Genomic DNA, 54,103 nt, shown 5'->3' on the forward strand with positions numbered 1-54,103 from the left:
TCGCGTCGGGCGAGTACCTCGTGCTGGTGGAGGAAGACTGGCACGGCAAGGCGCTGATGTATCGCTTTACGCCGCAGATTTCCGAATCCGCGTCACAGCAGACCGCGCAGCAAAGCGGCACACATTCCACTCACCTCGACTGAGGTCGCAGCGACACTATGAAAATCATTCACCTCGCCAACCACGCGCAGACCATCGGCAACGGCATCGTCAACGTCATGGTCGATCTTGCGTGCATGCAGGCGCGCGCCGGTCATGACGTCACCGTGGCCTCGGGCGGCGGCGGCTTCGAAGCGTTGCTCGCGCGTCATGGTGTGCGTCATGTGCTGCTGCCGCAAGCGCCGCGGCCGTCGCGTCTGCCGACAATGGTGGCCGGCTTCAACCGGCTCGTCGCGCAGATCGATCCCGACGTCGTGCACGCGCACATGATGACCGGCGCGCTCATCGCGCGGTTTGGCGTGTTGCGCAGGCGCTTCGTCCTCGTGACGACGGTGCATAACGAATTCCAGAAAAGCGCTTCGCTGATGCGTGTGGGCGATCGCGTGGTGGCCGTGAGCGAGGCCGTGGCGGTTGCGATGGAGCGGCGCGGCGTGTCGCGCGCGCGGCTTGCGGTCGTGCGTAATGGCACGATCGGCACACCGCGTCTCGCCGATCAGGCCGTGCCCGATACGCCGCGACTCGCGCATCCGTCTATCGTCACCGTGGCAGGCATGTATGAACGCAAAGGCATCCGCGACCTGTTGCACGCGTTCGCGCAATTGCGCGAACGTGTGCCGGCGGCGGTGCTTTATCTGGTAGGCGAAGGTCCCGATCGCGCGGCAATGGAAGCGCTCGCCGCGGAACTCGGGGTGACGCAGCAGGTGCGTTTCGAGGGCTTCGTGGCCGATCCGCGCGCGTATCTCGCGCAGGCCGATGTGTTCGTGCTGGCCTCGCACAACGAGCCCGCGGGACTCGTGCTGTGCGAAGCGCGGGAGACGGGTCGGGCGATTGTCGCGACGCGCGTGGGCGGCATTCCCGAGATGCTCGACGGCGGCGCGGCCGGCGTGCTCGTGCCGCCGCACGACCCGGCCGCGTTGGCCGAGGCGTTCGGCATGCTGCTGAACGACGCGGCTTCGCATGCGGCGCTTTCCGCGCGCGCGCGACAGAACCTGGATGCGTTCAGCGTGCAGCAGGTCAGCGATGGTTATCTCGCCGTTTATGAACGCACGCTGGCGAGTTGCCGGCCGCGGCGGTTCGCCAGCATGGCGAATGGGAGGATGCCGGCGCCTTCGATTGCAGTGGGGGAGAACGTGACGCGGTCGACTTCGGTGTGAAGTGACGCGGTGGTGCGGGGAGTGATTGGGTGCCGTCCTGTTAAGAAACTGGACGGCGTTTTTGAATGCACTTCACAAAAATAGAGAAAGCAGGCCGTGCGGCCCTATCAACCCCAAACCTTACTCCCCGCCAGCACCACCCGATCCCACGCCCCATAAACCACCGCCCGCAACTCGCTCGACCCATGCAGCGACATCCCCAGATTCGCTACGGCAAGCAGTAACGCCATCGTGCCCAGTATCGGCAGCGCGCTGATCGAATCCGCGAGCGCGAGCGCCACGCAAAGAAACACGAGGTGGGCCAGCATGTTGCGCACGATCGACCACACATGCAGGCGCGAGAAATACAGCAGCACGCTGTAGTCGCCCAGCGCTTTGAGCACGACCACCACGCCCGCACCCATGATGCCGTACCAGTGAATGCCGGCCCATAACGCGCCGACGAACAGCGGCAGTTGCAGCCAGCTCACACCGGCGACGAGCGCGGGATTGGTCTGCGCCTGGATCAGGATGCCGAGAATGCTCGACTGTCCGCCGAGCCAGACGCCGAGTACGAGCACGCCGGCCACGGGCGCGGCCGCCGCGACAGTCGCGCCGAGCCACAAGGTGAGGAACGGTTTGAGCGCGAACAGCGCGACGATCACGCAAGGTGTGAACGCGCCGTTCAGAAACGCGAGTGAGCGGTGCGCCAGCGCGTCGGCGTCGGCGCGTGACACGGCGGAGAGGCGAGGGAAAAGTGTCCGCACCATCGCGACGGGCAGCAGGTTGAGTCGCGTGACGAGGTTCTGCGGCGCGGCATAGTACGTCACGTAGCGTGCGCCCATCAACGCGCCGATCAGCACGCGGTCGAGCGTCGAGGCAATCATGCCGGCACCGGAGAAGAGCAGCATCCAGCGTCCGTAGCGAAACAGTTCGGCCATCAGACGCCACTCGGGCATCAGCATGCGTCGTACGCCGATTGCGCGAAACGCGGCAGCACCCAGCATGACACCAGCCACGAGTCGTGCCACCACGGCTGCCGGAATCACCACCGCGAGCGACGGCGAGAAGCAGAAGATCGCCGCGAGCGGCAGCAATTGAAAGAGCGCGGTGCCGAGCGTCTGGTTGATGTTGAAGCTGGCGAAGCGTTCGACGCCGTTGATCGCGCCCGCGAATACCCACGAGACGTTGGCGATCGGCACGGCCACGGCGATCCACGGCAGGCTCGCCATCACTTCGCGCTGGAACGCGGGCTCGACCGTCACGCCGTGCGTGATGTAGATGAACGTCCCGAGATACACCAGCAGGCCGCCCACGATTCCGGTGCCGAGATTCATGAACCACGCACTCCAGAAGATGCGTTCGATCGAATCGTCGTTGGCGGCGCGTGCTTTGGAAATCTGGTTTTCGGTGGCGAGGCTGGTGCCAAGATCGAGCACGCTGAAGTAGCCGATCAACGTCCAGACGAGGTTGATGACGCCGTAGCGTTCCACGCCCATCAGATGGATGTAGGCGGGCACGGTGACCAGGGAAACGAAAGTCGGAGCGATGGCTCCCGCAAAATTGATGACGATGTTCTTGACGATACTTCTTTCCATGGTACGCGTTCCGCCGGGTGAATAAGGCAAGGGTGAAGGTCATCTTGAACGCTGTCGGTGCGCAGCCGCACTTTGAACTCGCGAGCGGGCACGACGGCGTGGGCCCGTCGTTAGTCCGGATATTGCATGAGTCCGCGAGACGCCAGTGTGTGTACGCGAACAGATTTTCGCGTCGCGTCGCGATTAAATGCTGGTCATACGTGTGTTCGACACGATCACGCTCGACATGAACGGCGCCGCCTGGAGCGCAACGCCGCGTGGGGAAAACAATATGCTTGACTCGTGCCCGGGGTGGGGTACGGCGTCGCACGCAGCCAACTGCGAGGGTAGACCATGACACCTGTCGTCTTCGGCGACTGTTTTGGCTGGCTGCATGCTGCTGCCGGTGATCGGGGCGCGGTGCGGGGCGTAGTGCTGTGCAGTCCGTTCGGTTACGACGCGCTTTGCACGCATCGCGGCTGGCGCAACCTGGCCGGGCGCATCGCCGCAGCGGGCATGCCGGTGCTGCGTTTCGATTATCCGGGCACGGGCGATTCGGCCGCCAGCGAAGAAGATCCGCGGCGCGTCGAAGCCTGGCTCGAAAGCATCGTCGCGGCAACGCGTTATCTGCGCGAGCGCACCGGCGTGACGAGCGTATCGCTGGTCGGTTTGCGGCTGGGCGCGACGCTCGCCGCGCTGGCTGCGCAAAGGCTCGGCGACGTCGAATCGCTCGTGCTGCTGGCGCCGGCTATCAGCGGGCGCAATTATCTGCGCGAGTTGCGTGCCCATCGGCAAAGCTGGATGAGCACGCCGGCGGGCATGAACGCGGACCCGATCGCCGATCCTGATAACTACGTCGAAGCATTCGGCTTCGGCCTGCATGGCGGCGACGTCGCGCGGGTCGGCGAGATCGACCTGTGCCGCGACACCGACGCGCCCGCGCAGCGCGTGCTGCTGCTCGATTCGGGCGATCGCCATCGCGTGTCGGCATTGACCGAACGTTACGCGTCGCACGGTGTGCGTGTGGAGCGCGACGGATTCGACGAGAAAGACCGTTTCATGATCGAGGCGCTGTACAGCGAAGAACCGGTCGCGGCATTTGCGCGCGTGACGCAATGGCTCGCCGAGGGCGCGCCCGACATGGCGAATGCGGGCGACGGCAGCGCGACTCAAACGCCAGCGCAAACTCAAACGCAAGCCTTCGACGCGCCCGCACTCGAACTGGAACATGCCATCGAAAGTCCAGTGGTATTCGGCAACTACTTCGGCGTCTATTGCGAACCTCGTCAAGCCGCCAATGCCAACGCCGCGTCCATACCGGCGGTTCTGTTCTGCAACACGGGCGCGAGTCATCACATCGGCGACGGCCGTATTTTCGTTCTCTTCGCGCGGCGTCTTGCGGCGCTCGGCATCGCTTCGTTGCGCATGGACCTGGGCGGCCTCGGCGATGCCACGCCGCAGGCACGCAGCATCACGCTCGACACGATCTACTCCGACACCTCGTGCCGCGACGCCACGGCCGGCGTGGACTGGCTCGTCGCGCAAGGTCATGCGCGCGTCGCGATGTTCGGCGTATGCGGCGGCGCGTTCGTCGCGCTGCACGCCTCGCTGCTGCATCCCAACCTGGTCGCGGGCTTCGGTGTGAATCTGCAGAAGTTCGTCTGGGACGGCGCGTCGCGCGAGCCGGGCGCGCAGGAATTCGCGGCGACCAAGGTCTACTGGCGCGCGGCGCTCACACCCGAAAAATGGTCGCGTGCCTTGCGTGGACGCAGCCACCCGCTGCGGATCGCGCGAGTGGTCGGCAGGCGCTTGGTGCGACGCAGCTGGCTCGCCGGCGCACGCTGGGTCGAGCAACGCACCGGCTGGCAACTCACGCATAACGCGGCCCGTGACGTGGTTCACGCGCTGCACGCGAAAGGCGTCCACATGCGGCTCGTGTACGGCGAGTTCGACGTCGGCCTCGACGAGGCGCGCGGCCAACTCGGCGCGCGGCTCGGCGCATTGCTGCGCTATCCGCGCGTCCGCGCGCTGACCTTGCCGAAGCTCGACCACGCGCTGTTCACCCAGCCTGCGCGCGAAGCGGTGATGGCCGACGCGCAAAACTGGCTGTTCACCGAGGTGATGCGCGCGACGCCTCCCGTGCCGGCGACCAGCGACAGCACGAACGGCAGCGCCGGCCATGTCGGCGGCACGCAGGACGCTATGCCGATCGCGCTTCACGAGTTGTTCCCGAATCCACCTTCGACGGTGCAAACGGGCGATGCCGCGCTTTCCTGACCATGCACCCGCCCGAACGACTGACCCAGTGGCTTGAATCAAGGGCATGACGCGCGGCGATCCCGCGCGCAATCAGCCTGAACCTTTCCGGATATACGCATATGAACCGCATCGTAGAACCAGGTCATCCGCTTACCGCTCGTGACGCCGCAGCCGGTACGTCCACCCGTTTGTCCGTCCAGCCGGTGGTTCTGGCGGGCGGCTCCGGCACGCGTCTGTGGCCGCTCTCGCGCGAACGGGCGCCGAAACAGCTGATCGGTCTGATGGGCGACGAATCGCTGCTCGAAGCCACGCTGAGCAGGCTCGACGCCGCGCTCGGCGCCGCACTCGCCGCCGCGCCCGGTAGCGTCGCCTCGCACCCGCAGGCGGCGTCTCAAGCGCGTCTCGCGCCGGACGTGGCCGCGCCGTTGCTGGTGTGCGGCGAAGCGCTGCGGCTGCAAACGCGCGCCTGTCTCGAACAGAGCGGACGCGCAGTGCGGATGGTGCTCGAACCCGTCGCACGCAACACCGCACCGGCGCTGACGGTGGCGGCCATGGCGGCGCGGGCGGCCGCGCCGGAGGGCGACGACCCGATCATCGTCGCGTTGCCGGCGGATCATCTGATCGCCGATCACGCAGCCTTCGCGCGGGCGTTGGAGGAAGCGCTGGAGCACGCGTCGCGAGGCGCGATCGTCACGCTGGGCGTGCCGCCGCAGCGCGCCGAAACCGGCTACGGCTACATCCGGACGGGAATCGCGCTGGGTACGCAGGGCGCGCGCGTGATCGAGCGTTTCGTCGAAAAACCCGATACCGAGCTTGCGCGTCACTATGTGGAGTCGGGCGAGTACTGGTGGAACAGCGGCATGTTCGTGGTGCGCGCCTCGGTGTGGCTCGCGGCGATCGAGCTCTGCCGTCCGGAGATTGCCGCGGCCTGCGCAAACGCCTTCGAACAGTCTTCCGTCGACGGCGACGGCGCGCTGCATCTGGCGCACGAGGCCTTTGCCGGTTGTCCGTCCGATTCGATCGACTACGCGGTGATGGAGCGCGTCGCGACCGATGCGCGACTGATCGGCGTCGCGGTGCCGCTGGTGGCGGGATGGTCGGACGTCGGCGCGTGGGACTCGGTGTGGGAAGCGTCGGACAAGGACGCCGATGGCAACGTCGCGCGCGGCCGCGTGATGTTCGACGGCTCGACCGACAGCTTCGCGCATTCGGAAGGGCGTCTCGTGGCGTGCGTGGGCGTGAGCGGCGTGGTGGTGGTCGAAACCGCCGATGCCGTGCTGGTCGCCGCGAAAGACCGCGTGCAGGACGTCAAGGCGATCGTGAGCCGTCTGAAGGCGGGACAGGACAGCGAGGCGCAGGACCATCGGAAGGTGGGCCGTCCGTGGGGCTTCTACGATTCGATCGAGCGCGGCGAGCGCTTCCAGGTGAAGCGGATCGTCGTGAAGCCGGGTGCGCGTCTGTCGTTGCAGATGCATCACCATCGCGCCGAGCACTGGATCGTGGTGCGCGGCACGGCGCTCGTCACGCGCGGCGACGCGAGCTTCCTGCTATCGGAGAACGAATCGACCTACATCCCGCTCGGCGTCACGCATCGGCTCGAAAATCCGGGCAAGACGCCGCTCGAAATCATCGAGGTGCAATCGGGCGGTTATCTGGGCGAAGACGACATCGTGCGACTGGACGACCAGTACGGTCGCGAGCAGGGCAAGGCGGGCGCCTGAAGCCGTCCGGAATGGCGTGGGCGCGGCGTATGGGCGCGTCCAGTTTCATTCCGCCCGCGCTCGCGCCAGGCTCAGTCGATTTCCGCCTGTTCCGATCCGCCGCCGCGTTGCGTTCAGACAAATTCGTCCGCTACGTGCGTCTTCGCACGATGCAAATTTTGCAACGCAGGCACGCTTGGGACGCAAGCTTAAGGCTCGTCGACGTATGCGGCGTTACACGAACGAAACAATTCTTCAGAGGGATAACCCTGTTAGGAAGTCTCCCAACTGGCGCATCTCGTTCGAAGCTAGCAACGTATCGTGAAAGTCGACTACGCATACATTAAACGACACATGAGGGCCGCTTGATCAACAGGCTACGCGGGGGAAACACCGCTTCGGGGAGAGTGTCAAATGGAACAGGCAAACAAGGATCGATCGCTGGTGAGCAAAGTCATGGACGGGCTCGTGACCGGCATCGTGGAAGAGAAATACGGCGCCATCCTGCCACCGCAGGATGTGCTGTCGAAAGAGTTCGACGTCAGCCGCACCGTCATGCGCGAGGCGCTGTCGATGCTGCTCGCCCGCGACATGCTGGACGTGCGGCCGAAAATCGGCACGCGCATCCGGCCGATGAGCGACTGGCGCATGATCGACGAAGACGTCGTGAACTGGCGTTTTCGCGCGAAACCCGATCCGCTGTTTCTGCGTGATGTGATCGAGTTCCGCATCCTGATCGAACCGCGCGCGTCGGCGCAGGCGGCGGCACGCGGCAGCGCGGCCGACGTCGCGGCGATCCGCGAGGCCTTCGAGGCGTTTCGCGTGATCCGCCCGAACGAGGCGGGTTATCAGGAAGCGGACGAGCTGTTTCATACCCGCATCGTGGTGGCGAGCGGCAACCAGTTTTTCAAGCAGATGGCGGCGATCATTCGCGGCGCGCTCTCGACCGTCAATCCGATCGTGCCGAAGGAAGGCCTGTGGGAAGCCGCGGTGAGTTCGCATCTGCGGGTGGTCGAAGCGATCGAGCGGCGCGATCCGAAAGAAGCGGAAATCGCGTCGCTGGCGATGATCGACTACACGGCGGAAGAAATCGGCGGCAATTTTTCCGCGGAGCCGCCGTCGCGTTGAGTTCTTTCGTGCAGGACCCTGCATGACAGGGCAGGCTGGATAGGTCGCAAACGCCTCGCGCAGCGGCGGGCGGTGTGCGCGACAATAGCGCCTGTTCTGAACTGCACGGACTCGCACGATCGATGACCATTGCCAAGGAAGTTGCCCCGGCGCAAGACGCTGTGATTCGCTGGGGAATCGTCGGGACGGGCCGCATCGCCCGTCGTTTTGCTCAAGGACTTGCCCACGTGCCGCACGCGCGCCTGAGCGCACTGTGGTCGCGCCGCGCCGAACCGGCCGCGGCGTTCGCCGGCGAATTCGGCGGCGAGGCCTGCGCGAGCTTCGACGCGCTGCTCGCGAGCGGCATCGACGCACTCTATATCGCCACGGTGCAGGACAGTCACGCCGACTACGCGATTGCCGCGCTGCAAGCCGGCCTGCACGTGCTGTGCGAAAAACCCGCCACCATCAACCGCGCGCAACTCGAGCGTGTGCTCGACGCCGCGCGCCGCGCCAACCGCCTCTTCATGGAGGCGATGAAGCCGCCGTTCTATCCGCTCTACGTCAAATTGCGCGCGCATCTCGCGGCCGAACCGGTCGGCGAGATCGGTCTGGTGCGCGCGGGCTGCTCGGTGCCGGGCGTGCCGGACGATCACCCGTCGCTGTCGTTCGACCATGCGGGCGGCGCGCTGCTCGATATCGGCATCTATGAAATGTTTCTCGCCGTCGACTGGCTCGGTGCGCCGCGTGAAGTGCAGACGCTCGGGCGGCTCGGGCCGACGGGCGTCGATACGTTCGCGAGTCTGAACAGTCTGCATGAGCGCGGCATCGCGCAACTCTTTTGCGGGCTCGATCTGCACGGCAAGGGTGACGCGCTGCTGATGGGCACGCGCGGACACGTGACGATTCACGAGCCCTGGTGGAATCCGTCGCGCGCGACAGTGCGTTATGCCGACGGCCGCGTCGTCGAACTCGACGCGCCATTCGAAGGCGGCGGCCTGAACTACGAAACCGCGCACTTTTGCGAGCTGATCCGCGCGGGCGAGCTGGAAAGCCCGCTCATGCCGCACAGCAAATCGTTGCAGATGATCGAGATGGCCGACGCGGCGCGCGCGGCGCTCGGGCTGAAGTTCGCGGGCGAATAGGAGAGCGGGCGTTCGCGCCCGTTGCAGGATCGCGGCGGGCTGGCTGCCCGAACACGAAGCGGGGCCGGTGGTAGGATTTGCCAGGGCTCGGGCGTCGGCTGAACATCACGCGCCGGCTCACTGCTTTCGACTACCTTCCACCGGAGCTGCCCATCATGCGCATGCTGGCAAAACTGTGGCGCGACAATAAAAGTCTCGTCGCGTTTCTCTTCCTGATGGTGCTGTTCCGCAGCGCCGTGGCCGACTGGAACGTCGTGCCGAGCGGCTCGATGCTGCCCACCATCCGCGAAGGCGATCGTATTTTCGTCGACAAGATGGCCTACGATCTGCGCGTGCCGCTCACGCATATCGCCATCGCGCATCTGCACGATCCGCGGCGCGGCGACATCGTCACGATCGATTCTTCCGCGGCACATGAGTTGATGGTCAAGCGGCTGATCGGTTTGCCCGGCGACCGCGTGGCGATGCGCGACAACGTGCTGTACGTGAACGGCGTGCGCGCGGATTACCAGCCGCTCGCGCTGGCGCCGCTGCCGGGCGACGCCACTTCGGCCGGCGACTATCTGACCGAACGCTTCGACGGCGTCGCGCATACCGTGCGCCTGTCGCCGGATGCGCCGAGTCCGCGCAACTCGTTCGGGCCGGTGACCGTGCCGCCGGGCGAGTATCTGATGCTCGGCGACAATCGCGACGACAGCGCCGATTCGCGTTATTTCGGCTTTTTTCCGCGCAAGGAGTTGATGGGCCGCACGCGTCGCGTGGCGTTTTCTCTGGATCCGGATCACTTCTACAAGCCGCGCTTCGAGCGCTTCGGCGCGGCGCTCGATAGCGCTTCGCTCGACCGGCAGACTCCGCGATAAAGCCACGTTAAAGCTGCGATAAAGCCGCGGTAAAGCGTGAGGACTCAGGCGGCGCTGCGATCAGTGCCGCCTCTGCCGCCTTAGTGCCGCGCCGGCAGCGCGAGACGCCGTTCGTACCAGCGCTGCACCCATTCGAGCAACTGGCACAGCACCCAGTAGACCGCGGCGGCGGCGAGATACAGCGGCAAAGGCTGGTACGTCGACGCGATCATTTCCTGCGCGCTGCGCAGCAGTTCCGTCACGGTGATGACCGACACCAGCGAGGTGTCCTTGATCAGACTGATGAGACTGTTCGACAGACTCGGCACGGCGATGCGCAAGGCCTGCGGCGCGATGACGTAGCGCAGCGTCTGACGGCGCGACAGGCCGAGGCTATAGGCGGCGAGCCACTGTCCGTCATGAATGCCGAGAATCGCACCGCGCATGCTTTCCGACAGATACGCCGCCACGTTCGCCGACAGGGCGATCACGCCGGCCGGCGTCGGGTCGAGCGAAATGCCGAGACTCGGCAGCCCGTAATAAATCACGAAAATCTGCACCAGCAGCGGCGTGCCGCGGAACACGCTGACGTACACGCGCGCGATCCAGTTCAGCACACGGTTGTGGCTGACGCCCATGACCGCGAGCACGGCGCCGGCGATCAGGCCGAAAATCATCGACAGAACCGCGAACTTGACCGTCAGGAGTGCGCCCTGTGCGAGCACAGGAAGCGATTCAACGAGCAGGGAAGTGGTGGACATGAGCGAGGAGTCGGTTGGCGTGCAGAGCGCACATCATAAAGGGCGACGGCCGGGCGAGCGCGCGGCTCGTCGTTGCCGCGCAGGCGACGCTGCAAAAGCGAAGGGCGGCATCTCGTCGATGCCGCCCTTGGGCGAACGCAGCGCGTCTTACTTGATCGGCTTGCTGACGTCGATGCCGAACCACTTGTCCGAGATCTTCGTGAACGTGCCGTCGGCTTCGAGTTGCGTCATGGCGTCGGAGATTGCCTTGGCGAACTTCGGATTACCCTTTTTGAACGGAATGCCCGACGGGTTGCCCGCGCCCAGCGTCGCGCCCGTGCGCAGCGGCAATTGCGAGTTCTTCATCAGATACGCGAGCATCAGACGGTCGTTGAGCGCCGCGTCCAGACGGTTGGACGCCAGGTCGCGCAGATATTCGGGCGCGCCCGGGTAGGTCTTGACGTCGATGCCCGGCACCGACTTCGCCATGTCCATGTAGTTCGTGCCGAGACCGACGCCGAGCTTCTTGCCCTTCAGGTCTTCGAGCGATTTGAACTCACGCGTGTCGTCCTTGCGCTGGATCAGCTGCGCGGCGGAATACGTGTAAGCGGGCGAAAAGTCGAGCGCCTGCTTGCGGGCGTCCGTAATGCCGACCTGATTCACGATCACGTCGAACTTGCCCGCTTGCAGACCGGCGATGATGCCGCTCCACTCGGTCGTGACGAATTCCGGCTTGACACCGAGTTTGGCGGCGACCGCGCGGGCGATGTCGACGTCGTAGCCGACCAGTTCGCCCGACGGCGCTTTCGAGTTGAACGGCGGGAAGGTGCCTTCCAGACCGATGCGCAGCGTGCCGCGTTGCTTGACCTGATCGAGCAGGTCGTCGGCGTGGGCGGCGACGGCGGTGAACGACGCGCCGATCAGACCGGCGACGAGCATCTTTTTCAACAAGCCAAATTTCATCCTCTTCCTTTTGTACGGCTGACGTTTTAACAGACGAAAGTCTAACAAACAGACTATCGAAGTTTAAATACGGTTTGTTTATGTCTATATGCGAAGCGCATCAGGCGGCGCGACGGCGCGCCAAAAGCGCTTGGGATGGAGGCGGCGAGGTCCGAAGAAATGTCGGGTAGCAAGGGCGACGAGGGACGCCCCGAGCGCGGTTTCGCCGACGCCTGCGTGGGCCGCAGGCGTCGGCGCCTTCGACTCAGCGCAGCGCCTGCGCGCACTCGGCGATCAACGCCGGTCCGCGATAGATGAAGCCGGTGTAGAGCTGCACCAGCGACGCACCGGCCGCCAGCTTGGCGCGCGCGTCTTCGCCCGAGAAAATGCCGCCGACGCCGATGATCGGCACCGTGTCGCCCACTTCGGCGCGCAGCTTGCGGATCACTTCGTTCGACGCGTCGAACACCGGCTTGCCGGACAGGCCGCCGGCTTCGTCGCCGTATTGCATGCCGGTGACCGCCGTGCGCGACAAGGTGGTGTTGGTGGCGATCACGCCTTCGAAGCGGTGACGCAGCAGCGTGTCGCCGATCGACTTGATCTGCTCGTCGTCGAGGTCCGGCGCGATTTTCAGTGCGAGCGGCACCAGTTTGCCGTGCAGATCGGCCAGACGCTGCTGCTTGTCTTTCAGCGCGGCGAGCAGGGCGTCGAGTTCGCCCGCGCCTTGCAGCTGGCGCAGGTTCTTGGTGTTCGGCGAGGAAATATTGACCGTGACGTAGCTCGCGAACGGATACACGCGCTCGAGACAGTAGAGATAGTCTTCGGCGGCGCGCTCGATCGGCGTGTCGGCGTTCTTGCCGATGTTCAGGCCGAGAATGCCGCGATAGCGCGCGGCCTGGACGTTCTTGACGAACTGGTCGACGCCCGCGTTGTTAAAGCCCATCCGGTTGATGATCGCGTTGGCTTGCGGCAGGCGGAACATGCGCGGCCGCGGATTGCCCGGTTGCGCGCGCGGCGTGACCGTCCCCACTTCGATGAATCCGAAACCCTGCGCGGCCAGCCCGTCGATCGCGGCGCCGTCCTTGTCGAGGCCGGCGGCAAGGCCGACCGGATTGCGGAACGTCAGCCCCATCACGGTGCGCGGCGCGTCCGGCACACGCGGCGCGAGCGCGCCCGCGAGGCCGGTGCGGCCGGCGGCGCCGAGCATGCGCAGTGTCAGGTGGTGAGCGTCTTCCGCGTCCATGCGAAAGAGTTGGGCGCGTATGAGCGGATAGAGGGAACTGAACACGGGACGAAGCCGGGCGGCCGAAAAATGGGAACCCGTCATTTTACCGGCTTTGAGGCTTTAATGAGACCAATTGGCGCAAGCGTACAGCGCCCGGCCGACGAAACTCCGGCGCGCCGCGTGCCGCGCGTTTTTGCTAGCGCAACGGTCCGCGCCGGCCCTGCATCGCCAGATCGACGGGCGGCAGGCCGAAAGTGTCGGGATCGAGCACCCGCCAGGCGCCTTCGATCAAACCTTCGAGCGGCCGGAAATTGGCCTTGTACGCCATTTTCGGGCTCTCGCGAATCCAGTAGCCGAGATACACGTACGGCAGCTTGAGGCTGCGTGCCTGTTCGATCTGCCAGTAGATGTTGTAGGTGCCGAAGCTGCTGTGCGGCAGATCCGGTTCGAAGAAGGTGTAGACGGAAGAAAGGCCGTCGCCGAGGATGTCGATCATCGAGATCATGCGCAGAATGCCCGGCGCTTCCGGGTGATTCGGCAACGGCTCGCGAAACTCCACGAGCCGCGAGTTGATGCGGCTCTGCAGGAGAAACTGTTCGTACTGGTCGCGGCTGTCGCGGTCCATGCCGCCGCCCGCGTGGCGCGCCGACTGGTAGCGCATATAGAGCGCGTAGTGCTCTTCGTCGTAGTGCAGCGGCGCGACCGTGGCGATCAGTTCGCCGTGCTTTTTCCACACGCGGCGCTGGGTGCGGTTCGGCATGAACTGGTCGACCGGCACGCGCACCGGCACGCAGGCGCGGCAGCCGTCGCAATACGGGCGGTAGGTGAACACGCCCGAGCGCCGGAAACCGGACTTGACGAGGTCGGTGTAGACGTCGGAATTGATGAGATGACTGGGCGTGGCGACCTGCGAGCGCGCGATGCGGCCGTCCAGATAGCTGCAGGGATAGGGCGCCGTTGCATAGAATTGCAGCGCGGAAAGCGGAGAAAGAGGCAGCTCGTTGGGATGAGTCACGTTGGCAGCTCTCGAAGCGTCTCTGGTAATGCAAACCCGGCGCCTTGCGGTGACCTACCGCGGCTCGTGATCCGCGGCTCGGTGGGCGACGGATCCGGATTCGGCCTGATTGTCCTACGCCGCCGGCGCGACGACATCGAGCAATACGGTCTTGTCGAAACTCCATGGAATGGACGGAGCGTCGACCGACGCGCGAACATGCGCGATGAATGTCTTGCGCGGTATCTCGCGCCCGCCAAGCGACGCCAGATGCGACGTGTTCTGCTGGCAGTCTATCATTTCTATTTTGTGACGTCGCAAGTGTCCGACAAGCGCGGCCAGCGCCATTTTCGACGCGTCGGTGACCTCCGCGAACATCGACTCGCCGAAGAACATGCGGCCGAACGCGACGCCGTACAAACCGCCCACGCGCTTGCCCTCGAACCATGTTTCGATGCTGTGGGCGTCGCCCATGCGATGCAGCGACGAATACGCTTCCACCACGTCCGCGGTGATCCACGTGCCGCGCTGGCCGTGGCGCGGCGCCTGCGCGCAGGAACGCATCACGGCGGCGAAATCGTGATCGACGCGAATTTCCCACGCGTCGTCGCGCAGCACGCGTTTGAGCGTTTTGCGCAACGAGGGCGAGAGTTTGAATTCGGCGGGGCGCAGGACCATGCGCGGATCGGGGCTCCACCACAGCACGGGCTGGCCGTCCGAATACCACGGGAAGATGCCGCGCCGGTAGGCGTCGATCAGCCGTGACGGCAGCAGGTCGGCGCTCGCGGCGAGCAGACCCGGCGCGCCGCTGGCGGCGCCAAGCGCGCGCTCGACCGGCGGAAACGGTTCGTCAGCTCCGAGCCAGGGAACCATGCGCGCCGCTCAACCTTCGCGCAGCGAGCGGAAGATGTCGCCCGTGTGCAGGCCGTAGCTGCCGGCGGCGCGGTCGGCGAAAAAGAAGCGCAGCGTCTGGCCGACGGTCGGGAAAGCGATGTCGTCCCAGGGGATTTCGTGCTCTTCGAAAAGCTTCACTTCGAGGCTTTCTTCGCCGGCGGCGATGTCGAGATCGAGCAGACGCGCCATGTAGAACAGATGCACCTGATGCACGTGCGGCACGTTGAGCAGCGAAAACAGGCTCTGCACCTCGACGCGCGCGCCGGCTTCCTCCAGCGTTTCGCGCGACGCGGCTTCGGCCGTCGTTTCGCCCATTTCCATGAAGCCTGCCGGCAGCGTCCAGTAGCCGTAGCGCGGTTCGATCGCGCGGCGGCACAGCAGCACCTTGTCGTCCCAGACCGGGACGGTGCCGACCACGTTGCGCGGATTCTGATAGTGCACCGTACCGCAACTGCCGCATACGAAGCGCTCGCGGTTGTCGCCCGGCGGAATGCTCAAGCTGACGCCGTGGCCGCAGACAGAACAGAATTTCATAGGAAGGGGACGAGAAAGAGTGATAGGAGTTTATCACCGGGGAACGACTTTGCTGAGAGGCGCCGAAGCGGCCGGGCAAAGGCGGGCAGCGCGCTCGCATCGGGCGCGCGATTGCGGCTGGATTGGCGGTCGATTTGCAGTAAAGAGGCGAGGCCGGTTAGTTTGGATTGCCAAATGATTCCGACGTGCTGCATGCGGGCAGCGCGGCTATCTGCGCGCGCTGTGCAATGACGCCAAGCAATCTGAAGATTGGTGACGAAGCGCGGAGCCGGCTTCGAAAAAAGCGCGCGTGGAAAACAAAAAAGGCCTGCCGGTTGGGCAAGCCTTCAATGTTTTTCGACGTTTCGAACCTAAGCAGTGATGCTTGGTTGCGGGGGTAGGATTTGAACCTACGACCTTCGGGTTATGAGCCCGACGAGCTGCCAGACTGCTCCACCCCGCGTCCGTCGAAGAAAAGATTATAGGATAGATTTCACGACGATGCAATAGCTGTTTAAAAAACGCTTACGGCGAGTCGCGACGCGCTTAGCGGGTGTCGCGTGTCGCAAGGTTCCCGCAAGGGGCTGCGCTAGAATCGGAATCCCTTCGCGGTGCCGGTCGGCGAACCGTCATGCGCTAGAACGTGCGCACGAACGCAAGCGGCGCCGCGCACTATCCCTTCATCTCTACCGAACTGAATTCCATGGATATCGATCACGATCTGCAGGTAATGACCGCTCAGGAAAAAGCGCTAGTGTTTCCGCATTTCGACGCCGACCGCGCCTGGCAGATCGGCGCCTATCTGCACGAAGTGGCCAAGGCTCGCGGCATCGCGGCCGCGATCGACGTGCGCACGTTCGGCCAGCCGCTGTTCTTCAGCCTGCTGCCGGGCGCGACGCCCGACAACGTCGATTGGGCGCGCCGCAAAGGCAACACGGTCGCGCATTTCCGTTGCAGCTCGTACGCGGTGGGTCTGAAATTGAAGCAGGCGAACAGCACGCTCGCCGAACGCCACGGCCTGCCGGTGTCGGAATACGCATCGCATGGCGGCGCGTTTCCGCTGAGCGTGGCGGGCGCCGGCGTAATCGGCTCGATTACGGTATCCGGCTTGCCGCAGCGCGCGGATCACGAACTGGTGGTCGAAGCACTGTGCGCGCATCTCGGCCTCGACTACGCCGCGCTCGCGCTGGCGAAGGTCTGACGCGATGCGCGTGCCACCTTATGCCTTGCTCGCCATCGCCATCGTCGCCGAAGTGATCGCGACTTCCGCGATGCGCGCCTCCGAAGGTTTTTCGCGCTTTTTGCCGGCGGCCGTCGTGGTGGTGGGCTACGGCATCGCGTTCTACTGCCTGTCGCTCACGCTCAAGACGATTCCCGTGGGCATCGTCTATGCCGTGTGGTCCGGCGCGGGCATCGTGCTCATCACGCTGGTCGCCGTGGTGATGTACCGCCAGGTGCCGGACTTGCCCGCCATCATCGGGCTCGGGCTGATCATTGCCGGCGTGGCGGTGCTGAACATGTTTTCGAAGATGCAGGCGCATTGATCCCGCATCCCCACGTTCACCGGCCGCGCCCGCGTATTACTTGCAGCGCACGATCATCGAGCGGTTTTTCACGTTCGCCGACACGACGTTCGTGACGCTGCCGCCCGCGGTGCCGCCTTCGTCGTTGTCTTTCGACACGATGTCGTAGCCGGTCGCGCCGCACGCCTTACCCGCTTGCACGTAGCACGAAGCCCAGCTGGACGCGGCGTCGGCGCCGCTGCAATTCACCGCGAAGCCGGTCTGGCCGTTCGGCAGATTGATCAGCGAGGTGGTGTTCGATGAGGCGCAACCGCTCAGGCTCGCGCCGAGCAGCACGACGGCAGGCAGAACGGCGGCGAGCGCGGCGGCGAGCGGCGTTCTGCGCACGAGAGCAAGCGCCATGCGGCTCGGGTGAAGACGGGCGAGGCGGCGCGATTGCGTCATCTGATACATCGTGATGTTTCCTTTCAAATTGAGTGTGATGCGTCGCCCAGCCTAAGGCGTTTCGATCGTGATGCCCGCCGCGCTGACCTGCTTGCGGCTTTCCGTACCTGCTACGGTGGCGGCGTCTTCCCAGATGCTGATGGCTTTGGGCACGTCGATGCCATGGCTTTCGGCGTAGGCAAACCACTTGTTGGCCGCATCGGGCTCGGGCAATTCGTGGTTCTGTACAAAATATTTTCCCATATCGCGCTCGCTGGTCTCAAAAAGGCGTTCTTGCAATAGCACGGATCGTGCCGATGCATGGTTCGACACGCGCGGTGCTCACAAGTGCAATCGTGCCGGTGGATCGGCGCAATCGCCCGGTGACAGGCTCGACGACAAACGCATCGGGCGGCTGGATCCGTGGCCCGACCCGGCGCCTCGGCCGACGGCGCGCATCGAGAACTTATCCGCGCGCGAGGCGCCTTACTCACTATCGGCCTGCAGGCGAAGTCGTTCGCATGCGCGTAAGCTTTTTGCGCGGCGCACATTCAATTCCACGAAAACATCGCGACGCATCGCGAAGAGGAGAAACACCATGGCCGAACGGGTCAGCGGTCCTTATCGGGGCTATTACATCAGCGCGGCAGCGCGTCTCGTGCCGACGGCCGAGACGCACGTGGGCGGTACCTACGTCGGCTCGGTGAGTCTGGCCGAACACGGCCCGGACGATCCGCGCCGGATGGAAACCCTGATCGATCTCGGCGACGAGCAGCGTTTCGGCAGCGAAGACGACGCGCTGAGTTTCGTCGAACAGGCGGCGCGCGATTACGTGGACCGTCTGCTGGGAGGTAAGTGATGGCGCGCAAGGACGCCGGGGAGGGCGGCGCGGCACGCTGGACCAGCGCCGAGCCGCGCGAGTACCATATCGACGTTGCGCCCGGCCGGTCACTGCTGGCCGGCACCCGTCCGATCTCGGACCCTTCTGATGAGGCGACCATGGAAATCCGGTTTCCCGCGGACGCGCCTGCTTACCGCGACTCGAACCTGACCGTCGTTTTTCCCGCGCTCGTCGACGGTGAGCGCGTGCCGTGCGCGATCTCGGTCGAAGCGCTCGAAGATCATTTCGGCGCGTATTCCGAAGACCTCGAAGGCTGGTTGCGCGCATTCGACGCCGGCCGCCCGCGCATCGAAGCCGTGGCGCGCGAACATCTGCAAATCAGCAACGGCACACCGGTTCTGCTCAAGAGCGGACACTTTCCGCCGGGCAATATCGCCGGTCAGGTTTAAGCGCTCGCCGTGCCGCCGCTTCAGGCGGCTTTCACCTTGTCGTTTTCGCGCGCGCCGGCGGCTTGCCGGGCGGCCTCGTACGCCTGGCGAATGCCGCTTTCGTACGACGTTTTTGCAATCGGGCCGATCAGCGTGGTCAACGCGGTGTCGTCCATCACGACCGGTTCCGTCATCAGGTAATTCATTTCGACCATTTCGCGCATCAACGGGTTGAAGAGACCGAGCACGCGCAACAGGGTCTTGCCGGCCACCATCAACTGCGGCGCGCGGCCCGCCAGTGCATAGGCCTCACGGGCCACTTCGCGCTGCGTAATCGTGCCGGGACCGGCGAGATGCCACCAGCGGCCATATGCTTGCGGTGTACGCGTGAGTTGCTCGATCACCGGGCCGATATCCGGCAGAAAAATGAACTCGTGCGGCACGTCGATCGGCCCGATCATCTGCGCGCGCTTGCCTTGGGCGGCCGCTTCGAATACGCCGTTCAAAAGGCTGCGCTCGATGCCGGGACCGTAGAAATCGGGCAGGCGCAACACCAGCGTGGACAAGCCCTGACGGCCATGCGCCGCCAGCACGAGATTTTCCTGCGCGAGTCGCATCTTCCCTTTGAACGTGTGCGGCTCTCGGGGATGGTTTTCCGTGATCGGATTGCTTTGCGCGCGGCCGTACGGATATACCGTGCCGACCAGAATGAAACGCTCGACACCCGCTTCGGTGACGCCGGCGAGCGTGCGCTCCATGAGCGGCGGATGGGCGGCGAACTGATCGTAGGGCACGCCGACCAGATAGATGACGGTTTGCAGTCCTTGGGCCGCCGCGGCGATGGACGCGACGTCGTCCGGATTCCACGTCACGATCTCGGCGTGCGGGTCGTGGCCGAACGCGGCTTCGAGCGCCGCAGCCGAGCGGCCGACCACGCGGTAGTCGCGTCCGGCCGCGCTGAGCGCCGCCGCGATGATCCGTCCGGACGCGCCGGCAGCGCCGAACAATCCCACTTTTCCTGTGCTTTCCATGACGACTCCTCGTGACGGCGCGATGGCCGCTACCACTTGAACTGATTGAAGAAAATTTAATGAACACCGTTCAGTAAACAGTGTTCAGTTTAATTTGACTTTTCAGTTTGTCAACCCGAGAATGGCCGGCATGGGAATTCCAGAACGTAAAACCCGGCAGAAGCAGGCGCTGCGCGAACGCATCCTCGATGCCGCGCGGCGCATCGTGATGCGCGACGGTTTCGCCGCGCTGTCGATGCGCAAGATCGCGGAGGCCATCGAGTATTCGCCCGCCACGCTCTACCTGCATTTTGCGAGCCGCGACGAGATCGCGTGGGCCTTGTGCGTCGAGGGTTACGCGCAACTGTTGCAGACCTTCGAGCCGCTGGTGCAGATCGCCGATCCGGCCGAACGCCTGAAGGCGCTGGGTCGCGCCTACGTGGCGTTCGGTGTCGCGCATCCGGAAACCTACCGGCTGATTTTCATGGAAGATCCGAGCTACACGGGCGCGGCGCTCGGTGGATCGAAGGCGGCCGCAGCGTCGGTCCCGCCAACGCACGACGAAGTGGCCAGAAGCCTGCCGCCCAAATCCGGAGACGACCCCGGCGACGCCTCGTTGCGCATCATGCTCGACGCCATCGAAGCGCTGAAAACGGCAGGGCGCCTGCCCGCATCGACCGATGCCGCCGTTTGGGCCGAGGCGTTCTGGGCGACCTTGCACGGCATCGTCGCGCTCAATCTCACTTGCCCGGTATTTCCCAGTGCGCCGCTCGATACGGTGGTGAGCGTCGCGCTCGACGCATGGCTCGGCGCGCAGCCGGCAGCGGCGGCGGTCACGCCGGGCAACGCGCGCGGTCGCAGGAAGAGCCTCGATGCGAAGGCAACGGATCCGGCTGAGGTCGGCGAGAGTGATCGACCGGCCGAGCCGGCGGAAAAAGCGGTAGTGAAGACGCGCGCAAAACCTGCCACAAAAGCCGCGCCGAAGACCGCAAAAACCGGCTGAATTCCTCTGCGGCAATCGAGGCAAAGCAGACGAAGCAGACCGGGCGCACATGCCAAACCGTCGAGCGCACAGGCGCGCAAAGTTCGCCGAGGCAACCCGTCGAAGCGGCTAGCAAAGCGGCTCACAAAAGCGCTCCTCAAAGCGCGAAGCCGCTCACGCGTGATAACGTTTAACTCCAACTTCTTTTTCGCGTTCGCGCGTCTTGCTCTCCATGTCCATTTCCGTCCCGTCCGCCGCCAGCGACGAAGTCGCGACTCACGTAGCCAATCGCATCGGCTACCTCGAACTCGAGCGGCCCAAGGCGCTGAACGCGCTGTCGACCGGTATGATCCGCGCAATGCATGCGGCGCTCGAACAATGGCGCGAAGATCCCGACGTGCTGGCCGTGGTGGTGCGCAGCACGAGTGAACGTGCGTTCTGCGCGGGCGGCGACATCCGCTTTCTGTACGAGACGGCGCAGCGCCATGACGAGGCCGCGCGCGATACGTTTTTCATCGAGGAATACCGGCTCAACCACGCCATCTTCACGTATCCGAAGCCGTACATCGCGCTGATGAACGGCGTCGTGATGGGCGGCGGCATGGGCATTTCGCAGGGTGCGCACCGTACCGGCGGACTGCGCGTCGTCACGGGTTCGACCCGCATGGCGATGCCCGAAACCCGCATCGGTCTGTTCCCCGACGTGGGCGTGAGCTGGTTTCTGGCGCGCACGCCGGGCGCGATCGGCCGTTATCTCGCGGTCACCGGCGAGTCGGTCGGCGCAGCGGACGCACTGTTCGCCGGTCTCGCCGACGTCTGGCTCGACGAGAAGTCGCTGCCCGCGCTGATCGACACGCTGCGTGAGGCGCGCTTCGAGCGCGGCGCCGACGTGGTCGCCTGCATCGAGCACGCGTGCGCCGCGCAGCAGGGCGCGCCGAACCCCGACGATGCGCCGCTCGCGCATGCACGGGCACTGATCGACCGGCATTTCGCTAAGGCGGATGTCGGGCAGATTCTGGCTTCGCTGGAACAGGAAAAATCGGGCGATGCGGCCGGTTGGGCCGAGCAGACGATTGCCGTGCTGCGCGAGCGCTCGCCGTTGTCGATGGCGATTTCGCTCGAAGTCGTGGCGCGTGCGGAAGGGTCGATGGCGGATGTATTGCGCGGCGATCTCGACCTCACGCGCACGTGTTTCGCCGAGGGCGATACGGTAGAAGGCATTCGCGCGCGCATCATCGACAAGGACAATGCGCCGCGCTGGCGTTTCGCGCGTATCGAAGACGTGCGAGCCGCGGACGTGGCGAAGATGCTCGAGAGTCCGTGGGCGCCGGCCGCGCATCCGCTGCGCGACCTGAACGGCTAGGTCAGTCGTCCAGTTCGCCGGCCATGAAGGCGCGCATGAACACCAGCGCGCCCCAGCCCCACATTGCGTTGGCGGCGAATGCCACCGCCAGGCGCGGCAGCATGTTGCCGCTCGGCCAGATGCCGCGCAGCGGATCGACCACGAACACGCTGGCTGCCGTCAGCACGATGCCGCCGAATACAAAAGCCGGCACCCACGGCGCGCGCCGCTCGGGCGCGACGCGCAGCAGCCACGCCATCAACACGGCCCAGAAGGCGCTCCAGATGGCGTTGGCGATGAACTCGGGCAAGCCGAGCGGTAAAAACGGTGCGGTCGAAAAGCCGGTCGGGTCGATCAGACCGGCTGCATGCATCAACGCCAGCGTCGATTCATGAAAAAACAGGGAAGCCAGAAAGCCGGCGACGAACGGCAGGATGAGTTTTTGCATGCATTGCACCTGCGGAGTACAGGCGGCTGATTGACATGGCCTGTACCGGATTATTGGAAACGTGCGCCATTATATATAGGGGCACCCCGTTTCAAGCGTGCCGGCCATGCAACACTCGTGCACAAACCGTATGCTTTAGCGTCGGGCTAATCACGAAAGTGGAAAACCTAAGCTAAAAAAAATCGTTCAAAAGCCCGGGTCCGATCCATAGACTGTTTCTCCATGCAGACGGTGCGCGCACAGCATTCGCCGCCGTCGTCCACTTGACCGGGCGCATTGCGCGCCACATCGCCATTCCATCTCTTGCGTCGCTTCGTCCAGCCAGGTGCTGGCGCAATGCGCGCGGCCGGCGTGTGCGCGTTCGTCCGACGCGGCGTTTTTCATTCAATCCCGTTTCGAACAGGCAGGAGCAGCAAATGAATGTGTTCTGGTTCATTCCGACTCACGGCGACAGCCGCTATCTCGGTACGTCCCAAGGTGCACGTGCAGCCGACTACGACTACTTCCAGCAGATCGCCGTGGCCGCCGACACGCTCGGCTACGAAGGCGTGCTGCTGCCGACGGGCCGCTCCTGCGAAGACGCGTGGGTGGTCGCCTCCAGCCTGATCGCGGCGACGAAACGCCTGAAGTTTCTGGTTGCGATCCGGCCGGGCATTTCGTCGCCGGGACTCGCGGCGCGCATGGCGGCGACATTCGATCGTCTGTCGAACGGACGGCTGCTGATCAACGTCGTGACCGGCGGCGATGCAGCGGAACTGGAAGGCGACGGCGTATTCGTCGATCACGACACGCGCTACGAGATCACCGACGAATTCCTGCACATCTGGCGCAAGCTACTCACGGCCTCGCACACCAACGACGCCATCGACTTCGAAGGCCGGCATCTCACCTCGAAGGGCGGCAAGGCACTGTATCCGCCGGTGCAGAATCCGCATCCGCCGTTGTGGTTCGGCGGTTCGTCCGCGGCTGCGCACGACATCGCGGCCGATCACATCGACACGTATCTGACCTGGGGCGAGCCGCCCGCGGCCGTCGCGAAGAAGGTCGCGGACATTCGCGCGCGCGCCGCAGCGCGAGGCCGCGAGATCCGTTTCGGGATTCGCTTTCACGTGATCGTGCGGGAGACCGAAGAGGAAGCGTGGGCAGCGGCCGACAAGCTCATCAGCAAGCTCGACGACGACACCATTGCGCGTGCCCAGGCGTCGTTCGCGAAGATGGACTCGGAAGGGCAGCGCCGCATGGCCGCGCTGCACGGCGGCAAACGCGGCAGCCGCGCCGACCTGGAAGTCTATCCGCACCTGTGGGCCGGCGTCGGCCTCGTGCGGGGCGGCGCGGGCACGGCGCTGGTCGGCAACCCGCAACAGGTCGCGGCGCTCATGAAGGAGTACACGGACCTCGGCGTCGACACCTTCATCCTGTCCGGCTATCCGCATCTCGAAGAGTCGTACCGCTTCGCCGAACTGGTGTTTCCGCTGCTGCCGGGACGCAAAAACAAGGTCGCCGGCGGCCCGTTGTCCGGTCCGTTCGGCGAGATCGTCGGCAATAACTATCTGCCCAAGGCGGCCAGCGCGAGCTGAGCGCCGCGCGGCGTTCGGCTTCGTCCGTCAGGCAACGAGGGAAAAGAATCATGGCCGATTCCATCACCGGCGCGACACAGGGCGCGCACAACGCTACGCGCCAGGCCGGCGCGCGTTCCACGGCCAGTGTGTGGCGCCGGATCGGCGCGCACCTCGCGCCGTGGATTGCGCCGCTCGCGATCCTGCTCGTGTGGGAATTCGCCGCGCGCAGCGGCCTGTTGTCGACGCGCGTCCTGCCCGAACCGCTCGCGGTGGTAAAGGCGGCGTGGTCGCTGATCCAGTCGGGCGAGATGTGGGCGGACGTGAAAGTGAGCACGTGGCGCGCGGTGTCGGGCTTCGCGATCGGCGGCGGCATCGGGTTCGTGCTCGGCCTCGCGACCGGGCTCTTCAAACCTGCCGAGATCGCGCTCGATTCGACCGTGCAGATGGTCCGCAACATCCCGGCGCTGGCGATGATCCCGCTCGTGATTCTGTGGTTCGGCATCGAAGAGGAAGCGAAGGTGTTTCTCGTCGCGCTCGGCGTGTTTTTTCCGATCTACGTGAACACGTTTCACGGCATCCGCTCGGTGGATTCGAACCTCGTCGAAATGGCCCGCAGTTATGGCCTGAAAGGTTTTGCGCTCTACCGTCACGTTGTTTTGCCGGGCGCGTTGCCGTCGATTCTGGTGGGCGTGCGCTTCGCGTTCGGGTTGATGTGGGTCACGCTGATCGTCGCCGAAACGATTTCTGCGCAGTCGGGTATCGGCTACATGACGATGAACGCCCGCGAGTTTCTGCAAACCGATGTGGTGGTGGTCGGCATCCTGCTGTATGCCGGACTCGGCAAAGGCGCCGACGTGCTGGCGAAGTATCTGGAACGCGTGTCGCTGCGCTGGCATCCCGCCTATCAGCGAGGAGCGAAATCATGAGCGCGATCACGTTCTCGGCGTCGTTCAGCGGTATTGCGGGCAGCGATCTCGAAGCCGAACTCGCGCAGCCGCGCACCGTCGATCACGACGCGGACGAAGCGGCGCATGCCGAGCGTCGCGAGCCGGTCCACGATACGCGGACCGGCTCGACGGCGGCGGTGCACGCGGCCGTTGCCGGCACGCTGGCGCGCAGCGACGCGCGCCGCGACGGCGATTACGCCGTCGAGTTGCGCGGCGTCGGCAAGCGGTATGGCGAGCGCGCGGTGCTCAGCGACTTCGATCTGTCGATCGAGCGCGGCAGCTTTGTGACGATCGTCGGGCGCAGCGGTTGCGGCAAATCGACCTTCCTGCGGCTCGTCGCCGGTCTGGAAGACGCGACTTCCGGCGTGCTCGACAAGCGCAACGAACACGGCCGGCCGATCGACACGCGCATCATGTTCCAGGACGCGCGCCTTCTGCCGTGGAAGAGCGTGCTGCACAACGTGATGCTCGGTCTCGGCCGCGGTGCGCGCGACGACGCGCGTGCCGTGCTCGACGAAGTGGGTTTGCTGGAGCGCGCCAACGACTGGCCCGCGCAACTCTCGGGTGGTCAGCGTCAACGGGTGGCGCTGGCGCGCGCACTCGTGCACCGCCCGCAACTGCTGCTGCTCGACGAACCGCTCGGCGCGCTCGATGCGCTGACACGCATCGAAATGCACGCGCTGATCGAGCGTCTGTGGCGCGAACATCGTTTTACGGCATTGCTGGTGACGCACGACGTCCACGAAGCCGTCGCGTTGGGCGACCGGATTCTGCTGATCGAAGAAGGGCGCATCGCGCTCGATCAGCCGGTGCCGCTCGCCCGGCCGCGAGCGCGTACGTCGGCGGGTTTCGCCGCCCTCGAAGAACACGTGCTGCAACGTGTACTCAAGACCGCGCCCAGCGACGACGGTCCGCTTTCCCGCGCCGGCGACGCGCGCGAGCCGGACCGTCCCAGACGCCCGACGGACGTCCGCTGGGCAGTCTGACATTCCTTGACTGACTGTTTTCAATCGCATCTCTGGAGCCACTCGATATGAGCATTTCCGCAATCAACGTACGCAATCAGTTCAAAGGCAAGGTCAAGGAGATCATCCGCGGGTCGGTGGTGTCTGAGGTCGATGTCGAGACGCCGTTCGGTATCGTCACCTCGGTGATCACCACGCGTTCCGTCGACGAACTCGATCTCAAGGTGGGATCGGAAGTGGTCGCGTTGGTGAAGTCGACCGAGGTGTCGATCGCGCGGCTTTGAGGCTAATTTAAGGCCGGTTCGCGTCGCGACGCATCGCGGCCGCCGCGCTCGTTGTGGGCGGCCGTTGCATTCGTCCGGCGTTTATTAGGCGTCTATTTGGCGTTCGCGCCGCTGGCCGGCGGCGGATGCATCATTCTGTCGTTGGTCGGCTTGGCCGGACGCTTGATCGGCATGTTGTCCGGATTGCTCGACCCCGTTGCGCCCGACGCCGCCTCGGGCGGCTTGACCATCGACGCGGCGGCATCCTGAGTCTGGTGCGCGGTCTGCGCGTGCGCCGCGGACGCGACCCAACCCGACGCACCGAGCGCGATGGCCGCCATCAGCGTGGCCACTCCGGTTCGCTTCAACGTTCGCTTCATCGAAATCTCCTTGCGGATTCTGCGTTCGTACCTGCGCGCGTTTTTGGTAGACCGCCCACGCTGTCGATAATTCGCGGGATCACGTTCACCGCTTGTGCAGCATGCATTCGCCGTGCCTGGCTTCCCGCGTCCGGCAAAAAAGTGCGGCGCTGCGCAGGCCCGTAAAACGCGCTAGGATGAATCGAGCGTTACGACGGAGACGGCCATGTCAAAGTCATTGAGTCCCGAAGCGATCGAAGCCTTGCGGCGTTTGAACGACGTCGGGGTCGGCAGCGCTGCGCCGAAGTTCGCGCAGTCCGTGACGGCGGAGTTGCTGCAGAGCGGTTTGGTCACTGAGGCGAGCGGCGGCGAAGTCGAGATTACGTGCAACGGCCGGCAATATCTGTCGGGCGATTGCGACTGATCGACCGGCTGTCCGGCTGAAGTGAGTGGTGTTCGACGTACGCGCCCGGCGGCGCGGGGGAATGCTTGGGCTCGCGTTTTGAGTGTGGAGCGGTGGCGCGCGTGCAGGTTCGTTGCGCCATGGGCTGAAGGGCGGTTAATTCTCCGCGCTCACAATCTCGGCAAGTTCGCGGCTCAAGCTGTTGGATGACCGCCACGCGCCGCGTTAAGCTGCCGGTTGCCTGTCAATCTGCTGGAGACCGCTGTGCATCTCGCGCCTGCCATTCCGATCATCCGCATTTTTTCCGAAGACAAAGCCCGCGAGTTTTACGTGGACTTCCTCGGCTTCACAGTCGAATGGGAACACCGGTTCGAGGATAACTTTCCGCTTTATATGCAGGTGCGGCGCTCGGACCTCGTGCTGCATCTGAGCGAACATCACGGCGACGCCACGCCGGGTTCGGCGATCTTCGTGCCGGTGCGCGAGATAGAGAGTCTGCATGCCGAACTGCAAGGCAAGCACTACAGGTTCGGCAAACCCGGTGTCGAAACGCTGCCGTGGGGAAAGGTACTGGAGACAATCGATCCGTTCGGCAACCGCATCCGGTTCTGCGAGTCGCCGCAGTCGGCCGGAAGCATTGTTTGAGGAAAACGGAAGCCGGATGCCATAGGCCATGCAAGCACCCGTAAACGGGACTGGGCGCCTGCATGAGATTGTCATGCGAGGCGCCCAGCCCAGCCTGCTATCAGATGCCTATTGTGTAGGCACCTGATCCAACGGTCTGCTTAGTGACCGAAGAAAACCGATTGCGGACCCGAAACCGGTTCACGCGTACCCGATTGCGTCGACACGTTGTTCACGCCGCCGTACGAGTTCGATTGTGCGTTAGCGCGTTCAGCGGCAACGGTTTGTGCGTTCTGACCTTGTTGCGAGGCCGGTGCGCCGACCGACGGACGGTAGAACGGTGCCGGGCCGTAGCCGCTAGCGAATGCGGGAGCAGCGATCGAGGCAGAAACAGCAACCAGCAGGGCGGCGATGAGCTTGGTCTTCATGGTGTGACTCCGATATACGTAACGACTTCGATTCAGGATGGCGTTGCAGTGGCCGGTGAGGGTGTGTCTGCAACGTCGATGGAAGGCAGTGTATACCCCTACTATCAAGAATTTGTGCTGATAATCTGAAATTACTATTCCCGATTCTGGAATAATCGCCCTGAGCTTTATCTGACAAGGCTCAGCCGTGGTCCGACCCCGCAGAGCGAGCGGAATCCTCACCGTAAGACCTTGCTGGATGTACGGGTTAACCCAGATCGTTCACATTGCGCGACTTTCCTGACGACCTTTCCGGGCGAATCCCGCAATTACGGTAAAATTGCGTTTTGCTTCAGCCGTTTAGCCGCCCATGTCTTCAGCACACACTCCCAGCCCGCGCCGCGTTTCGGTCGCGCCGATGATGGACTGGACCGATCGTCATTGCCGCTCGCTGCATCGCGTTATCTCGCGCCATACGTGGCTTTACACCGAAATGGTGACCACGGGCGCGCTGCTGCACGGCGACGTCCCGCGGCATCTGGCATTCACGCCCGAAGAGGCGCCCGTCGCGCTGCAACTCGGCGGCAGCGAGCCCGCCGACCTCGCGAAGTCGGCGAAACTGGGTGAGCAGTGGGGCTACGACGAAATCAATCTGAACTGCGGCTGCCCGTCCGAGCGGGTGCAGCGCGGTGCCTTCGGCGCGTGTCTGATGAACGAGCCGCAACTCGTCGCCGACTGCGTCAAGGCGATGCGCGACGCTGTCGCGATTCCCGTCACGGTGAAACATCGCATCGGTGTCGACGCGGTCGAAGAGTACTCGTTCGTGCGCGACTTCGTCGGCACGATCGCGGACGCGGGTTGCAACGTGTTTATCGTGCACGCGCGCAATGCGATTCTCAAAGGCTTGAGCCCGAAAGAGAATCGCGAGATTCCGCCGCTCAAGTACGACTATGCGTATCAATTGAAGCGCGATTTTCCGCACCTCGAAATCATCATCAACGGCGGCATCAAGACGCTGGACGAAGTCGAGACGCATCTTCAGCACGTCGACGGCGTGATGCTCGGGCGCGAGGCGTATCACAACCCGTACGTGCTGGCCGATGTCGATGCGCGCTTCTATGGCGCGACCGATACGCCGCTCACGCGCGAGCAGGTCGAAGCGAAGTTGATCGACTATTGCGCGGCCGAAATGGCGCGCGGCACGTACCTCGGTGCGATCACGCGTCACGCGCTCGGTCTTTATCGCGGCGAAGCAGGCGCGCGTGGATGGCGGCGTGTTCTGTCGGACAGCAAGCGCCTCGCCGCGCGCGATCTGAGTATCTTCGACGAGGCCAGGCAGCATCTGCGTGAGCCTGTCGAAATTTTTGAATAAAGGACTAGGCAAACGAGATTCTTGTTCGTATAATCTCGTTTCTTCATCGACGAGCCAAGTTTCTCGGCAACGAGTTACTAGCAAGTCAAGCAAGATGCCAGTGGTGGCTGTAGCTCAGTTGGTAGAGTCCAGGATTGTGATTCCTGTTGTCGTGGGTTCGAGCCCCATCAGCCACCCCAAAGAATTCGAGCTGTAAATAGTTTTGCGAAACGGCGTTGTGAGAAATCACAACGCCGTTTTTGTTTTTGCTCTCTGTTTCTGTTCTCGTCTTTTGCTTTTGCCATTCGATCCACACGGCAAAACGCATCTCACGACGTCGCGTTCACTCAGTGTCCATGCCCGCCATGTCCGCCGCCGCCGCTGCTCCACGAACTGCCGCCGTGCGAGCCGCCGTAACCGCCGCCATGCCAGCCGCCACCGCCGTGCCATCCATTGCCGCCGTGCCAGCCGTCGCCACCATGCCAATGTCCGCCATGGTAGTAACAGCACGAGCCGCCCCAGCCGCCGTAGATGCCGATCGAGCTATACACCGGCGCGTACGGCACACCGTACGGATAGCCGTAGTCGGGGTAGTAGGGTTGCGCGTAACCGTAGCCGTAGGCCGGATAACCCGGTGGGACTACGCAACCTGCCAGTCCCGAGACCATCGCCAACGCTGCCACTGATGCAATGAGCCTGCTCACGATTTTTCTCCCGTGTATAAGACTCAGAAAAAACGCACGCTCCAGAGTTCAGGCGCATTTGTGTCCACAGATTACGGCTTGCGTACACCGCTGCCCGACGCCAAACACACACGTAGCCCGAGCGTTCCGGCGCAACCGCTTATGCAGCGCGCGCACGACGCACGCGCAATTCCAATGCGGATTGCCTTCCCATGTCTTACCGGTGTGCGTGTCGGTAACAGTTGGTTAAATTTTCGAAACGCAACTGTAGGGCGCGCCTGCTAGTTTCCCGTCTGACAAATTCGATTCTGGATAACCGCGCGGTTCGTGCAATGAGCGCGACACACCAGCGTAATCCAGACGCGCCGACTCCGCGCACGTACAGTCGTACCGAACCAATTCAGCCGGCCGCTTTCGGGCGACGCCTGCATCAACCTGGCTGTCAATGAAGCACGATTCCCAACCGGCTACCGCAACAGAATGGCGCGCCGAAGGCGACGCCTTTGCCGCTCGCGGCGAACTTGACGCCGCCTTGCAGCGATTCGAATCCGCCCGCGCGCTCGATCCCGCCGACGCCGTCGTTCATGAACGCATTGCGGCCACGCTGGCGGCGCTCAACCGGTTCGATGAAGCCGTCGACAGTTTTCGCGCGGCGATTGCAATCGATCCGCTCAACACCGATTCGCATCACGGTCTCGGCTGGACGTTCGAGCAGATGCATCGTCTCGACGCCGCCGTCGACGCTTATCGTGAAGCCGTCCGTCTGAATCCTCGCGCGGATGGCTCGCATAACAACATGGGCAACTGTCTGCAGGCGCTCGGTCGTTTCGACGAGGCGCACGAGGCTTATCGTCGCGCGATCGACGCCGCGCCGAACGTCGCGCTGTACTACCGCAACTTCGTGCAGTCGAAACGGCTCGCCGCGGACGATCCCGTGTTCGTCGCGCTGGAGCGGCTGGCGGGTGATACCGCGTCGCAAACGCCGGCCAATCAGGCGGAGATCCATTTTGCGTATGGTCAGGCGCTCTCCGATCTCGGCCGTCACGATGCCTCGTTCGGTCACTTCCTCAAGGGCAATGCGCTGCATCGCGTGGGCGTGCGTTACAACGAGGCGGAGTCGCTTGGTCTGTTCGAGCTTCTGCAGAATCTCTTTACCGCCGATGCTCTCGCCGCCAAACGCGGACTCGGCGATCCGTCGGCGCCGCCGGTGTTTATCGTCGGCATGCCGCGCTCCGGCTCGACCTTGATCGAGCAGATTCTCGCCAGCCATCCCCAAGTGACCGGCGCGGGCGAGCGCACGGAGTTCGGCGAGGCGCTGGTCGGGCATATCGCGCGCGACGTCGGTGATCCGCTGCGAATCGACATCGAAGCTTTGCAGAATCTCACGCACGCGTCGTTGAGCGCGCTCGGTCAGGACTATCTTCATCGCATGCAGAAAGTCTTGCCCGACATGCCGGGTCTTGCGGATAACGACGCGCATTCGGCCACCTCAGGGTTCACGCGTTTCACCGACAAATACCCGTTCAACTTCATCAACGTCGGCCTGATCCATCTGGCCTTGCCCAATGCGCGCTTCATTCACAGCAAACGCGCGCCGCTGCAAACCTGCCTGTCGATTTTCTCGCGCATCTTTCACGACGTGCCGTTCGGCTATGATCTCGGCGAACTGGGTCGCTACTATCGTGCTTACGATGCGTTGATGGCGCACTGGCAGCGCGTGCTGCCGGAAGGCACGATGATCGACGTGCAGTACGAAGAGCTGGTCGAAGACTTCGAACCCAATGTGCGGCGTCTGCTCGCGCATTGCGGACTCGATTGGGACGAGCGCTGTCTCGCGTTTCATCGAACCAGCCGGCAGGTGAACACGGCGAGCGCGGCGCAGGTGCGTCGTCCGCTATACAAGACGTCGGTGCAGCGCTGGCAACCGCAGGCGGCGTTGTTGCAGCCGCTGATCGAGGGTTTGGGGCCGGCGCTGGCGTCGGGAGTGGAGAGCAGTCGATGAGTGCAGCGGGTGACGCCGGAACCGGCGTCGTGATCTGGATGACCGGTTTGTCCGGCGCGGGCAAGTCGACGCTTGCGAGCGCGTTGCACGCGCGTCTTGCGGCGCTCGGACGCGCGTCGATCGTGCTCGACGGCGACGTGTTGCGCGCCGGTTTGAACGCCGACCTCGGATTCACGCCCGCGGACCGCACGGAAAACCTGCGCCGTGTCGCGCACGTTGCCGCGCTGTTCCGGCAGCAGGGTTTCATCGCCATCGCCGCGGTCATCTCGCCGGAGCACCGGCATCGGCAGGCGGCGCGTGACATCGTCGGCGCGGGCTTCGTGGAAGTGTTCGTCGATGCGCCGTTGCAGGTATGCGAAGCGCGCGACGTCAAGGGTTTGTACGCCCGCGCGCGGCGTGGCGAAATCGCCGATTTCACGGGCATTTCCGGCCCGTTCGATACGCCGGTCGCACCGGACATCACCATTGCCACCGACCGTCTGCCGCTCGGTCGCGCCGTCGACCAGCTGCTCGACCATCTCGCCGCAAAAGGTTATCTGCCCGCGCAGGGTCGATAAGCGGATATGGCATGACGCACTGAGCGCGTGCCGAACGCGCCACGGTTCCGGTCGATCCCGCGCCTATCCAGTTCAACCGCAAAATTTCCAAGCGCCTCACCGCGTTTCGCTATACCTTTCGACAATTCCAAACGGGAAGGGTGATGCGTCGATGCCGTCATTGTCGATACGAAAAATAAAGCCGAATGTCGAGGCGATCGTGCTCGCCGCCGATCTGGCCGGCACCGTGGTCTTCGCGGCCGAAGGTGCGTTGAGCGCGATGCGCGGCGGTCTCGATCTGCTCGGCGTGATGGTGATCTCGTTCGTCGCCGCGCTCGGCGGCGGCGTGATTCGCGATCTGCTGATCGGCGACTCGCCGCCGAACGCGATTCGCGACTGGCGCTACCCGGCGTTGACCTTCGTCACCGGCTTGCTCACGTTCATCTTTCATTCGACCGCGCAGCACTTTCCCGTCACGCTGGTGACCGTGCTCGACGCGGCAGGCCTCGCGCTGTTCGCCGTCGCGGGTGTGGAAAAGGCGCTGCTGTTCCGTATCCGGCCGTTCGTCGCGATCATGATGGGGACGATTACCGGCGTGGGCGGCGGCGCGATACGCGACGTACTGCTGGCGCGCGTGCCGCTCGTGCTGCACGCCGACATCTATGCGAGCGCAGCCTTCCTGGGTGCCGCCGTGGTGGTGATCGCGCGACGTGCCGGTTTGTCGCAAGGTGCAGCGGCGATAGTGGGCGGCGCAGTGTGTTTCGTCGTGCGGATGCTGGCGGTGACCTACGGCTGGCATCTGCCGAAAGCAGTGCTTGCGGCGTAGCTTCGGCAAGCACGCGTCGTAACGCCGGCGTGCGTCTAGTGCAGCAACACGGCCGAATGATGCAGCGCCGGATAGACGCCGATGATGAACGCCGCGTAGATCGCGGCCATCGTCACGCCGGCGGCGGTGCCCCATATATCGCGCGACGCTGCGCCCTGACGGAAATGCACGGGCAGTCCGACCACCACGTAGCCGATCAGAAAAAATACGAGGACTGCGCGTATCGGCGAGACATCGTGACCGATGAATTCGAGCAGGGTAGGCAAGCTGAACGATGACATGAAAAGGCAGATGAATGATGTGCCGATGATGCCGGACACAAGCTGATCGATCTCCCGATTTAAGTCCACACGCTGGCGTCGGTCAAGAAAAAGTCTGTATGAATTTGTTCGGTTTTCAGTTGGCGATACAACGACTTTCAGCCCGCTTTTGCAGGCCTGTAATTCTTCTTTCAAACCATCGTGTTCAACCGGCCGCGCGTTTGCGCAACGGTTCGATCAACGCGGACAAACCGTTGTGATCGATCTCGTGCATGAGTGCGAGCAGACGGCCGATTTCGCCGGGAGGAAACCCCTGGCTCGCGAACCAGTTCAGATAATGGCCGGGCAAGTCCGCGATCAGCCGGCCCTTGTATTTACCGTAAGGCATCACGCGTGTGACCAGCAGTTCGAGGTGTTCGGAATTCATCGCTAGTAAGGAGACGTGGCGGTGACAAGGTGATCGATGGGCGCAGCGGCACGCGGCTTCACATGCCAATGCAAACGCCAATCCGGACGCAGAGGGCAGCGAGATCGTGCATACACCAAGCGCATCTGCGATGACGGCATTTTAGCCGCGCTGCAGGCATGCCGCCGGCGTGGTAAGTTCGAGATCTTTCGTACATACATCAACAGGATGACTTCGATGGAATACCGCAGACTCGGCGACTCGGACGTGAAGGTTAGCCTGATCGGTCTCGGCACCATGACGTGGGGCGAGCAGAATACCGAGCAACAGGCGCATGAGCAGATTGCCTATGCGCTGGAGCAGGGCGTCAACCTGATCGACGCCGCCGAAATGTATCCGGTGCCGCCGCGTCCCGAAACGCAAGGTTCGACCGAGCGCTACATCGGCACGTGGCTCGCGCAGAATCGCAGCCAGCGCGAGAAGATCGTGCTCGCCACGAAGATTGCCGGCCCGGCGCGTCAACCGCATAACCCGCGCCATATTCGTGGCGAAGGCAATCAGTTCGACCGCAAGAATCTGACCGAAGCCTTGCACGACAGCCTGAAGCGTCTGCAAACCGAATACGTGGATCTGTATCAGTTGCACTGGCCGGATCGCAGCACGATGACGTTCGGCCGCCCGGCTTATCCGTGGGTCGACGACGCCTACACGGTGCCGATCGAAGAAACGCTGTCGGTGCTGGCGGAGTTCGTGAAGGCGGGCAAGATTCGCCATATCGGCGTGTCGAACGAAACGCCCTGGGGTGTCGCGCAGTTCCTGCGCGCGGCGGAAAAGCTGAATCTGCCGCGTATCGTCAGCATCCAGAATCCGTATAGCCTGCTCAATCGCACTTACGAAGCCGGGCTATCCGAATACGCGCATCGCGACAATATCGGTCTGCTGGCTTATTCGCCGCTGGCGTTCGGCTGGCTGTCGGGCAAGTACGAGGGCGGCGCGCGTCCCGAAGGCGCGCGCATCACGCTGTTCGAGCGCTTCCAGCGCTACAGCAAGCCGCACGCCGTGCAGGCCACGACGCGTTACGTCGAACTGGCGAAGCAGCACGGCATGTCGCCCGCGCAGTTCGCACTGGCTTTCGTCAATAGCCGGCCGTTCGTGACCAGCAATCTGATCGGCGCAACCTCGCTCGACCAGTTGAAGGAAAACATCGGCAGCGCGGCGGTGAAACTGTCGCCGGAGGTGCTCGCCGAAATCGACAGGCTGCACGAATTGCAGCCGAATCCGGCGCCCTGATGCCGGCGTCCGCGGGATCGCGAGCCGTTGCGCTCGCGGCCCCGCGGCCCTGCGTCCTCAACGGGCCGCGGTGTCTTTGCGCAGAGCGTGCGCTTTCATTGCGCACGCTCCCGACCATAGCGCGTGCATCGACCGCGCCTTTCACGTTCAGCGAATCTTCAGTTGCGAGCGCACGGCGTAAAGCGCCACGAGGCTCGCCGTCGCGCAGAACATCAGATAGAAACCCGGTGCGAGCTTGTTGCCGCTCGCGTCGATCAGCCACGTAATCACGAAGGGCGCGAAGCCGCCGAACACCGTGACGCCGATGTTGTAGCTGACGGCAAGGCCGGTGGCGCGCGTCTGCGTCGGGAAAATCTCCGACATCAACGCGGGCAGGGCGCCGAAGTAGGTCGCCTTCAATACGCCGATCCAGATCAGCGCCAGCAACATCGTCGTGAACGACGGATGCGCATTCATGTACATGAAGGTCGGATACACGGTGAGCAGCATCAGGATGGCCGCCACGGCCATGATGCGGATGCGTCCCATGCTGTCCGACAGATGGCCCGCGAACGGCGTGAGCAAGGTCAGCACGAAGCCGGTGGCGAGCGTCGCCGCGAATCCCGTCGACGCCGGCAGATGCAACTGCTTGATCGCGTAAGTCGGCATGTAAAGAATCATGTAGTTGGCCGCCGTCGAAATGACGAGCGAACCGACTGCGAGCAGCATGCGGACCTTTTGCGTGCCGAACAGGTCGCGCAGCGGCGTCCGCGTTTTCGGCTCTTCGTGAAACTCGGCGCCTTCGTCGACATAACGCCGGATGTAGAAGCCGACCGGTCCGATCGCGAGGCCGAACAGAAACGGAATCCGCCAGCCCCACGATTCGAGTTGCGCCGCGCTGAGCTGGCTCGTCAGCAATGCGCCGAAACCGGACGCGAGCAGCGTGGCGAGCCCCTGGCTCGCGAACTGCCAGCTACCCATGAAGCCGCGCCGCTCGGGCGCATGTTCGACCAGAAACGCCGTCGATGCGCCGAACTCGCCGCCCGCCGAAAATCCCTGCACGAGCCGCGACAGCATGATGCCCGCGGGCGCCCACAAGCCGATGGCCGCATACGGCGGCATGACGGCGATCGTCAGCGTGCCGATCATCATCAAGCCGATCGAGAGCAGCAGCGAAGCCTTGCGGCCGGCGCGATCCGCGAGTGAGCCGAGCACGAGTCCGCCCAGCGGCCGGATCAGATACGAGATGCCGAAGGTGCCGAGCGTCAGCATCAGCGAGATCGCTTCGGTGCGCGCCGGGAAAAACAGCTTGGCGATGGTGACCGCGAAGAAACCATAGACGACGAGATCGAACCATTCGAGCGCGTTGCCGATCGACGCCGCGAGAATGATGCGATGGACCTTCGCGCCGGAAGGCCGCGCGGCGCTGGCTTGCAGTGTGGACGTGCTCATCGTGGACGGGCCTCGTGATGGAGTCGGATAGCGGCGTACGGAGCGCCTGGGTTCGTGCGTGACTATGGAAAGGCGGGCATGCGGCGGCGCGATCGTTCGCGACCCGGCGCATGGCGCGGTTTGCGGCTTGGATTGCGCCGCCGCGGTTCGCGATTCAGGCCGCCGGCTCGGCGGCGTGGGTCGAGGCTGCGCTGGCGCTGCGATGCGGCGAGTCGTCGCCGAGGTCCCAGAACAGTCCCGCCATGATTTGCAGACCTTCACGCACGACCGGTCCGAGCAGGTGCTCGTTGGGCGCATGCTGCGAGCACGCCGGATACGAATGCGGCACCCAGATGGTCGGCAGGCCGAGCGTGTCGGCGAAGACTTCGTTGGGCAGCGTGCCGCCGAGGTTGGGCAGCACGGCTGTCTTCTTGCCGGTGGTCTGTTCGAGCGAACCGACGGCCCACGTCACCCACGGATCGTCCGGATTCAGCCGCGTGGCCGGCGCGCCGCGCTCCACATCGATCTCGACTTGCGTATAACCGTGCGCGTCGAGATGCGCACGCAGGTGATGCTCCAGGTTTTCCCAGTCGGTGCCGACCACGAAGCGCAACTGGCAGTGCGCGAAAGCCGACGACGGAATCGCATTCACCGGGTTCTCGGGATTGCCCGCCTTGAAGGCCAGCACTTCGAAGCTGTTCCAGCCGAACACGCGCTCCGGCGGCGTGAGGCCGGGCTCGCCCCAGTTCTCGTCGACCGCCGGGTCGCCCGGACCGCCGCCCACGGTGATGTCCGCGAGCGCCCGGCGCACCGCGTCGGAGATCGGCGGCGGGCGCAGGCCGGCCACGGCGATCACGCCGCGCGCATCGACGAGGCTCGCCAGCGCGTTGGCCAGCACGGTGGCCGGATTGCGCAGCAGACCGCCCCAGTTGCCCGAGTGATGCGCGCCGTCGCGCAGATTCAACGACAACCTGAAATTCACCGAGCCGCGCGAACCGAGGAAGACGGTCGGGCGGCGGGCGGCGAGGCGCGGTCCGTCGGAGGCGATCAGCACGTCGGCGGCCAGATCCCGTTTGTGCGCCTGGCAGATCGCGTCGAGTCCGGGAGAACCGGTTTCCTCGCCCATTTCGATCAGCAGCTTCGCGTTGAAGCCGAGTTGGCCGCCGCGTGCCGCCAGCACGCTCGCCAGTGCGGCGAGGTTGATGCTGTGCTGGCCTTTGTTGTCGGCGGTGCCGCGGCCGTACCAGCGCTCGCCTTCCACCGTCACGGACCACGGCGTGAGCGGCGCGCGCCACTGGTTGTCGTAGCCGCGTACGACGTCGCCGTGACCGTAGATCAGCACCGTGGGCAGATCGTCGCCTTCGTGGCGGTTCGCGATCAGGAACGGGCCGAAACCGTCGGCCGGGTTGTCGACGATGCGCGTGCTGAAACCCAACCGTCCGGCTTCGGGCGTGATCTCGTCGGTCAGATACGCCAGCAGCGTGGCGGCGCGATCGCTTTCCTGGCTCTCGGTGCGAAAACCGACGCGGCGGTTCAGGTCGGCGAGGAAGGCGCCGGATTCGAAATGCTGCGTGGCGTGTTCGATGGCCTCGGTGCGGCTCATGGTTGTCTCCAGTGCAAGGGGGCAGGGCGGCGCGACGCGGGATACGGCGATGTGTCTGTCGCGACGCCTGATGTCGAAACGATTCTAGGTAGCCGTTTTTTTTGTCACAATGATCGTGTTTCGAAGCTTGCGTTGCCGAAAAGGCAAAGGTCGGCGTGTCTGCGGACACCCGCCACGGACACGATCCGGCAGGCGCAAGCGCATGACGCGTGTGTGTGCGAGGACGCGCACGCCCGGCTCACCGGCAACTCACTGACATTCCCATGGCACTTTCTTTGCACGGCATCGCACTACGCTATTTCGTCGAAGTGGCGCGCACTGGCTCGATCAGCGATGCGTCCGCCCGCCTGCATGTCGCGGTGTCGGCGATCAGCCGGCAGATCGCGCGGCTCGAAAGCGAACTGGGCGCGGCGCTGTTCGAACGCCGGCCGCGCGGCATGGCGCTGTCCGAAGCGGGCGAGCGTCTGCTCGCGTACGCGCAGCGCAGCCTGCTGGAGGCGGAGCACGTCATGAAGGAAATAGGCGGCCTGGAAGCCTTGCACGGCAGCATGATCCGGATCGCCAGTTCCGAGGGTTTCGCGGCGGACTTTTTGCCCAGCGCCATGGCCGACTTCCGGCGCGACCACCCCGGCATCGATTTCACGCTGCTCGTCATGTCGCCGGGCGACGCCACCCTGCGTGTGCGCGACGGCGATGTCGATCTCGCGCTCACCTTCAGTCTCGCGCCCGAGAAAGGCGTGAAAGTCGAACACACCGAACGCGCGCCGGTGCTGGCGCTGTTGCGCGCCGATCACCCGCTCGCCACGCGCGCACGGGTTTCGCTGGCCGACCTGAAATCATATCCGCTCGTGTTGCCCGAGCCGGGCACGACGATTCGTCAGTTGATCGACATCACGTGTGCGCTCGAAGGCATCCTGCTGGAGCCGGACCTCACCTGCAACAACAGCGGCGCGATGTACCGCTACGCGCAGAAGTGCGGCGCGATCATGTTCACGGGTTTGCTGTCGGTGCGCGATCGTTATACGGACGACGGTTTCGTCGCGCTGCCGCTCACGCATCCGCAATTGCGCCAGCGCAGTATCCAGGTGCAGACGATGGCAGGACGCGAATTGCCGCCCGCCGTACGCGCGTTTCGCGATCATCTGATTGCCGAGATCGGACGCGGTAAGCCAAATCTCCCTGCCGGAAAGCGAATCACGACCTAAACTGGTGACGGGGCGGCCTGATGCGATGGCGTGCGCCGTGCCGGGCAGGCCTTGCGGCAACGCACACCAGTGGTAGGATTCAGCCCGAAAAATGGAGCACGGCGCGCGGCAGGTGCGCGTCGTCCACAACAGAGCAACATGAATCAGGACATCGAATGGCGCAACAGAAAACCAACCCAAAACTCGAACAGGCGCTCACGCGTGGCGACCTTGCCATCCGTCAGGCCAACTCGGCGCGGGCAACGGCCTTGCTGCGCGCGTTGGGCAAGATGATCGTGGATGCGTCGGCCACCATCGGTGTCGAGGCGTTCACGCTGATTCCCGACGGCGACAAGATCTACGATCCGGCCGACGGTTTGTGGCCGCAGGAATTGCAGGTCTCGCTCGACGGTCCCGTCGAGGACGCCGACCCTGACGAGGTGCGTACCGTCCGACTGATCGCCGACGATCCGGGCACCGTGTTTCGCGTCGAATGGCAGCGGGCCGACGGCAAGATCGGCCGTCAGGACGGCGGCCCGTTCGCGACCGTCGCCTTCATCTCCGACGTCGACATTCCGTGGACCGACGACGAAGACTGACGCATCTGTCAGACCGACGCCGGGAGGGCGCATCCAGATCCCTTGGCCCGGCGTCGAATCTTCATTTCATCATCCGGCGCCGGAACAGCACCGCCGACACCACGAAGCCACCCACCGCATAGGCCGCCAGCACGGCGATGTGCCATAGCGCGTGATCGAGCGGGCGCCCGAGCATGGCCGGGCGAATCAGATCGACCGCATGCGCGAGCGGCAGGAGTTCGGTCACGCCGCGCGCGATCGCGGGCAACTGCGAAATTGGAAAGAACACGCCGGAGAGCAACAGCATCGGCGTGAGCACCAGCGTCTGATAGAACATGAAGAAGTCATACGACGGCGCCAGTGCCGTCACGACCATCGCGACGCTCGCAAACGCGAGGCCGGTTAGTACGATTACTGGCAGGGCTAGTAGCATCGAGGGGAAATTGGCGTAGCCGAGTGCGCCGGCCACCAGCATGATCGCCGCGCCCGACAGCATCGACTTGCTGCCCGCCCACATCACTTCACCCAGCACGATATCGCCGAGCGTCAGCGGCGTATGCATGATCGCTTCCCACGTGCGCTGCACGTGCATGCGCGAGAAACACGAATACATCGACTCGAAACTCGCAGACATCATTACGCTCGGCAGTCGCTTCACGATGTGCCGCAGCAGGCCGCGGCCCTCGAAGAGAGCACCGTATGACTAACCCAATAGCCACGGAAGTATAAAAAGCGCGTGTATTTCGGATTGCGGGTGCCGGTCTCTTATACATGAGGAAAATCACGCATTGATAATGCAATGCGCATCAATTCCGTTATTTTTCGGAGTTGCCTGATGTAAATCGATTCTTTTGAGCGATACGTTTTAATCGTAGCTAACGCTACGCTTCGTTAAACAACGATCATCACTCAATAAGAACAGCAATGATTAATAGACGATTCTTTTTGCGTGCTAGCGCACTCTCGCTTGCGGGTATCGCTTCGCACGCCGCAAAAGCGGCCCCTGCAACCCCTCAACACATCATAGTGGCGCGACATGGTTATACGCTGACGAACGGTGTAACAGCGCTCAAGCGTGATGATGGAGCGTGGATTTTCTGGGTGCGGCTCATCAATTTTGATGATCCTAAAAGCGATATCTCTGGCAGTTTGCAAATAGCAACTGATAGAGCTTTCACACAGATCGTGGACCGCGTGCCACTGACCTTCTCACAATCAAAGTCATTCATCGCACAACCGGTTTATCAGCCTAAGAACGGCAACGTACAGCTTTTCTATCGCTGTGTAGTTGGTTCAGGTCCGTCCGTCGCACCGTCCGTTAGCTCGGTTGTGAACTCGATTTCACCGTGGAATCAAGAATCGAAGGCGGAATGAAATGGCATCATTAGAATTGATTGTGCATGTGATGGATGCTGGCTCCAACAACATGTCGATGTTTCAGGCGTTAATGGGTGTTTTTAATAATCCACGCGACTCGCTATCGATCATGAACACCGGGGCAACGCTGATCGCGACCGTCACGAATGTAACTCCGATCCTGCAACCAATCCGAATCATTACCAATAGCGTGGTCGCGACAACTGTTTTAACCCGGATCGTAGTGGACTGGAGAGACCCGAATAAAAAGGTAGAGCCAGGAGACATTCTAACGCTGGTAAGCGCTTCAGGGATGATCGTTCTTTCGGTATTCGTTCTGGCAGAGATCGGCCCAGGGGCAGCTATAACAATTAACGCAATCGTGATGTCCTCTGATCTTCAATCCGGCTTTCAACCGTATATAACTTCGGCGAAGGTTTTCCTCGGCAATCTACTTTCTAACCTTATTGGACTTACAAGGCCCGCATCTACCGCGAGTAGTTCGTTGTATTGGGGAACCATCAATGCTGAAGCTGGATATGGTCTTTACAGCTACGATGAAATAATGTTCGCAAAAGGCTTGTTTATTTGCATGAGCGATCACGGCACGTCCGGCACTACTTTCTTTCCAAGAGGTACGCCAGTTCCAGGCAGTATTACGCCTATCAATGAAGACGCCTACAAGGATGACTTCTGCCGTAATCTTGCCAAAGAGCAGGGATGGAGTGATGTAGAAAGCGGAGTGGCGTTTTGCAAAAGCTCGACCTACCAGTGAGCGTGAAGACAATGCCGTGGCCTATCAAGGCTTCTTTAGCGAGCTTCGCTGCTGCATTTGGCTGCGAAGCCATTGTCCTGATAGTGATGCTCTACCACTTTTCTCTACCCTGGGCGGGTTATCTGCCTGTCCTCGCCGCGCTGATAGCAAACCCGATGGCAATACGCTGGGCGTTCAAGGGGGAAACAAGGGGCTACACGTTATTAAAATGGATTGCCGCTTTTACTATTCTGTGGATGCATTGGGGCGACGCGTATCTACACGCGCTAGGCTTGTGGGCCATCGCATTGATAGGTGGCTGCGCATGGCTTCGCGTGTTAGCGATGGTGTTGATGCGTCGCAAGGTAGCAAAGGCGTGGATCAACACCAACACCTTGAACTCTGCCAATAGCGTGCGGTAAGCGCGGCATTGTCTGATCGTAGTTTTACGGCCCGCCTTGTGCGGGCTTTTCCATGACTTCCAAACCGCTTGTATTGCAGTCAGCGCCGTATCCACGGCTTGAGCAAGCGGTAAACGGCGAGAGACTTGCGCAGGGCAAGTATCGACCACGCATTGCCCAACACGACCACGGATAACAGCGCGACTCTGCCGGCCACGCTGGCATCGGGGTGCATTGCCTTGAGTACGAAAAGAAACCCGAAGAGGGCCGTGAAGCCTAACATGGCGACCCACTTACCTGGCTCATCCACACCACAAATCTCGCCGGTTGTCAGGTTGCGCCAACCCGCCAGCGTTTGCCAGTTTGCCGGATCACGCAAAACCGCAGTTACGACCATGCCGTTATCGAGTCGGGGATTGCCACTTATCGTCACGGCATATTGCCGCTTTCCCGCAATAGTGGCATTGAATGTAAGGCCCTGTGTTGTGCGGTTGTATCTGTCTTTCACGGCAACGATGCTACCGATATCTTCGAGCGTGACTGTAATGGCGTGGTATGTCATGGGCGCAACGTATCGCGGTGTATGTGGAAACCCTCGAATTTACGTGAAATGCCATCCCGTATTAGCGGCGCTCGGTGTCGCCCATTTCACCGTCGATCATGGCGCGCCCACGCACCGGTAGATTCTTTGACACCGAAGCACCATCGATACATGGCCCATGATGGCGATCGATGAGAATCACCGTGTCGAGCGTTTGGGCCTCGATCAGCATGTGAATGTCCGCAATATCGATGGGACGCTCGAAGGAAGATGAAGCCGTCCGCGGTGAGCCAGGCGTTCGGCCCGAGCAGACCAAAGCACTCGCCAGCGTTCACATGGATCAATCAACGCTCCTCGAAAAGACGTGATTTGCCGGGAAGGCGGCTTATTCCAGGCTATCCCCCAACGCAGGGCGGGTTGTGCAACCCGTGGCCGCGCGGCTTTCTTGCGCCGCCGCATCGGGTTTGCCAGGGTCTTGCCCGTGCGCGCACCGAATTCGGGCAGACCTGGCGTTTTCCATCCCTTGCAAGCTGAATTGCGGCGCACCATGATTCATTCAAACCGCGCACTTCGCGCTAGGGGAGAAAATCATGGCGAGCTACCAGAAAATCCTGTTGTGCTACGACGGCTCGCGCGAGGGGCGCAAAGCGCTACGTTGCGGCGCCGATCTGGCGATGGACCTGAAAGCGGAAACGCACCTGCTCTCGGTGGTGGATATGCGTTCTAGCATCGCGCAAAGCGCAGGCCTGCTGACCGACGTCGCATGCGGCAGTTTCGAGAAGACCGCGCGTGACATCCTGCAGGAAGGCGTGGACTGGCTGACCGAACGCGGCGTCAGTGCGCAGGGGCATTTCGCCTTCGGTCATCCCATCGACGAAATCGCCAATCTTGCCAACGAACTGCACGTCGATCTGGTGGTGGTGGGGCATCGCTGCCGAACCGGCCTGTCGCGCTGGTGGATGGGCGCAGGCAATACGCCGCTGCTCGACCGGGTTTCGTGCAGCATTCTGGTGGCGTGTTCGTCGGCGCAGGAACAGCAGCAGGCCGCTGCCTGATGGCGAGCCGCATGTTCGATGCATGCGGCCCGATTCCCCGGGCTTTGGACTACGACGGGCGTTTGCCCGGCGCGTGCCTCATGGCGTGTTCAGGTCGACCGCGGCGAGTTTCCAGGTGAACAAACCTTCGCGCTGAAAGATTGCGGCGTAACGTGCGTCGCCGGCGCCATGCTGATAGGTGACCACGAACTCGTTGAGTCCGCGATAGGCAGCCGTGGTTTGCGGCGGCTGTTGTGGCGCGGCGGGCTCGGGATTGCCGTTGGCGTTACCGTTTGAATTGCCCGCAGCAGGTGTTGCCGGCGCCGCTTGCTGCGGCGTATCGGGTTGCGGCGCCCCCGGCGAGTTAGCAGCGGCAGGCGGGACGGGCGGACGTTCGCCCGGATTGCCACGCGGCGGCATGCCGTTCAACAGCGCGGCCACGCCATCGGGCGTTGCATACGCATCCACCAGCGGTCCGATCAACGCAACGCCGATCATGGCGCCGATTGCGGCCAATGGATTGCCATTGCTATGCGCGTCGAGCCGACGCGTCAATAAGCCCGACACCTGTTGCTTCAGGCTCTCGCGCAAAGCGGGAAAGTCGACGTATTCGTTGACGGTCGGAGCATCGCGCGCGTCGGCCGCGCGTTTGAGATTGTTCAGCGCGATGTACGGCGTGGCGTAAGCGAAGCCCAGTGCGGCAATGACCGCAATCACGATTAGTGTGACGATCAGCGGCCGTGTTGTGCTGCGCCGCGTGCGTGTTGGAACTGCCATCGAGTGGTGCTCTCCATCAGGTGTGATCTAGGGTGGACAGCGGCCACACGAAAACGATCCCGAGCACGACTTGCGGAGTAAGGGAGACCTGTAAATTCTGTTACGCCTCGAACACCGCGCCGTGTACGTTCGCTTCCTCGGCGATGCAGCGATCGATCATGCGGCACACCGCGTCGACCGTGCCGACCATGATGAGCCGCGACGGCCCGTGATAGACGCGCACCGGTGCGCGACGTGCGGGCTCGGCCGTATTCAGCCCCGAGTTCAGCGAGACGCGTGCAAAAGCCGGCAACGATGACGGCAGGCCGTGCAGGTCGGCGTTGCCGGCCGGCTCGTCGAACAGCGATGGCGTGACGGACGCGGACGACGCCTCGATCAACGAGCAAGGCACCAGCTTGCGCAAATGGCGCAGACGACCGAACTGGCGAAAAGGCAGCAGGCGGGCAAGGCGTTCCATGAGTCTCTCCAGGCGATTCAACGTTGTGACGGCTTTGGCTCGGCGAACCAGCGGACTTTCAGAACTCGCCCGGGCGGATCAGCCCGACGGCGATGCCCTCCAGTGCGAACTCCGCACTGCCGGTTTCAACGAAGATGTTTTCATAATCGGGGTTCTCGGCGATCAGCTCGAGACCGTTCGGCCGGCGCTTCAGGCGCTTGACCGTCACGTCGTCGCCAAGACGGGCGATGATGATCTGGCCGTCTTTGGCTTCGCTCTTCTTCTGCACGGCGAGCAGGTCGCCGTCGAAAATGCCGGCGTCGCGCATGGAGAGGCCGCGCACCTTCAGCAGGTAGTCGGGCTTGCTCGAAAACAGCGCCGGGTCGCAGGCGTAGTGCTGCGCGATATGTTCCTGCGCGAGGATCGGGCTACCTGCCGCCACCCGGCCGATCAGCGGCAGTGACAACTGCATGATGCTGGCGTGCGGCAGCGTGAACTGATGCGGCGCGTCTTCCGGATTGGAAAGCAGCCGGATGCCGCGCGAAGCGCCGGCGGCAAGCTCGATCACACCTTTGCGAGCAAGCGCGCGCAGATGTTCCTCCGCCGAATTAGCCGAGCTGAAACCCAGCTCGGCGGCGATTTCCGCGCGGGTGGGCGGAAAGCCAGTGCGTTCGATGGCCCGGCGGATCAGATCGAAAACCTGCTGTTGTCGTGCGGTGAGTTTGGTCATGTCGCCACTGTATGTATGAACAGGTGACTGTATTTTTATACAGTATTCCGCGCAATTCAAGCATTACTTTAAGTTCGTGGCTCGGGGTGGCGTTCCAGCGCCCCAAATCGACGCTCCAGCATCCGTTTTTGTGCCGCAACGCCTTATCTGGCCGTCATTACCACTTTTGCGTATTAAAGAATGAAGAAACATTATTTTTAATGATGAAAGCGCTTCGATAGACTGGCCTCCAGTTGCAGCTCATGTGCACGTGACCGCGACGCAAAAGAACACCACACGCTGTTTTAGCGGACTACCACGCGGAGAAAGTTGGCATGAATCATCAAGGCACGGGGCTGGCAGGCAAGACCAGAAAACTCATCGCGACGCTCGCTCTCGGCACGGCTGCGGCGTTGGGCGTCGTGGCGCAGGCTCAGGCGGCCGACACGACATTGCTGAACGTTTCGTACGACCCGACGCGCGAGCTGTATCAGGACGTCAACCAGGCATTCGGCAAGGAATGGAAGGCGAAGACGGGCGAGACCATCACCTTCAAGCAGTCGCACGGCGGCTCGGGCGCGCAGGCCCGCTCGGTGCTCGACGGCCTGCAGGCAGACGTGGTGACGCTGGCGCTGGCCTACGACATCGACGCGCTGGCGAGCAAAGGTCTGATCGACAAGGGCTGGCAGAAGCGTCTGCCGGACAACGCGTCGCCGTACACGTCGACGATCGTGTTTCTGGTGCGCAAGGGCAACCCGAAGCACATCAAGGACTGGGACGATCTGGTCAAGCCGGGCGTGTCGATCGTCACGCCGAATCCGAAGACCTCGGGCGGCGCGCGCTGGAACTACCTGGCGGCATGGGCGTACGCGGAACATCTGCCGGGCGGCAACGACCAGAAGGCCAAGGAATTCGTCGGCAAGCTCTACAAGAACGCGGGCGTGCTCGATTCGGGCGCGCGCGGCGCGACCACCAGCTTCGTGCAGCGCGGAATCGGCGACGTGCTGATCGCATGGGAAAACGAAGCGTTCCTGTCGCTGAAGGAGTTCGGTCCGGACAAGTTCGAGATCGTGGTGCCGTCGGTGAGCATTCTGGCCGAGCCGCCGGTCGCGGTGGTCGACAAGGTGGTCGACAAACACGGCACGCGCAAGCTGGCCGAGGCTTATCTGAACTTTCTGTATAGCGAGCAGGGTCAGGAGATTGCCGCGAAGAACTTCTACCGTCCGCGTTCGAACAAGGTGCCGGCCGATCTGACCGCCAAGTTTCCGAAGCTGAAGCTGTACACGGTGGACGACTCGTTCGGCGGCTGGGCCAACGCGCAGAAGACCCACTTTGCCGACGGCGGCGTGTTCGATTCGATCTATTCGCCGCAATAAACACTGACGTCACGATAGCTGCACCTGTTTCACCCGACCGGAAAGCGCGCCCATCGAGCGCGCTTTCCGGCTAGCCAGGCGGCCAGAAAAGAGCCGCCGGCCTCAACCCTGAAGAGTACCCAGCATGACGACGTTGACCTTCCGAAAACCGAGCGCCTTGCCCGGTTTTGGCCTGACACTCGGCATCACGGTGGCTTATCTGAGCCTCGTGGTGCTGATTCCGCTTGCGGCGACCTTCCTCAAGACCGCGACGCTCGACTGGAGCCAGTTCGTGCGCGCCGTCACGTCGCCGCGCGTGCTGGCCTCGTATCGCCTGACGTTTTTCTCCGCGCTTGGCGGCGCGCTGATCAACGCGGTGTTCGGCTTTCTCGTCGCGTGGGTGCTGGTGCGCTACACGTTCCCGTTCAAGCGGATCGTCGACGCCGTGGTCGATTTGCCGTTCGCGTTGCCCACTTCCGTAGCCGGCATTTCGCTCGCGGCGGTGTATGCGGGCAACGGCTGGATCGGACAGTTTCTCGTGCCGCTCGGCATCAAGATCGCCTTCACGCCGGCCGGTGTGCTGGTCGCGCTGACTTTCATCGGTTTGCCCTTCGTGGTGCGCACGGTGCAGCCCGTGCTCGAAGAATTCGAGCGCGAGCAGGAAGAGGCCGCCGCCTGCCTCGGCGCGTCGCGCTGGCTGACGTTTCGCCGCGTGGTGCTGCCGGCCGTGTTTCCCGCCTTGCTCACCGGCTTCGCACTGGCCTTCGCGCGCGCGCTCGGTGAATACGGTTCGGTGATCTTCATTGCCGGCAACGTGCCGATGAAGTCCGAGATCACGTCGCTGCTCATCATCACCAAGCTCGAACAATACGACTACGCGGGCGCCACGGCGCTGGCGGTGGTGATGCTGGTCGTGTCGTTCCTGATGCTGCTGTTCATCAATACCCTGCAGTGGTTCCTGCAGCGTCGCACGAGCAAGGGCGGCGCGGGTCCTGCGCCGGCTGCGGCCAGTGTGTCGGTGATCGGCGTGGGCGGCGTGAGCGGAGGTGCGCGATGAGCCGCGATTCGCTTAAAGACGTGAGCGCCGCCACCGCGGCCGTGGCGGTGGCGCCGCGCGCGCCGCTGAATCTCGCGCGACGACCGGATCCGGTGACCGAGTCGCCGCTGGTGCGCTGGATTCTGACCGGCGTTGCATTGCTGTTTCTCGCGCTGTTCCTGGTCGTGCCGCTGGTGGCGGTGTTCTATCAGGCGCTGAGTAAAGGCGTCGGCTTCTATCTGGAGTCGCTGGCCGATCCGGATGCGCTGTCGGCCATCAAGCTCACGGTCATCACCGCCGCGATCGCGGTGCCCCTGAACCTCGTGTTCGGACTCGCGGCGTCGTGGTGTATCGCCAAGTTCGAATTTCGCGGCAAGGCCTTGCTGACCACGCTGATCGATCTGCCGTTCTCGGTCTCGCCGGTGATCTCCGGTCTCATCTACGTGCTGATGTTCGGCGCGCAAGGCTGGATCGGCCCATGGCTGCAAGACCACAACGTGCAGATCATCTTCGCGGTGCCGGGCATCGTGATGGCGACGATCTTCGTGACCTTTCCGTTCGTCGCGCGTGAGCTGATTCCGCTGATGCAGGCACAGGGCAACGACGAGGAAGAGGCCGCGCACGTGCTCGGCGCGTCGGGCTGGCAGATTTTCCGCCGTGTCACCTTGCCGAACGTGAAGTGGGGCCTGCTGTACGGCGTGATTCTGTGTAATGCACGGGCGATGGGCGAGTTCGGTGCGGTGTCGGTGGTGTCGGGCCATATTCGCGGCCAGACCGACACCATGCCGCTGCACGTCGAAATTCTCTACAACGAATACAACTTCTCGGCGGCCTTCGCCGTGGCGTCGGTGCTGGCGCTGCTCGCACTCGTCACGCTCGGTCTGAAGCTGCTCGCCGAGCGTCATATGTCGGCGGAACTCTCGGCCGCGCGCGACGTGCCGGCCTATGCCGGTCCCGTCACGCCGCCGTCCGTCGCGAATGCGGCGCGTGTGTCGCAACAGAACGCAGTCCAGCACCCGGTCAAGCAAGGAGAGCTGTAATGGGTATCACCGTTCGTAACCTGCAGAAGCGCTTTGGCGATTTCGTCGCGCTCGATAATGTCTCGCTCGATTTTCCGCCGGGTGAACTGGTTGCGCTGCTCGGGCCTTCGGGTTGTGGCAAAACTACTTTGTTGCGTGTCATTGCGGGCCTCGAATACGCCGATGGCGGTCAGGTCGTGCTGCAAGGTCAGGACGTCGCCACGGTCGGCGCGCGCGAGCGCGAAGTCGGTTTCGTGTTCCAGCATTACGCGTTGTTCCGTCACATGACGGTGTTTGAAAACGTCGCGTTCGGGCTGCGTGTGAAGCCGAGGAAAGAGCGCCCGTCGGAAGCGGTGATCCGCGAGAAGGTGCACGAACTGCTCAAGCTCGTGCAGCTCGACTGGCTGGCGCAGCGCTATCCGTCGGAACTCTCGGGCGGCCAGCGTCAGCGGATCGCGCTGGCGCGCGCGCTCGCCGTCGAGCCGAAAGTGCTGCTGCTCGACGAACCGTTCGGCGCGCTCGACGCGAAAGTGCGCAAGGAATTGCGTAGCTGGCTGCGGCGTCTGCACGACGACCTGCACATCTCGACGATCTTCGTCACGCACGATCAGGAAGAAGCGCTCGAAGTAGCCGACCGTATCGTCGTGCTCAATCGCGGTCACGTGGAGCAGGTGGGCAGTCCGCGGGACGTCTACGACCATCCGCAAACGTCGTTCGTCTACGAGTTTCTCGGCGCGGCGAACCGGCTGCACGGCAAGGTCGACGCGAGCGGCTTCGTGGTGGACGGCGCGGCGTTGCCGGTCGCGATCAAGGCCGATTTCAGCGGTCCGGCGTTTGCCTATGTGCGTCCGCACGACCTGCAGTTGTATCCGCAGGCGTCGGGCCATCGCGAGGGCATCGTGGTGGACGTGCGGCGCGTGGTGACGCTCGGTGGGTCGGTGCGCGTGGAGCTTGCCGGTCGCGAGGGCAATCTGCTCGAAGCGGAACTCGACCGCGAATCGTGGCGCGATCTGCAACTCTCGATCGGCGACGGCGTGACCGCGGTGCCGCGCGCGTTGCGGGTTTTTCCGGCGCAGTGAGTGCGCCATGAGCGTGACGAGCCACGTGCTTCGCGCGCTCGCATAATTCGGCATGACAGGCCAGCACAAATAACCTAACTCTGGCTGAAGCGGAGAGACAAGATGAATTTTCAGCAATTGCGCTTCGTGCGCGAGGCCGTCCGTCAGAACATGAATCTGACTGAAGTGGCGAACGTGCTGTACACGTCGCAATCGGGCGTGTCCAAGCAGATCAAGGACCTCGAGGATGAACTCGGCGTCGACATTTTCATCCGGCGCGGCAAGCGTCTGACGGGGCTCACGGAGCCGGGCAAGGCGGTGCATCAACTCATCGAGCGGATGCTGCTCGACGCGGAGAATCTGCGTCGCGTGGCGCGTCAGTACGCCGATCAGGACAGCGGTCACCTCGTCGTGGCAACCACGCACACGCAGGCGCGTTATGCGCTGCCGAAGGTGATCCGTCAGTTCACCGAGGTGTTCCCGAAGGTGCATCTGGCCTTGCGTCAGGGCAGCCCGCAGCAGATCGCGCAGATGATCATCAACGGCGAGGCGGATATCGGCATTTCGACCGAAGCGCTCGACCGCTTCCCGGATATCGTCACGTTTCCGTGCTATTCGTGGCATCACGTGGTGGTCGTGCCGAAAGATCATCCGCTGGTGGGCCGGCCGAATCTCACTCTCGACGAGATCGCGGAATTCCCGATCGTCACCTACGATCAGGACTTCACGGGCCGCTCGCACATCGACCAGGCTTTTGCAAAAGCGGGCGCGCTGCCCGACGTGGTGTTGACCGCCATCGACGCCGACGTGATCAAGACTTACGTGGAACTCGGCATGGGGATCGGCGTGGTAGCGGCCATGGCCTACGATCCGAAGCGCGACACGGAACTGGTAGCGCTCGACACGCAGCATCTGTTCGAAGCGAGCACGACGCGGGTCGGTCTGCGCAAGGGCGCGTTCCTGCGCGCTTACGCTTATCGCCTGATCGAAATGTTCGCGCCGCAGCTGAACGAAGCCGAAATCGCCGCACAACTGCGCGAAGCGGTCTGAGCGTCCGGCAGGGTTCGCGCCGGCCCGGGAGGGGCGGCGCGGCACCGAGCCGGACGTTGTCCCGCGTGGCGGCGTATCGCTTACAATCGCCGCCATGAATACTCCCACTTCTTCCTCCGCAACGCCGCCGGACGCCGCTGTGCCGCTTTTGCCCCGCATCGCCGTGCTGGCGACTGGCGGCACGATCGCCGGCGCCGCCGCCGACGCGACTAACACGTCCGGTTATCAGGCCGGCGTGGTTGGCGTCGATCAATTGCTTTCCGTGGTGCCCGCGCTATCGACGGTCGCGCGCATTCAGGCCGAGCAGATTGCCAGCGTCGACAGCAAAGACATGGCCATGCCGCTCTGGACCACGCTCGCGCAGCGCATCAACACGCTGCTCGCCAGCGACGATGTCGACGGCGTGGTGATTACCCACGGCACGGATACGCTCGAAGAAACGGCCTATCTGCTGCATCTGACCATCAAATCCGCCAAGCCCGTCGTGCTGACGGCCGCCATGCGCCCGGCTTCCGCGCTGTCCGCCGACGGTCCGCTGAATCTGCTGAACGCGGTGACGGTGGCGGCGAGTACGAACGCACACGGGCAGGGCGTGCTGGTCGCGTTCAACAACAAGATTCACAGCGCGCGCGATGTGGTCAAGACCAGCACGTATGCGGTGGATGCGTTCCAGTCGCCCGAAGTGGGCGCGCTCGGTTGGGTGCAGGACGGTCGCGTGGAATTCCAGCGCAGTGTCGTGCGCGCGCATACGCTGCACGCTGAATTCGTGATCGGCGCGAACTGGCCGCACGTGGAAATCGTGTCGAGTTATGCGGGCGTGTCGCGTATCGCCGTTGACGCGCTGGTCGCGGCGGGTGTGCGCGGCATCGTGGTGGCCGGTACGGGTAACGGCTCGATTCACGCGTCGCTGCAACAGGCTCTTTCGGACGCAGTCTCGCAGGGCGTGGCGGTGGTGCGTTCCTCGCGCGTCGGTTCGGGGCACGTGATGCGCAATGGCGCCGCCGCCGACGACGCGCTTGGTTTTGTCAGCGCGGGTTCGTTGAATCCGTACAAGGCGCGCGTGTTGCTGATGCTGGCGCTGGCTGCCGGCAATGCGGGGCCGGTGGCCCTGCAGACGCTTTTCGATACGTATTGAGTGTAATGAAGTAAGGTGCAACGCGGACAGGAATGCGCTGCCGGCATTGCGCGATAAAAAAGCGGCGTTCGAGTCGAAAACTCGAACGCCGCTTTGTTTTTTCGCTCACGGATGGCGATTCACGCGATGTCAGAACCTCACGACACGGCGCGAACGGAGCGGCGGATTACACCGGCGGAATGACCAGAACCTGACCCGGATAGATCTTGTCCGGACTCTTGAGCATCGGCGTATTGGCCTGGAAGATCACGTCGTTTTTCGCGCCGCTGCCATAGTACTTTTCCGCGATTTTCCAGAGATTGTCGCCGGACACGACGGTGTGAAACTGGGTAGGCGCCGCTGCGGGCGTGGTGACGGTCAACTGGTCGTCGACCTTGTCGACGTTCTGCACGTTGCCGGCTGCGACGAGAATCTTGTCTTTAGTCGGCTGGTCGGCGGCTTCGCCGGCCACGGTGACGGTATGACTCGTGCCGTCGTAAGTGACCGCCAGATTGTTCGCGTCGAGACCTTGCGCGCGGATGTAGGTGGCGATGGCGTCGCCCGCGGTCTTGTTGAGCGCGGCGAGATCGGGTGCGGCCGGCGCACTGGCGGCTTGTGCCGGTGTGGAGGCGGCGCCGAACAGCTTTTCGCCGGCTTCCTTGATGAAACTGAGAATACCCATCGAACACACTCCTGACATAGAGGCGCAAGTACGACTGCGCACGGGTTGATGCACTGCTGGCGAACGGAACGGAAGAAACGAAAAAGAAACGACGCGTAGAAGAACGAAGCGAAACCAGGCGAAGGTGACCACTGACACCGGGGACGCAATGACATGACGCAATGACATGCTTCACATGGCATTCGCAATGCGCGACGCGCAACGTTTGATCGCAGCAGGCAGACTCAACGAGTGTAGGAGAAAAGCGCGGAGGGATGTGTCAAAAATGGTGGGAAGCCGGCAACTGGGCCGACAGTCGCGCGGCAGCAGAGAGCGTGCCCGATTGCACGCGCTGCGCGAGTCTGGCGGAAAAGGCATAACGATGAAATCCGACAGCCGGACACCCGACGACGACGTCTGACCGACCAAGGCTTCCCCGGCGCCGCCGGGTGCCGCTGCGGACCCCACTTGCCGCTCTCAGCCCAGAGCGGCACGATTTGCCCGATCCATCGTGCATGCCGCACGACCAACCGGGCGCCCCACCTGCTATGATCGTGACGCGAATCACACAACGGTCACGATCATCGTTGTTGCTCGATGAATTACGGCGGGTGTGGACTCAGGCCGCTTTGGCTTCGCTGTCCGGTGCTTGCGCTACCTCGTAATTCGCCATGATTTCCAGCGCGCGCACCATCGCCGAGTGATCCCATGCCTTGCCGCCGTTCGCCGCGCACACGCTGAACAACTGTTGCGCGCTCGCCGTATGCGGCAGGGCGATGCCGAGCTTGCGTGCGCCGTCGAGTGCGAGGTTCAGGTCCTTCTGGTGCAGTTCGATCCGGAAGCCGGGGTTGAAGGTGCGTTTCGTCATGCGTTCGCCATGCACTTCGAGAATGCGCGACGAAGCGAAGCCACCCATCAGGGC

61 protein-coding genes, 2 tRNA genes and 1 pseudogene (2 of these 64 running past the window's edge) are annotated in these 54,103 nt (G+C 63.4%); 37 read left to right on the plus strand and 27 right to left on the minus strand.

The genetic code is table 11. From position 1 onward, the window contains the following. Positions 1–143, plus strand: partial view of a hypothetical protein gene (locus tag P3T18_RS18395; RefSeq protein WP_429301387.1) — the 3' end only. It extends 2,335 nt beyond the left edge of the window; 143 of the gene's 2,478 nt are visible here — the last part of the coding sequence; its start codon lies beyond the left edge, outside the window; the stop codon is at positions 141–143. Positions 144–158: 15 nt separating this feature from the next. Further along, positions 159–1,313, plus strand: a complete 1,155-nt coding sequence (locus P3T18_RS18400) for a glycosyltransferase family 4 protein (RefSeq protein ID WP_429301388.1) — start codon at positions 159–161, stop codon at positions 1,311–1,313. 107 nt (positions 1,314–1,420) lie between these two features. Here the strand turns inward: P3T18_RS18400 and P3T18_RS18405 are convergent, their stop codons facing one another. Next, a complete protein-coding gene (locus P3T18_RS18405; RefSeq protein WP_429301389.1) occupies positions 1,421–2,890 on the minus strand; it encodes an oligosaccharide flippase family protein in 1,470 nt (489 codons plus the stop codon). A 333-nt stretch (positions 2,891–3,223) separates the two neighbouring features. Between P3T18_RS18405 and P3T18_RS18410 the strand changes: the two genes are divergently transcribed. The 5 genes from P3T18_RS18410 (at position 3,224) to lepB (ending at position 9,940) form a co-directional block, all read left to right on the plus strand. Continuing rightward, entirely contained in the window at positions 3,224–5,146 is a 1,923-nt protein-coding gene (locus P3T18_RS18410) for an alpha/beta hydrolase family protein (RefSeq protein ID WP_429301390.1), read from the plus strand. 101 nt (positions 5,147–5,247) lie between these two features. Continuing rightward, on the plus strand, positions 5,248–6,849 hold the full coding sequence (locus tag P3T18_RS18415) for a mannose-1-phosphate guanylyltransferase/mannose-6-phosphate isomerase (protein ID WP_429301391.1): 1,602 nt from the start codon (positions 5,248–5,250) through the stop codon (positions 6,847–6,849). A gap of 393 nt (positions 6,850–7,242) precedes the next feature. Continuing rightward, positions 7,243–7,956 carry a FadR/GntR family transcriptional regulator gene (locus P3T18_RS18420; protein ID WP_429301392.1) on the plus strand — a complete coding sequence of 238 codons (714 nt, stop codon included), beginning with the start codon at positions 7,243–7,245 and terminating at the stop codon, positions 7,954–7,956. Between the two features lie 122 nt (positions 7,957–8,078). Continuing rightward, on the plus strand, positions 8,079–9,080 hold the full coding sequence (locus P3T18_RS18425; RefSeq protein WP_429301393.1) for a Gfo/Idh/MocA family protein: 1,002 nt from the start codon (positions 8,079–8,081) through the stop codon (positions 9,078–9,080). A gap of 155 nt (positions 9,081–9,235) precedes the next feature. Beyond that, positions 9,236–9,940 (plus strand): signal peptidase I, encoded by a 705-nt coding sequence (gene lepB / locus P3T18_RS18430; protein WP_429301394.1) that lies wholly within the window; start codon positions 9,236–9,238, stop codon positions 9,938–9,940. A gap of 80 nt (positions 9,941–10,020) precedes the next feature. Here lepB and P3T18_RS18435 read toward each other — a convergent pair whose 3' ends face one another. From P3T18_RS18435 to P3T18_RS18465, 7 genes are all read right to left on the minus strand, one after another. Beyond that, complete coding sequence (locus tag P3T18_RS18435; protein ID WP_429301395.1) at positions 10,021–10,680, minus strand: amino acid ABC transporter permease; 660 nt, start codon at positions 10,678–10,680, stop codon at positions 10,021–10,023. Between the two features lie 147 nt (positions 10,681–10,827). Continuing rightward, a complete protein-coding gene (locus P3T18_RS18440; protein WP_429301396.1) occupies positions 10,828–11,622 on the minus strand; it encodes a cystine ABC transporter substrate-binding protein in 795 nt (264 codons plus the stop codon). A 244-nt stretch (positions 11,623–11,866) separates the two neighbouring features. Then, positions 11,867–12,928, minus strand: coding sequence for a quinone-dependent dihydroorotate dehydrogenase (locus P3T18_RS18445; protein WP_429301397.1), 1,062 nt, complete (start codon positions 12,926–12,928; stop codon positions 11,867–11,869). Between the two features lie 94 nt (positions 12,929–13,022). Continuing rightward, on the minus strand, positions 13,023–13,841 hold the full coding sequence (locus tag P3T18_RS18450; RefSeq protein WP_429301398.1) for an arginyltransferase: 819 nt from the start codon (positions 13,839–13,841) through the stop codon (positions 13,023–13,025). 114 nt (positions 13,842–13,955) lie between these two features. Beyond that, positions 13,956–14,693 carry a leucyl/phenylalanyl-tRNA--protein transferase gene (gene aat, locus P3T18_RS18455; RefSeq protein WP_429301399.1) on the minus strand — a complete coding sequence of 246 codons (738 nt, stop codon included), beginning with the start codon at positions 14,691–14,693 and terminating at the stop codon, positions 13,956–13,958. Between the two features lie 9 nt (positions 14,694–14,702). Further along, positions 14,703–15,248, minus strand: coding sequence for an NUDIX hydrolase (locus tag P3T18_RS18460; RefSeq protein WP_429301400.1), 546 nt, complete (start codon positions 15,246–15,248; stop codon positions 14,703–14,705). A 365-nt stretch (positions 15,249–15,613) separates the two neighbouring features. After that, a tRNA-Met gene (locus tag P3T18_RS18465) sits at positions 15,614–15,690 on the minus strand. Between the two features lie 240 nt (positions 15,691–15,930). Between P3T18_RS18465 and P3T18_RS18470 the strand changes: the two genes are divergently transcribed. Further along, complete coding sequence (locus P3T18_RS18470; protein ID WP_429301594.1) at positions 15,931–16,428, plus strand: heme-degrading domain-containing protein; 498 nt, start codon at positions 15,931–15,933, stop codon at positions 16,426–16,428. 10 nt (positions 16,429–16,438) lie between these two features. After that, positions 16,439–16,771 carry a DMT family transporter gene (locus P3T18_RS18475; protein ID WP_429301595.1) on the plus strand — a complete coding sequence of 111 codons (333 nt, stop codon included), beginning with the start codon at positions 16,439–16,441 and terminating at the stop codon, positions 16,769–16,771. 36 nt (positions 16,772–16,807) lie between these two features. Here P3T18_RS18475 and P3T18_RS18480 read toward each other — a convergent pair whose 3' ends face one another. Together P3T18_RS18480 and P3T18_RS18485 are read right to left on the minus strand one after the other, a co-directional pair. Then, on the minus strand, positions 16,808–17,203 hold the full coding sequence (locus P3T18_RS18480) for a hypothetical protein (protein ID WP_429301401.1): 396 nt from the start codon (positions 17,201–17,203) through the stop codon (positions 16,808–16,810). 42 nt (positions 17,204–17,245) lie between these two features. Next, on the minus strand, positions 17,246–17,437 hold the full coding sequence (locus P3T18_RS18485) for a hypothetical protein (RefSeq protein WP_429301402.1): 192 nt from the start codon (positions 17,435–17,437) through the stop codon (positions 17,246–17,248). Between the two features lie 334 nt (positions 17,438–17,771). On the opposite strand from P3T18_RS18485, the gene P3T18_RS18490 reads away from it, so the two are divergent. Together P3T18_RS18490 and P3T18_RS18495 are read left to right on the plus strand one after the other, a co-directional pair. Beyond that, on the plus strand, positions 17,772–18,032 hold the full coding sequence (locus P3T18_RS18490) for a hypothetical protein (protein ID WP_429301403.1): 261 nt from the start codon (positions 17,772–17,774) through the stop codon (positions 18,030–18,032). Continuing rightward, the gene (locus P3T18_RS18495) at positions 18,032–18,463 is read left to right on the plus strand and encodes a DUF1488 domain-containing protein (RefSeq protein WP_429301404.1); all 432 of its coding nucleotides are present in this window, start codon (positions 18,032–18,034) and stop codon (positions 18,461–18,463) included. The genes P3T18_RS18490 and P3T18_RS18495 overlap by 1 nt, the downstream gene beginning before the upstream one ends. A gap of 20 nt (positions 18,464–18,483) precedes the next feature. Here the strand turns inward: P3T18_RS18495 and P3T18_RS18500 are convergent, their stop codons facing one another. Then, positions 18,484–19,473 (minus strand): NAD-dependent epimerase/dehydratase family protein, encoded by a 990-nt coding sequence (locus P3T18_RS18500; protein WP_429301405.1) that lies wholly within the window; start codon positions 19,471–19,473, stop codon positions 18,484–18,486. A gap of 130 nt (positions 19,474–19,603) precedes the next feature. Here P3T18_RS18500 and P3T18_RS18505 point away from each other — a divergent pair, with 130 nt between their 5' ends. Together P3T18_RS18505 and P3T18_RS18510 are read left to right on the plus strand one after the other, a co-directional pair. Next, on the plus strand, positions 19,604–20,455 hold the full coding sequence (locus P3T18_RS18505; protein ID WP_429301406.1) for a TetR/AcrR family transcriptional regulator: 852 nt from the start codon (positions 19,604–19,606) through the stop codon (positions 20,453–20,455). 211 nt (positions 20,456–20,666) lie between these two features. Then, the gene (locus P3T18_RS18510) at positions 20,667–21,797 is read left to right on the plus strand and encodes an enoyl-CoA hydratase/isomerase family protein (RefSeq protein WP_429301407.1); all 1,131 of its coding nucleotides are present in this window, start codon (positions 20,667–20,669) and stop codon (positions 21,795–21,797) included. 1 nt (position 21,798) lies between these two features. Here the strand turns inward: P3T18_RS18510 and P3T18_RS18515 are convergent, their stop codons facing one another. After that, a complete protein-coding gene (locus P3T18_RS18515; protein ID WP_429301408.1) occupies positions 21,799–22,224 on the minus strand; it encodes a hypothetical protein in 426 nt (141 codons plus the stop codon). Positions 22,225–22,640: 416 nt separating this feature from the next. Between P3T18_RS18515 and ssuD the strand changes: the two genes are divergently transcribed. Genes ssuD through P3T18_RS18535 form a run of 4 tightly spaced genes read left to right on the plus strand, consistent with a single transcriptional unit; the run spans position 22,641 to position 25,979 of the window. After that, a complete protein-coding gene (ssuD, locus tag P3T18_RS18520; protein ID WP_429301409.1) occupies positions 22,641–23,801 on the plus strand; it encodes an FMNH2-dependent alkanesulfonate monooxygenase in 1,161 nt (386 codons plus the stop codon). Between the two features lie 50 nt (positions 23,802–23,851). Next, positions 23,852–24,709 carry an aliphatic sulfonate ABC transporter permease SsuC gene (ssuC, locus tag P3T18_RS18525; RefSeq protein WP_429301410.1) on the plus strand — a complete coding sequence of 286 codons (858 nt, stop codon included), beginning with the start codon at positions 23,852–23,854 and terminating at the stop codon, positions 24,707–24,709. Next, positions 24,706–25,716, plus strand: coding sequence for an ATP-binding cassette domain-containing protein (locus tag P3T18_RS18530; protein WP_429301411.1), 1,011 nt, complete (start codon positions 24,706–24,708; stop codon positions 25,714–25,716). The genes ssuC and P3T18_RS18530 overlap by 4 nt, the downstream gene beginning before the upstream one ends. Positions 25,717–25,763: 47 nt before the next feature. Further along, the gene (locus P3T18_RS18535; protein ID WP_115782798.1) at positions 25,764–25,979 is read left to right on the plus strand and encodes a TOBE domain-containing protein; all 216 of its coding nucleotides are present in this window, start codon (positions 25,764–25,766) and stop codon (positions 25,977–25,979) included. 92 nt (positions 25,980–26,071) lie between these two features. Here the strand turns inward: P3T18_RS18535 and P3T18_RS18540 are convergent, their stop codons facing one another. Next, complete coding sequence (locus tag P3T18_RS18540) at positions 26,072–26,338, minus strand: hypothetical protein (RefSeq protein WP_429301412.1); 267 nt, start codon at positions 26,336–26,338, stop codon at positions 26,072–26,074. Between the two features lie 205 nt (positions 26,339–26,543). Between P3T18_RS18540 and P3T18_RS18545 the strand changes: the two genes are divergently transcribed. Both P3T18_RS18545 and P3T18_RS18550 read left to right on the plus strand, forming a co-directional pair. Beyond that, complete coding sequence (locus P3T18_RS18545) at positions 26,544–26,741, plus strand: hypothetical protein (RefSeq protein ID WP_429301413.1); 198 nt, start codon at positions 26,544–26,546, stop codon at positions 26,739–26,741. Between the two features lie 243 nt (positions 26,742–26,984). After that, positions 26,985–27,365: a glyoxalase superfamily protein gene (locus P3T18_RS18550; RefSeq protein WP_429301414.1), complete on the plus strand. Its 381-nt coding sequence runs from the start codon at positions 26,985–26,987 to the stop codon at positions 27,363–27,365. Between the two features lie 140 nt (positions 27,366–27,505). Here the strand turns inward: P3T18_RS18550 and P3T18_RS18555 are convergent, their stop codons facing one another. Further along, complete coding sequence (locus P3T18_RS18555; protein ID WP_429301415.1) at positions 27,506–27,772, minus strand: hypothetical protein; 267 nt, start codon at positions 27,770–27,772, stop codon at positions 27,506–27,508. A 349-nt stretch (positions 27,773–28,121) separates the two neighbouring features. Between P3T18_RS18555 and dusA the strand changes: the two genes are divergently transcribed. Together dusA and P3T18_RS18565 are read left to right on the plus strand one after the other, a co-directional pair. Next, a complete protein-coding gene (gene dusA / locus P3T18_RS18560) occupies positions 28,122–29,123 on the plus strand; it encodes a tRNA dihydrouridine(20/20a) synthase DusA (RefSeq protein WP_429301416.1) in 1,002 nt (333 codons plus the stop codon). A gap of 103 nt (positions 29,124–29,226) precedes the next feature. Further along, positions 29,227–29,302, plus strand: a tRNA-His gene (locus tag P3T18_RS18565). A gap of 147 nt (positions 29,303–29,449) precedes the next feature. Here P3T18_RS18565 and P3T18_RS18570 read toward each other — a convergent pair. After that, positions 29,450–29,806, minus strand: a complete 357-nt coding sequence (locus P3T18_RS18570; RefSeq protein ID WP_429301417.1) for a hypothetical protein — start codon at positions 29,804–29,806, stop codon at positions 29,450–29,452. 424 nt (positions 29,807–30,230) lie between these two features. Between P3T18_RS18570 and P3T18_RS18575 the strand changes: the two genes are divergently transcribed. The 3 genes from P3T18_RS18575 (at position 30,231) to P3T18_RS18585 (ending at position 33,149) form a co-directional block, all read left to right on the plus strand. After that, the gene (locus tag P3T18_RS18575) at positions 30,231–31,787 is read left to right on the plus strand and encodes a sulfotransferase (RefSeq protein ID WP_429301418.1); all 1,557 of its coding nucleotides are present in this window, start codon (positions 30,231–30,233) and stop codon (positions 31,785–31,787) included. Beyond that, a complete protein-coding gene (gene cysC, locus P3T18_RS18580; protein ID WP_429301419.1) occupies positions 31,784–32,344 on the plus strand; it encodes an adenylyl-sulfate kinase in 561 nt (186 codons plus the stop codon). The genes P3T18_RS18575 and cysC overlap by 4 nt, the downstream gene beginning before the upstream one ends. Before the next feature lie 151 nt (positions 32,345–32,495). After that, positions 32,496–33,149 (plus strand): trimeric intracellular cation channel family protein, encoded by a 654-nt coding sequence (locus P3T18_RS18585; RefSeq protein WP_429301420.1) that lies wholly within the window; start codon positions 32,496–32,498, stop codon positions 33,147–33,149. A 35-nt stretch (positions 33,150–33,184) separates the two neighbouring features. On the opposite strand, the gene P3T18_RS18590 is transcribed toward P3T18_RS18585, so the two are convergent. Next, entirely contained in the window at positions 33,185–33,430 is a 246-nt protein-coding gene (locus tag P3T18_RS18590; RefSeq protein ID WP_429301421.1) for a hypothetical protein, read from the minus strand. Between the two features lie 184 nt (positions 33,431–33,614). Next, on the minus strand, positions 33,615–33,836 hold the full coding sequence (locus P3T18_RS18595) for a DUF3820 family protein (protein WP_429301422.1): 222 nt from the start codon (positions 33,834–33,836) through the stop codon (positions 33,615–33,617). Between the two features lie 216 nt (positions 33,837–34,052). Between P3T18_RS18595 and P3T18_RS18600 the strand changes: the two genes are divergently transcribed. Beyond that, a complete protein-coding gene (locus P3T18_RS18600) occupies positions 34,053–35,105 on the plus strand; it encodes an NADP(H)-dependent aldo-keto reductase (protein WP_429301423.1) in 1,053 nt (350 codons plus the stop codon). A gap of 147 nt (positions 35,106–35,252) precedes the next feature. Here the strand turns inward: P3T18_RS18600 and P3T18_RS18605 are convergent, their stop codons facing one another. Both P3T18_RS18605 and P3T18_RS18610 read right to left on the minus strand, forming a co-directional pair. Further along, positions 35,253–36,536: an MFS transporter gene (locus tag P3T18_RS18605; RefSeq protein ID WP_429301424.1), complete on the minus strand. Its 1,284-nt coding sequence runs from the start codon at positions 36,534–36,536 to the stop codon at positions 35,253–35,255. 154 nt (positions 36,537–36,690) lie between these two features. Beyond that, positions 36,691–38,118 (minus strand): M20 family metallopeptidase, encoded by a 1,428-nt coding sequence (locus tag P3T18_RS18610; protein ID WP_429301425.1) that lies wholly within the window; start codon positions 38,116–38,118, stop codon positions 36,691–36,693. Positions 38,119–38,381: 263 nt separating this feature from the next. Here P3T18_RS18610 and P3T18_RS18615 point away from each other — a divergent pair, with 263 nt between their 5' ends. Continuing rightward, on the plus strand, positions 38,382–39,323 hold the full coding sequence (locus P3T18_RS18615; RefSeq protein WP_429301426.1) for a LysR family transcriptional regulator: 942 nt from the start codon (positions 38,382–38,384) through the stop codon (positions 39,321–39,323). Positions 39,324–39,478: 155 nt separating this feature from the next. After that, positions 39,479–39,901 carry a hypothetical protein gene (locus tag P3T18_RS18620; protein ID WP_042323888.1) on the plus strand — a complete coding sequence of 141 codons (423 nt, stop codon included), beginning with the start codon at positions 39,479–39,481 and terminating at the stop codon, positions 39,899–39,901. A gap of 61 nt (positions 39,902–39,962) precedes the next feature. Here the strand turns inward: P3T18_RS18620 and P3T18_RS18625 are convergent. Further along, positions 39,963–40,523 (minus strand): annotated as a pseudogene (locus tag P3T18_RS18625) (ABC transporter permease); the annotation flags it as partial. A gap of 281 nt (positions 40,524–40,804) precedes the next feature. Between P3T18_RS18625 and P3T18_RS18630 the strand changes: the two are divergent. From P3T18_RS18630 to P3T18_RS18640, 3 genes are read left to right on the plus strand one after another with little or no spacing between them, the layout of a single operon-like run. Then, complete coding sequence (locus P3T18_RS18630; RefSeq protein ID WP_429301427.1) at positions 40,805–41,254, plus strand: hypothetical protein; 450 nt, start codon at positions 40,805–40,807, stop codon at positions 41,252–41,254. Position 41,255: 1 nt separating this feature from the next. Beyond that, positions 41,256–42,011, plus strand: coding sequence for a hypothetical protein (locus P3T18_RS18635; protein ID WP_429301428.1), 756 nt, complete (start codon positions 41,256–41,258; stop codon positions 42,009–42,011). Then, positions 41,987–42,412 (plus strand): hypothetical protein, encoded by a 426-nt coding sequence (locus P3T18_RS18640; protein WP_429301429.1) that lies wholly within the window; start codon positions 41,987–41,989, stop codon positions 42,410–42,412. Before P3T18_RS18635 ends, P3T18_RS18640 begins: the two co-directional genes overlap by 25 nt. 79 nt (positions 42,413–42,491) lie before the next feature. Here P3T18_RS18640 and P3T18_RS18645 read toward each other — a convergent pair whose 3' ends face one another. Continuing rightward, positions 42,492–42,953: a hypothetical protein gene (locus P3T18_RS18645; protein ID WP_429301430.1), complete on the minus strand. Its 462-nt coding sequence runs from the start codon at positions 42,951–42,953 to the stop codon at positions 42,492–42,494. A 61-nt stretch (positions 42,954–43,014) separates the two neighbouring features. Next, positions 43,015–43,164, minus strand: a complete 150-nt coding sequence (locus P3T18_RS18650; protein WP_429301431.1) for a hypothetical protein — start codon at positions 43,162–43,164, stop codon at positions 43,015–43,017. A 358-nt stretch (positions 43,165–43,522) separates the two neighbouring features. Here P3T18_RS18650 and P3T18_RS18655 point away from each other — a divergent pair, with 358 nt between their 5' ends. Continuing rightward, entirely contained in the window at positions 43,523–43,987 is a 465-nt protein-coding gene (locus P3T18_RS18655; RefSeq protein WP_007182130.1) for a universal stress protein, read from the plus strand. A 78-nt stretch (positions 43,988–44,065) separates the two neighbouring features. Here P3T18_RS18655 and P3T18_RS18660 read toward each other — a convergent pair whose 3' ends face one another. From P3T18_RS18660 to lexA, 3 genes are all read right to left on the minus strand, one after another. Further along, positions 44,066–44,743, minus strand: coding sequence for a DUF2939 domain-containing protein (locus P3T18_RS18660; RefSeq protein WP_429301432.1), 678 nt, complete (start codon positions 44,741–44,743; stop codon positions 44,066–44,068). A gap of 100 nt (positions 44,744–44,843) precedes the next feature. Continuing rightward, a complete protein-coding gene (locus tag P3T18_RS18665; RefSeq protein ID WP_429301433.1) occupies positions 44,844–45,200 on the minus strand; it encodes a hypothetical protein in 357 nt (118 codons plus the stop codon). A 58-nt stretch (positions 45,201–45,258) separates the two neighbouring features. Continuing rightward, positions 45,259–45,909, minus strand: a complete 651-nt coding sequence (gene lexA / locus P3T18_RS18670) for a transcriptional repressor LexA (protein WP_429301596.1) — start codon at positions 45,907–45,909, stop codon at positions 45,259–45,261. A 314-nt stretch (positions 45,910–46,223) separates the two neighbouring features. Here lexA and P3T18_RS18675 point away from each other — a divergent pair, with 314 nt between their 5' ends. The 6 genes from P3T18_RS18675 to P3T18_RS18700 all read left to right on the plus strand — a co-directional run bounded on the left by P3T18_RS18675 (position 46,224) and on the right by P3T18_RS18700 (position 52,541). After that, the gene (locus tag P3T18_RS18675) at positions 46,224–47,264 is read left to right on the plus strand and encodes a sulfate ABC transporter substrate-binding protein (protein ID WP_429301434.1); all 1,041 of its coding nucleotides are present in this window, start codon (positions 46,224–46,226) and stop codon (positions 47,262–47,264) included. A gap of 124 nt (positions 47,265–47,388) precedes the next feature. Continuing rightward, positions 47,389–48,300: a sulfate ABC transporter permease subunit CysT gene (gene cysT, locus P3T18_RS18680; protein WP_429301435.1), complete on the plus strand. Its 912-nt coding sequence runs from the start codon at positions 47,389–47,391 to the stop codon at positions 48,298–48,300. After that, a complete protein-coding gene (gene cysW, locus P3T18_RS18685; RefSeq protein ID WP_429301436.1) occupies positions 48,297–49,319 on the plus strand; it encodes a sulfate ABC transporter permease subunit CysW in 1,023 nt (340 codons plus the stop codon). The genes cysT and cysW overlap by 4 nt, the downstream gene beginning before the upstream one ends. Continuing rightward, the gene (locus tag P3T18_RS18690) at positions 49,319–50,377 is read left to right on the plus strand and encodes a sulfate/molybdate ABC transporter ATP-binding protein (protein ID WP_429301437.1); all 1,059 of its coding nucleotides are present in this window, start codon (positions 49,319–49,321) and stop codon (positions 50,375–50,377) included. The genes cysW and P3T18_RS18690 overlap by 1 nt, the downstream gene beginning before the upstream one ends. Positions 50,378–50,479: 102 nt before the next feature. Next, positions 50,480–51,406: a CysB family HTH-type transcriptional regulator gene (locus P3T18_RS18695; RefSeq protein WP_091794591.1), complete on the plus strand. Its 927-nt coding sequence runs from the start codon at positions 50,480–50,482 to the stop codon at positions 51,404–51,406. Positions 51,407–51,500: 94 nt separating this feature from the next. Then, positions 51,501–52,541 (plus strand): asparaginase, encoded by a 1,041-nt coding sequence (locus P3T18_RS18700; RefSeq protein ID WP_429301438.1) that lies wholly within the window; start codon positions 51,501–51,503, stop codon positions 52,539–52,541. Between the two features lie 166 nt (positions 52,542–52,707). Here P3T18_RS18700 and lysM read toward each other — a convergent pair whose 3' ends face one another. Together lysM and P3T18_RS18710 are read right to left on the minus strand one after the other, a co-directional pair. Beyond that, positions 52,708–53,202, minus strand: coding sequence for a peptidoglycan-binding protein LysM (gene lysM, locus P3T18_RS18705; protein WP_429301439.1), 495 nt, complete (start codon positions 53,200–53,202; stop codon positions 52,708–52,710). A 598-nt stretch (positions 53,203–53,800) separates the two neighbouring features. Beyond that, positions 53,801–54,103, minus strand: partial view of a 2-hydroxy-3-oxopropionate reductase gene (locus P3T18_RS18710; RefSeq protein ID WP_429301440.1) — the end only. 606 nt of this gene lie beyond the right edge of the window; only the last 303 of its 909 coding nucleotides appear in the window; its start codon lies off the right edge, out of view — the gene reads right to left on this strand; it ends in the stop codon at positions 53,801–53,803.

It is taken from the genome of Paraburkholderia sp. GAS199, from assembly GCF_050436585.1.
GTDB lineage: Bacteria > Pseudomonadota > Gammaproteobacteria > Burkholderiales > Burkholderiaceae > Paraburkholderia.

Bases quoted from the DNA above. Each gene is read 5' to 3' on its own strand.
- P3T18_RS18400 (WP_429301388.1), top strand. From the start codon at position 159: ATGAAAATCATTCACCTCGCCAACCACGCGCAGACCATCGGCAACGGC.
- P3T18_RS18405 (WP_429301389.1), bottom strand. From the start codon at position 2,890: ATGGAAAGAAGTATCGTCAAGAACATCGTCATCAATTTTGCGGGAGCC.
- P3T18_RS18410 (WP_429301390.1), top strand. From the start codon at position 3,224: ATGACACCTGTCGTCTTCGGCGACTGTTTTGGCTGGCTGCATGCTGCT.
- P3T18_RS18415 (WP_429301391.1), top strand. From the start codon at position 5,248: ATGAACCGCATCGTAGAACCAGGTCATCCGCTTACCGCTCGTGACGCC.
- P3T18_RS18420 (WP_429301392.1), top strand. From the start codon at position 7,243: ATGGAACAGGCAAACAAGGATCGATCGCTGGTGAGCAAAGTCATGGAC.
- P3T18_RS18425 (WP_429301393.1), top strand. From the start codon at position 8,079: ATGACCATTGCCAAGGAAGTTGCCCCGGCGCAAGACGCTGTGATTCGC.
- lepB (WP_429301394.1), top strand. From the start codon at position 9,236: ATGCGCATGCTGGCAAAACTGTGGCGCGACAATAAAAGTCTCGTCGCG.
- P3T18_RS18435 (WP_429301395.1), bottom strand. From the start codon at position 10,680: ATGTCCACCACTTCCCTGCTCGTTGAATCGCTTCCTGTGCTCGCACAG.
- P3T18_RS18440 (WP_429301396.1), bottom strand. From the start codon at position 11,622: ATGAAATTTGGCTTGTTGAAAAAGATGCTCGTCGCCGGTCTGATCGGC.
- P3T18_RS18445 (WP_429301397.1), bottom strand. From the start codon at position 12,928: ATGACGGGTTCCCATTTTTCGGCCGCCCGGCTTCGTCCCGTGTTCAGT.
- aat (WP_429301399.1), bottom strand. From the start codon at position 14,693: ATGGTTCCCTGGCTCGGAGCTGACGAACCGTTTCCGCCGGTCGAGCGC.
- P3T18_RS18460 (WP_429301400.1), bottom strand. From the start codon at position 15,248: ATGAAATTCTGTTCTGTCTGCGGCCACGGCGTCAGCTTGAGCATTCCG.
- P3T18_RS18470 (WP_429301594.1), top strand. From the start codon at position 15,931: ATGGATATCGATCACGATCTGCAGGTAATGACCGCTCAGGAAAAAGCG.
- P3T18_RS18480 (WP_429301401.1), bottom strand. From the start codon at position 17,203: ATGTATCAGATGACGCAATCGCGCCGCCTCGCCCGTCTTCACCCGAGC.
- P3T18_RS18485 (WP_429301402.1), bottom strand. From the start codon at position 17,437: ATGGGAAAATATTTTGTACAGAACCACGAATTGCCCGAGCCCGATGCG.
- P3T18_RS18490 (WP_429301403.1), top strand. From the start codon at position 17,772: ATGGCCGAACGGGTCAGCGGTCCTTATCGGGGCTATTACATCAGCGCG.
- P3T18_RS18495 (WP_429301404.1), top strand. From the start codon at position 18,032: ATGGCGCGCAAGGACGCCGGGGAGGGCGGCGCGGCACGCTGGACCAGC.
- P3T18_RS18500 (WP_429301405.1), bottom strand. From the start codon at position 19,473: ATGGAAAGCACAGGAAAAGTGGGATTGTTCGGCGCTGCCGGCGCGTCC.
- P3T18_RS18505 (WP_429301406.1), top strand. From the start codon at position 19,604: ATGGGAATTCCAGAACGTAAAACCCGGCAGAAGCAGGCGCTGCGCGAA.
- P3T18_RS18510 (WP_429301407.1), top strand. From the start codon at position 20,667: ATGTCCATTTCCGTCCCGTCCGCCGCCAGCGACGAAGTCGCGACTCAC.
- P3T18_RS18515 (WP_429301408.1), bottom strand. From the start codon at position 22,224: ATGCAAAAACTCATCCTGCCGTTCGTCGCCGGCTTTCTGGCTTCCCTG.
- ssuD (WP_429301409.1), top strand. From the start codon at position 22,641: ATGAATGTGTTCTGGTTCATTCCGACTCACGGCGACAGCCGCTATCTC.
- ssuC (WP_429301410.1), top strand. From the start codon at position 23,852: ATGGCCGATTCCATCACCGGCGCGACACAGGGCGCGCACAACGCTACG.
- P3T18_RS18530 (WP_429301411.1), top strand. From the start codon at position 24,706: ATGAGCGCGATCACGTTCTCGGCGTCGTTCAGCGGTATTGCGGGCAGC.
- P3T18_RS18535 (WP_115782798.1), top strand. From the start codon at position 25,764: ATGAGCATTTCCGCAATCAACGTACGCAATCAGTTCAAAGGCAAGGTC.
- P3T18_RS18540 (WP_429301412.1), bottom strand. From the start codon at position 26,338: ATGAAGCGAACGTTGAAGCGAACCGGAGTGGCCACGCTGATGGCGGCC.
- P3T18_RS18545 (WP_429301413.1), top strand. From the start codon at position 26,544: ATGTCAAAGTCATTGAGTCCCGAAGCGATCGAAGCCTTGCGGCGTTTG.
- P3T18_RS18555 (WP_429301415.1), bottom strand. From the start codon at position 27,772: ATGAAGACCAAGCTCATCGCCGCCCTGCTGGTTGCTGTTTCTGCCTCG.
- dusA (WP_429301416.1), top strand. From the start codon at position 28,122: ATGTCTTCAGCACACACTCCCAGCCCGCGCCGCGTTTCGGTCGCGCCG.
- P3T18_RS18575 (WP_429301418.1), top strand. From the start codon at position 30,231: ATGAAGCACGATTCCCAACCGGCTACCGCAACAGAATGGCGCGCCGAA.
- cysC (WP_429301419.1), top strand. From the start codon at position 31,784: ATGAGTGCAGCGGGTGACGCCGGAACCGGCGTCGTGATCTGGATGACC.
- P3T18_RS18585 (WP_429301420.1), top strand. From the start codon at position 32,496: ATGCCGTCATTGTCGATACGAAAAATAAAGCCGAATGTCGAGGCGATC.
- P3T18_RS18590 (WP_429301421.1), bottom strand. From the start codon at position 33,430: ATGTCATCGTTCAGCTTGCCTACCCTGCTCGAATTCATCGGTCACGAT.
- P3T18_RS18595 (WP_429301422.1), bottom strand. From the start codon at position 33,836: ATGAATTCCGAACACCTCGAACTGCTGGTCACACGCGTGATGCCTTAC.
- P3T18_RS18600 (WP_429301423.1), top strand. From the start codon at position 34,053: ATGGAATACCGCAGACTCGGCGACTCGGACGTGAAGGTTAGCCTGATC.
- P3T18_RS18605 (WP_429301424.1), bottom strand. From the start codon at position 36,536: ATGAGCACGTCCACACTGCAAGCCAGCGCCGCGCGGCCTTCCGGCGCG.
- P3T18_RS18610 (WP_429301425.1), bottom strand. From the start codon at position 38,118: ATGAGCCGCACCGAGGCCATCGAACACGCCACGCAGCATTTCGAATCC.
- P3T18_RS18615 (WP_429301426.1), top strand. From the start codon at position 38,382: ATGGCACTTTCTTTGCACGGCATCGCACTACGCTATTTCGTCGAAGTG.
- P3T18_RS18620 (WP_042323888.1), top strand. From the start codon at position 39,479: ATGGCGCAACAGAAAACCAACCCAAAACTCGAACAGGCGCTCACGCGT.
- P3T18_RS18630 (WP_429301427.1), top strand. From the start codon at position 40,805: ATGATTAATAGACGATTCTTTTTGCGTGCTAGCGCACTCTCGCTTGCG.
- P3T18_RS18635 (WP_429301428.1), top strand. From the start codon at position 41,256: ATGGCATCATTAGAATTGATTGTGCATGTGATGGATGCTGGCTCCAAC.
- P3T18_RS18645 (WP_429301430.1), bottom strand. From the start codon at position 42,953: ATGACATACCACGCCATTACAGTCACGCTCGAAGATATCGGTAGCATC.
- P3T18_RS18650 (WP_429301431.1), bottom strand. From the start codon at position 43,164: ATGCTGATCGAGGCCCAAACGCTCGACACGGTGATTCTCATCGATCGC.
- P3T18_RS18655 (WP_007182130.1), top strand. From the start codon at position 43,523: ATGGCGAGCTACCAGAAAATCCTGTTGTGCTACGACGGCTCGCGCGAG.
- P3T18_RS18660 (WP_429301432.1), bottom strand. From the start codon at position 44,743: ATGGCAGTTCCAACACGCACGCGGCGCAGCACAACACGGCCGCTGATC.
- P3T18_RS18665 (WP_429301433.1), bottom strand. From the start codon at position 45,200: ATGGAACGCCTTGCCCGCCTGCTGCCTTTTCGCCAGTTCGGTCGTCTG.
- lexA (WP_429301596.1), bottom strand. From the start codon at position 45,909: ATGACCAAACTCACCGCACGACAACAGCAGGTTTTCGATCTGATCCGC.
- P3T18_RS18675 (WP_429301434.1), top strand. From the start codon at position 46,224: ATGAATCATCAAGGCACGGGGCTGGCAGGCAAGACCAGAAAACTCATC.
- cysT (WP_429301435.1), top strand. From the start codon at position 47,389: ATGACGACGTTGACCTTCCGAAAACCGAGCGCCTTGCCCGGTTTTGGC.
- cysW (WP_429301436.1), top strand. From the start codon at position 48,297: ATGAGCCGCGATTCGCTTAAAGACGTGAGCGCCGCCACCGCGGCCGTG.
- P3T18_RS18690 (WP_429301437.1), top strand. From the start codon at position 49,319: ATGGGTATCACCGTTCGTAACCTGCAGAAGCGCTTTGGCGATTTCGTC.
- P3T18_RS18695 (WP_091794591.1), top strand. From the start codon at position 50,480: ATGAATTTTCAGCAATTGCGCTTCGTGCGCGAGGCCGTCCGTCAGAAC.
- P3T18_RS18700 (WP_429301438.1), top strand. From the start codon at position 51,501: ATGAATACTCCCACTTCTTCCTCCGCAACGCCGCCGGACGCCGCTGTG.
- lysM (WP_429301439.1), bottom strand. From the start codon at position 53,202: ATGGGTATTCTCAGTTTCATCAAGGAAGCCGGCGAAAAGCTGTTCGGC.